The 57,671-nt window shown below is 63.7% G+C and carries 44 protein-coding genes and 1 tRNA gene (2 of these 45 running past the window's edge); 13 read left to right on the top strand and 32 right to left on the bottom strand.

Going from position 1 to position 57,671, the window contains the following annotated elements:
- Together Q0877_RS01240 and Q0877_RS01235 are read right to left on the bottom strand one after the other, a co-directional pair.
- A protein-coding gene (locus Q0877_RS01240; protein ID WP_299165195.1) for a dihydrodipicolinate synthase family protein crosses the window boundary here: on the bottom strand, nt 1-708 show its 5' portion. It extends 198 nt beyond the left edge of the window; 708 of the gene's 906 nt are visible here — the first part of the coding sequence; the start codon lies at nt 706-708; the stop codon falls past the left edge of the window.
- A gap of 30 nt (nt 709-738) precedes the next feature.
- Nucleotides 739-1,689 carry a heme o synthase gene (locus Q0877_RS01235; RefSeq protein ID WP_299165193.1) on the bottom strand — a complete coding sequence of 317 codons (951 nt, stop codon included), beginning with the start codon at nt 1,687-1,689 and terminating at the stop codon, nt 739-741.
- A gap of 437 nt (nt 1,690-2,126) precedes the next feature.
- On the opposite strand from Q0877_RS01235, the gene tkt reads away from it, so the two are divergent.
- From tkt to pgl, 6 genes are read left to right on the top strand one after another with little or no spacing between them, the layout of a single operon-like run.
- Entirely contained in the window at nt 2,127-4,298 is a 2,172-nt protein-coding gene (tkt, locus tag Q0877_RS01230) for a transketolase (RefSeq protein ID WP_299165263.1), read from the top strand.
- Between the two features lie 49 nt (nt 4,299-4,347).
- Nucleotides 4,348-5,460 (top strand): transaldolase, encoded by a 1,113-nt coding sequence (gene tal, locus Q0877_RS01225; protein ID WP_299165192.1) that lies wholly within the window; start codon nt 4,348-4,350, stop codon nt 5,458-5,460.
- A 6-nt stretch (nt 5,461-5,466) separates the two neighbouring features.
- Complete coding sequence (locus Q0877_RS01220) at nt 5,467-7,104, top strand: glucose-6-phosphate isomerase (RefSeq protein ID WP_299165191.1); 1,638 nt, start codon at nt 5,467-5,469, stop codon at nt 7,102-7,104.
- Nucleotides 7,105-8,646: a glucose-6-phosphate dehydrogenase gene (zwf, locus tag Q0877_RS01215; protein ID WP_299165190.1), complete on the top strand. Its 1,542-nt coding sequence runs from the start codon at nt 7,105-7,107 to the stop codon at nt 8,644-8,646. It abuts the gene before it with no gap.
- A complete protein-coding gene (locus tag Q0877_RS01210) occupies nt 8,643-9,584 on the top strand; it encodes a glucose-6-phosphate dehydrogenase assembly protein OpcA (protein WP_299165189.1) in 942 nt (313 codons plus the stop codon). The genes zwf and Q0877_RS01210 overlap by 4 nt, the downstream gene beginning before the upstream one ends.
- Complete coding sequence (pgl, locus tag Q0877_RS01205; protein ID WP_299165188.1) at nt 9,574-10,383, top strand: 6-phosphogluconolactonase; 810 nt, start codon at nt 9,574-9,576, stop codon at nt 10,381-10,383. Before Q0877_RS01210 ends, pgl begins: the two co-directional genes overlap by 11 nt.
- Before the next feature lie 9 nt (nt 10,384-10,392).
- Here pgl and Q0877_RS01200 read toward each other — a convergent pair whose 3' ends face one another.
- The 14 genes from Q0877_RS01200 to Q0877_RS01135 all read right to left on the bottom strand — a co-directional run bounded on the left by Q0877_RS01200 (nt 10,393) and on the right by Q0877_RS01135 (nt 25,100).
- Nucleotides 10,393-10,767 (bottom strand): RNA polymerase-binding protein RbpA, encoded by a 375-nt coding sequence (locus Q0877_RS01200; RefSeq protein WP_299165186.1) that lies wholly within the window; start codon nt 10,765-10,767, stop codon nt 10,393-10,395.
- A 135-nt stretch (nt 10,768-10,902) separates the two neighbouring features.
- Complete coding sequence (secG, locus tag Q0877_RS01195; protein WP_299165185.1) at nt 10,903-11,154, bottom strand: preprotein translocase subunit SecG; 252 nt, start codon at nt 11,152-11,154, stop codon at nt 10,903-10,905.
- A 20-nt stretch (nt 11,155-11,174) separates the two neighbouring features.
- Nucleotides 11,175-11,990, bottom strand: coding sequence for a triose-phosphate isomerase (gene tpiA / locus Q0877_RS01190; protein WP_299165183.1), 816 nt, complete (start codon nt 11,988-11,990; stop codon nt 11,175-11,177).
- A 35-nt stretch (nt 11,991-12,025) separates the two neighbouring features.
- A complete protein-coding gene (gene pgk, locus Q0877_RS01185; RefSeq protein ID WP_299165182.1) occupies nt 12,026-13,273 on the bottom strand; it encodes a phosphoglycerate kinase in 1,248 nt (415 codons plus the stop codon).
- Nucleotides 13,274-13,280: 7 nt separating this feature from the next.
- Nucleotides 13,281-14,291: a type I glyceraldehyde-3-phosphate dehydrogenase gene (gap, locus tag Q0877_RS01180; RefSeq protein WP_299165181.1), complete on the bottom strand. Its 1,011-nt coding sequence runs from the start codon at nt 14,289-14,291 to the stop codon at nt 13,281-13,283.
- A gap of 214 nt (nt 14,292-14,505) precedes the next feature.
- Nucleotides 14,506-15,132, bottom strand: coding sequence for a superoxide dismutase (locus tag Q0877_RS01175; RefSeq protein WP_299165180.1), 627 nt, complete (start codon nt 15,130-15,132; stop codon nt 14,506-14,508).
- 123 nt (nt 15,133-15,255) lie between these two features.
- A complete protein-coding gene (gene whiA, locus Q0877_RS01170) occupies nt 15,256-16,236 on the bottom strand; it encodes a DNA-binding protein WhiA (protein WP_299165179.1) in 981 nt (326 codons plus the stop codon).
- Between the two features lie 10 nt (nt 16,237-16,246).
- Nucleotides 16,247-17,278 (bottom strand): uridine diphosphate-N-acetylglucosamine-binding protein YvcK, encoded by a 1,032-nt coding sequence (yvcK, locus tag Q0877_RS01165; protein ID WP_299165178.1) that lies wholly within the window; start codon nt 17,276-17,278, stop codon nt 16,247-16,249.
- Nucleotides 17,278-18,177, bottom strand: a complete 900-nt coding sequence (gene rapZ, locus Q0877_RS01160) for an RNase adapter RapZ (RefSeq protein ID WP_299165177.1) — start codon at nt 18,175-18,177, stop codon at nt 17,278-17,280. The genes yvcK and rapZ overlap by 1 nt, the downstream gene beginning before the upstream one ends.
- Before the next feature lie 72 nt (nt 18,178-18,249).
- Nucleotides 18,250-20,256: an excinuclease ABC subunit UvrC gene (uvrC, locus tag Q0877_RS01155; RefSeq protein WP_299165176.1), complete on the bottom strand. Its 2,007-nt coding sequence runs from the start codon at nt 20,254-20,256 to the stop codon at nt 18,250-18,252.
- Between the two features lie 68 nt (nt 20,257-20,324).
- On the bottom strand, nt 20,325-20,990 hold the full coding sequence (locus Q0877_RS01150) for a 1-acyl-sn-glycerol-3-phosphate acyltransferase (RefSeq protein WP_299165175.1): 666 nt from the start codon (nt 20,988-20,990) through the stop codon (nt 20,325-20,327).
- The gene (locus tag Q0877_RS01145) at nt 20,977-21,681 is read right to left on the bottom strand and encodes an HAD hydrolase-like protein (RefSeq protein WP_299165174.1); all 705 of its coding nucleotides are present in this window, start codon (nt 21,679-21,681) and stop codon (nt 20,977-20,979) included. Before Q0877_RS01145 ends, Q0877_RS01150 begins: the two co-directional genes overlap by 14 nt.
- Before the next feature lie 63 nt (nt 21,682-21,744).
- Nucleotides 21,745-24,651 (bottom strand): excinuclease ABC subunit UvrA, encoded by a 2,907-nt coding sequence (uvrA, locus tag Q0877_RS01140; RefSeq protein ID WP_299165173.1) that lies wholly within the window; start codon nt 24,649-24,651, stop codon nt 21,745-21,747.
- A gap of 71 nt (nt 24,652-24,722) precedes the next feature.
- Entirely contained in the window at nt 24,723-25,100 is a 378-nt protein-coding gene (locus tag Q0877_RS01135; protein WP_299165172.1) for a GntR family transcriptional regulator, read from the bottom strand.
- Between the two features lie 86 nt (nt 25,101-25,186).
- On the opposite strand from Q0877_RS01135, the gene Q0877_RS01130 reads away from it, so the two are divergent.
- Nucleotides 25,187-25,825: an MBL fold metallo-hydrolase gene (locus tag Q0877_RS01130; protein ID WP_299165171.1), complete on the top strand. Its 639-nt coding sequence runs from the start codon at nt 25,187-25,189 to the stop codon at nt 25,823-25,825.
- On the opposite strand, the gene Q0877_RS01125 is transcribed toward Q0877_RS01130, so the two are convergent.
- Nucleotides 25,793-26,614, bottom strand: a complete 822-nt coding sequence (locus Q0877_RS01125; protein ID WP_299165170.1) for a trans-aconitate 2-methyltransferase — start codon at nt 26,612-26,614, stop codon at nt 25,793-25,795. The genes Q0877_RS01130 and Q0877_RS01125 overlap by 33 nt on opposite strands.
- 41 nt (nt 26,615-26,655) lie before the next feature.
- Between Q0877_RS01125 and Q0877_RS01120 the strand changes: the two genes are divergently transcribed.
- The 3 genes from Q0877_RS01120 to Q0877_RS01110 are packed head-to-tail and all read left to right on the top strand — an operon-like array spanning nt 26,656 to nt 30,997.
- Nucleotides 26,656-29,190, top strand: coding sequence for an RNA helicase (locus tag Q0877_RS01120; protein WP_299165168.1), 2,535 nt, complete (start codon nt 26,656-26,658; stop codon nt 29,188-29,190).
- Between the two features lie 20 nt (nt 29,191-29,210).
- On the top strand, nt 29,211-29,693 hold the full coding sequence (locus tag Q0877_RS01115; RefSeq protein WP_299165167.1) for a GNAT family N-acetyltransferase: 483 nt from the start codon (nt 29,211-29,213) through the stop codon (nt 29,691-29,693).
- A gap of 35 nt (nt 29,694-29,728) precedes the next feature.
- Nucleotides 29,729-30,997 carry an alpha/beta fold hydrolase gene (locus Q0877_RS01110; protein WP_299165262.1) on the top strand — a complete coding sequence of 423 codons (1,269 nt, stop codon included), beginning with the start codon at nt 29,729-29,731 and terminating at the stop codon, nt 30,995-30,997.
- A 77-nt stretch (nt 30,998-31,074) separates the two neighbouring features.
- On the opposite strand, the gene Q0877_RS01105 is transcribed toward Q0877_RS01110, so the two are convergent.
- From Q0877_RS01105 to coaE, 4 genes are all read right to left on the bottom strand, one after another.
- Nucleotides 31,075-32,109, bottom strand: coding sequence for a TerC family protein (locus Q0877_RS01105; protein ID WP_299165166.1), 1,035 nt, complete (start codon nt 32,107-32,109; stop codon nt 31,075-31,077).
- 181 nt (nt 32,110-32,290) lie between these two features.
- Nucleotides 32,291-34,057, bottom strand: a complete 1,767-nt coding sequence (locus Q0877_RS01100) for a hypothetical protein (protein ID WP_299165165.1) — start codon at nt 34,055-34,057, stop codon at nt 32,291-32,293.
- 3 nt (nt 34,058-34,060) lie between these two features.
- A complete protein-coding gene (gene uvrB, locus Q0877_RS01095; protein ID WP_299165164.1) occupies nt 34,061-36,148 on the bottom strand; it encodes an excinuclease ABC subunit UvrB in 2,088 nt (695 codons plus the stop codon).
- Between the two features lie 75 nt (nt 36,149-36,223).
- Nucleotides 36,224-37,444, bottom strand: a complete 1,221-nt coding sequence (gene coaE / locus Q0877_RS01090; RefSeq protein WP_299165162.1) for a dephospho-CoA kinase — start codon at nt 37,442-37,444, stop codon at nt 36,224-36,226.
- Between the two features lie 128 nt (nt 37,445-37,572).
- Between coaE and Q0877_RS01085 the strand changes: the two genes are divergently transcribed.
- Nucleotides 37,573-38,700, top strand: a complete 1,128-nt coding sequence (locus tag Q0877_RS01085) for a methyltransferase (protein WP_299165160.1) — start codon at nt 37,573-37,575, stop codon at nt 38,698-38,700.
- Between the two features lie 116 nt (nt 38,701-38,816).
- On the opposite strand, the gene rpsA is transcribed toward Q0877_RS01085, so the two are convergent.
- From rpsA to polA, 3 genes are all read right to left on the bottom strand, one after another.
- The gene (rpsA, locus tag Q0877_RS01080) at nt 38,817-40,295 is read right to left on the bottom strand and encodes a 30S ribosomal protein S1 (protein WP_299165158.1); all 1,479 of its coding nucleotides are present in this window, start codon (nt 40,293-40,295) and stop codon (nt 38,817-38,819) included.
- Between the two features lie 212 nt (nt 40,296-40,507).
- Nucleotides 40,508-41,821, bottom strand: coding sequence for a GNAT family N-acetyltransferase (locus Q0877_RS01075; RefSeq protein WP_299165157.1), 1,314 nt, complete (start codon nt 41,819-41,821; stop codon nt 40,508-40,510).
- 56 nt (nt 41,822-41,877) lie between these two features.
- Nucleotides 41,878-44,688, bottom strand: coding sequence for a DNA polymerase I (polA, locus tag Q0877_RS01070; RefSeq protein WP_299165156.1), 2,811 nt, complete (start codon nt 44,686-44,688; stop codon nt 41,878-41,880).
- Between polA and Q0877_RS01065 the strand changes: the two genes are divergently transcribed.
- Complete coding sequence (locus Q0877_RS01065; RefSeq protein WP_299165154.1) at nt 44,687-45,169, top strand: hotdog fold thioesterase; 483 nt, start codon at nt 44,687-44,689, stop codon at nt 45,167-45,169. The genes polA and Q0877_RS01065 overlap by 2 nt on opposite strands.
- A 69-nt stretch (nt 45,170-45,238) precedes the next feature.
- Here the strand turns inward: Q0877_RS01065 and Q0877_RS01060 are convergent.
- Nucleotides 45,239-45,320, bottom strand: a tRNA-Leu gene (locus Q0877_RS01060).
- 166 nt (nt 45,321-45,486) lie between these two features.
- Between Q0877_RS01060 and Q0877_RS01055 the strand changes: the two genes are divergently transcribed.
- Nucleotides 45,487-46,089 carry an ANTAR domain-containing response regulator gene (locus Q0877_RS01055; protein ID WP_299165153.1) on the top strand — a complete coding sequence of 201 codons (603 nt, stop codon included), beginning with the start codon at nt 45,487-45,489 and terminating at the stop codon, nt 46,087-46,089.
- Between the two features lie 111 nt (nt 46,090-46,200).
- On the opposite strand, the gene pyk is transcribed toward Q0877_RS01055, so the two are convergent.
- From pyk to trpC, 7 genes are all read right to left on the bottom strand, one after another.
- The gene (gene pyk / locus Q0877_RS01050) at nt 46,201-47,694 is read right to left on the bottom strand and encodes a pyruvate kinase (protein ID WP_299165152.1); all 1,494 of its coding nucleotides are present in this window, start codon (nt 47,692-47,694) and stop codon (nt 46,201-46,203) included.
- Between the two features lie 60 nt (nt 47,695-47,754).
- Nucleotides 47,755-49,212, bottom strand: coding sequence for a glutamate synthase subunit beta (locus tag Q0877_RS01045; RefSeq protein WP_299165151.1), 1,458 nt, complete (start codon nt 49,210-49,212; stop codon nt 47,755-47,757).
- Nucleotides 49,205-53,800 carry a glutamate synthase large subunit gene (gene gltB, locus Q0877_RS01040; protein ID WP_299165150.1) on the bottom strand — a complete coding sequence of 1,532 codons (4,596 nt, stop codon included), beginning with the start codon at nt 53,798-53,800 and terminating at the stop codon, nt 49,205-49,207. Before gltB ends, Q0877_RS01045 begins: the two co-directional genes overlap by 8 nt.
- Before the next feature lie 269 nt (nt 53,801-54,069).
- Entirely contained in the window at nt 54,070-55,149 is a 1,080-nt protein-coding gene (lgt, locus tag Q0877_RS01035; RefSeq protein ID WP_299165149.1) for a prolipoprotein diacylglyceryl transferase, read from the bottom strand.
- Nucleotides 55,146-55,952: a tryptophan synthase subunit alpha gene (gene trpA, locus Q0877_RS01030; protein ID WP_299165148.1), complete on the bottom strand. Its 807-nt coding sequence runs from the start codon at nt 55,950-55,952 to the stop codon at nt 55,146-55,148. Before trpA ends, lgt begins: the two co-directional genes overlap by 4 nt.
- Nucleotides 55,949-57,268: a tryptophan synthase subunit beta gene (gene trpB, locus Q0877_RS01025; RefSeq protein WP_299165146.1), complete on the bottom strand. Its 1,320-nt coding sequence runs from the start codon at nt 57,266-57,268 to the stop codon at nt 55,949-55,951. The genes trpA and trpB overlap by 4 nt, the downstream gene beginning before the upstream one ends.
- 56 nt (nt 57,269-57,324) lie before the next feature.
- Nucleotides 57,325-57,671, bottom strand: partial view of an indole-3-glycerol phosphate synthase TrpC gene (gene trpC, locus Q0877_RS01020; RefSeq protein WP_299165145.1) — the 3' end only. It continues 454 nt past the right edge of the window; the window shows 347 of its 801 coding nt (coding positions 455-801); its start codon lies beyond the right edge, outside the window — the gene reads right to left on this strand; its stop codon occupies nt 57,325-57,327.

The following is a 57,671-nucleotide window of genomic DNA, read 5'->3' as shown; positions in this document are numbered from 1 at the left end:
CTCCGCGGCAATCCGCTCGGCGTCGCCGTCCAACACCGCCGCCCTGAAGGCCAGATAACTGGCCGGAAGCAGAGCGGCAAGGCCCGTGTGCCAGGCATCCGCCGCAACCTCTCCGGTAGCGATGAGCGGATCCCCACTTGCTCCATGGCTGATCGGGCGTTCGAGGACACTGCGGAGCCGCACAGCGCGTTCAGTGAATTCGGCGGGAGTGGTGGCAGTGTCCTTGAAGGCAGCAAGCGTCGGCACATGCGCCAGGCGGCCCACGAGCTCCACGTCAATGGAGAACTGCGTGGTCGATGGATTGTTGTAGAGGCAGATGGGCAGCGTGGTTGCGGAGGCAACCTCTTCCACCAGGGCTATAAGCTCCTCATCCGTCAGGGGCAGGTAAGACACCGGCGACAGAACCACGCCGTCAGCGCCCATCCGTTCGGCTACGCGGGCCCCCGAAACCACCTCGCGTGTAGCGACGGCGCTGATGCCCACCGCAACCGGTAATCGCCCGGCAGCAGCCTCGACGGCGCAGGCGAGCACCTGCTTCCGTTCGTCCGCATCGAGATAGGCAAAGCTGCCGGATGAGCCCAGAACAGTGACTGAGTCAACCCCGGACAGCGCCAGACGATCGACCAGCAATGCAAGCTCCGCTGCGTTGACTCCTCCATCATCAGCGAAAGGGGTCAGGGGGTAGGCAACGACTCCGGTGAAAACCATTCCACCATCCTAGGCGGGAAGTGCTGCTTGTCAGCCTGCAAAGATGGCCGCGCCCACGAACGGGTCAACGGCGAGAGCGAGGAACAGCACGGTCAGGTAGCTGATCGATCCATGGAAGACCTTCATGGCCCCCTTGCCTGTCACAGTGCCGGCACGGGCAGCGGCGTGCAGTTTGTGGGATTCCAGGATGAACCATCCGCCGCTGAGGAGTGCTGCGGCCGCGTAAACCCAACCGGCTCCGCCGACCGGGACGAGCAGGAGCGAACAGATCACGGTCGCCCAGGCATACAGAACGACCTGGACGGAGACTACGCCGGCGCCCGCAATTGCACCGAGCATGGGAACATTCGCTGCGTTATAGTCATCGCTGTATTTCATGGACAGCGGCCAGTAGTGAGGCGGTGTCCACAGGAAAATCACCAGGAAGAGAACGATTGCCGGCCACTCGACTGAGCCGGTTACCGCGGCCCAGGCGATGAGTACGGGCATGCAGCCCGCTGCACCGCCCCAGACGATGTTCTGAGCCGTCCGGCGCTTCAGGATAAGCGTGTAGATGACCACGTAGAAGAAGATGGCAGCGACTCCCAGCCACGCGGCGAGGGCATTGGTTCCCAACCACAGGATGGCTACCGCTGCCGCGCCGAGTGCCCAGGCAAAGATGAGGGCTTCCCGAGGCGTCACTTCACCCGTAACGAGCGGCCTGTTCACCGTGCGGTTCATGACCTTGTCAATGTCCCGGTCCAGGTAGCAGTTGAAGGCGCCGGCGCTTCCGGCGGCAAATGCTCCGCCGACCATGGTGGCGATGACCAGACCCAGAGACGGGAATCCGCCCTGCGCAAAAATCATGGTGGGAAGAGTTGTCACGAGCAGCAGTTCGATGACCCGGGGTTTGGTCAGCGCAAGGTACGCGCGGAGCTTGCGGGACACGCCACTGCCTGCCTGTTGCACGCTGGGCGCAACTGCCACCTGGTCGAAATTCACGAGGATGCTCTGCTTCTGAAGTGAGGATAAAGTCCATGGCCATCATACCCGGTTGCCCCCTCTGTTTTACAGCTCGTAGAAAAGGAGCGAGCGGTGTGCGGAGGAACAGCGGCGCCGTCGTTCGTGTCTTTGTGTGACCCTTCACAAATGGACGGCCCACGCGCATCTCGAGCCGAAAGGGCTAAGGTGGCATATATCGCCTGGATCACTCCCGTACGCCGGGACGCACGCCATTTCCTGAGGGAGTTTTTCCTTGGGAGAGCGTCGTCGCAACCCAGCGTACAAGGATCCGGTTTGGTCGAAACGCAGCAGTATTCAAGTTTTCAACGGTGAACGGCCGGCTGGCCGCGGGGATTTTCGCTTCCGTGGCGCAGTCCCACTCGGCGCCGCGGCGCTGGCCGTGACGTAAAGAGAGGGGCCCGGTGAACGTGCCACAGCTGGAAAAGCAGGACCTGGACTGGAACGAACTGGATGAGCGCGCGGTAGACGCAATCCGTGTACTCGCGGCGGATGCCGTCGAGAAGGTGGGAAACGGGCACCCGGGTACGGCAATGAGCCTTGCGCCGGCCGCCTACCTCCTGTTCCAGAAATTCATGCGGCATGATCCGAGCAACCCCGAGTGGACCGGTCGTGACCGCTTTGTGCTCTCTCCCGGGCACACTTCGCTCACCCTCTACATTCAGCTCTTCCTCTCCGGCTACGGACTCGAACTCGATGATCTGAAGGCGTTGCGCACCTGGGAATCGCGGACTCCCGGCCACCCCGAGTACCGCCACACCGCCGGGGTCGAAATCACCACAGGACCGCTTGGGCAGGGACTCGCTTCCTCCGTCGGTTTCGCCTACGCCCAGCGCCGCATGCGCGGGTTGCTTGACCCCGAAGCACCGGAGGGCGAGAGCCCGTTCGACCACACCATCTGGGTTATCGCCTCTGACGGTGACCTGCAGGAAGGCGTGACCTCCGAGGCCTCCTCCCTCGCCGGGCACCAGGAACTGGGCAACCTGGTCGTGATCTACGACGAGAACCACATCTCCATCGAGGACGACACCGACATCGCCTTCACTGAGGATGTCCTCGGACGGTACGCGGCCTACGGCTGGCACACCCAGCGCGTCGACTGGACCAAAACGGGAGAATACGTCGAGGATGTCGCTGAGCTGTACGGCGCACTCAAGGCGGCGAAGGCCGAGACGTCCCGTCCCTCGATCATCTCGCTGCGCACCATCATCGGCTGGCCTGCGCCCACCAAGCAGAACACCGGAAAAATCCACGGATCCGCGCTTGGCAAAGACGAAGTGGCAGCGCTCAAGTCCGCTCTCGGACTCGACCCTGAACAGCACTTCCAGATCGATGACGAGGTGCTGGCGCACGCCCGGAAAGTCGTGGACCGCGGACAGGAAGCCCGCGAGAGCTGGGAAGACACCTTCAGCGCATGGAAGGCCGCAAATCCCGACAGCGCGGCACTGCTCGAGCGGATCTCGGCCCGGGAGCTTCCTGAGGGCTGGGAAGCAAGCCTGCCAACGTTCGAGGCCGGCAAGGACATGTCCACCCGTGCCGCCTCGGGCAAGGTGCTGAGCGCTATTGGTCCAGTACTCCCCGAGCTGTGGGGCGGCTCCGCCGACCTGGCCGAATCGAACAACACCACCATCGAGGGATCACCGTCATTTGTCCCCGTGGGCAAGCAGACGGATGCATGGTCCGGAAACCCGTACGGCCGGGTTCTGCACTTCGGCATCCGCGAGCACGCCGCGGCCGCCATCGTCAACGGCATCGCGATGCACAGCAGCACGCGGGCGTTCTCAGGAACGTTCCTGATTTTCAGCGACTACCAGCGGCCCGCAATCCGCCTCGGCGCCCTTATGGGAGTCCCCGCAATCTACGTGTGGACCCACGACTCCATCGGTCTCGGTGAGGACGGTCCAACCCACCAGCCGGTCGAGCAGCTGGCGTCGCTGCGTGCCATCCCAGGGCTCGACGTCGTCCGCCCGGGCGACGCGAACGAGGTCGCCGTCGCCTGGCGCACCATCCTCGAAAACACCTCCAACCCGGCAGGTATCGTCCTCACCCGGCAGAACATCCCGACCTGGGAGCGCGGGGACGGCGAAGCGCACGGAGAAGTTTTCGCGTCAGCCGACGGTGTTGCAAAGGGGGCGTACGTACTTGCGGACGCACCCGACGGTGACCCGGAGGTCATCCTCATCGCCACCGGGTCCGAGCTCCAGCTCGCCGTCGAGGCCCGCGCCGAACTGCAGAAGGACGGCATCGCGGCCCGGGTTGTGTCCCTGCCCTGCCTTGAATGGTTCAACAAGCAGGATGAGTCGTACCGCGAATCGGTCCTCCCGTCGGGCATCCGCGCCCGTGTCTCAGTTGAGGCGGGCATTGCCCAGGGCTGGCGGGACCTGGTCGGCGATGCCGGCAGGTCCGTTTCGCTGGAGCATTTCGGTGCATCGGCCGATTACAAGACCCTCTTCCGCGAGTTCGGAATCACAACCGAAGCCGTTGTCGAGGCCGCCCGCGATTCGATCGCTGCCGCCGGCACACGGAACGCACCGGACGGCACTCCCGCAGCAGCGGGTGCTTCCGCTTCATCGACCGGTGACCAGCAGTAACAGGCCCGTTTCCATCACCGCATTCCACCTGGTTCAAGGAGAAAAACCCATGACTCCCACTCCCACCGCCGTCCTCTCAAGTGCCGGCGTGTCCATCTGGCTGGATGACCTCTCACGTGAGCGAATCAACTCCGGTGCCTTCAAACGGCTCATCGAGGAACTCAACGTCGTCGGCGTCACCACCAACCCGAGCATCTTCGCCGCTGCACTGAAGAAGGGCGAGTCCTACGCCGCGCAGGTCGGCGCACTTGCCAACGCCGGTGCCGACGTCGATCGAGCCGTTTTCGATATCACCACGCACGACGTCGCACAGGCCTGCGACATCTTCGCGGAAGAGGCCAAGCGGACAAACGGCGTCGACGGCCGTGTTTCAATCGAAGTTGACCCGCGTCTGGCGCGGGACACTGCTGGGACCATCGAGGAGGCGAAGCGACTCCACGCCAAGGTCCAGCGAACGAACGTTCTCATCAAGATCCCCGCAACGGTCGAGGGACTAGAGGCAATTTCAACCACGCTCGCTGCCGGAATCAGTGTGAACGTGACGTTGATCTTCTCGCTCGAGCGCTACCGCGAGGTCATCAACGCATTCATGGTCGGCCTCGAGCAGGCGAAGGAGAACGGACACGACCTCGCCACCATCCACTCGGTGGCATCGTTCTTTGTCTCCCGTGTGGATGCCGAGATTGACAAGCGCCTTGATGCTCTCGGTACCGAGGAAGCAGCGGCGCTGCGCGGCAAGGCAGGCCTAGCCAACGCCCGCCTCGCCTACCAGGTCTACGAGGAGGCCTTCGGTTCCGAGCGCTGGAAGGTTCTGGCGGCAGCAGGCGCGCGCCCGCAGCGCCCCCTCTGGGCCTCGACAGGGGTCAAGGACCCGGCATACCCGGACACGCTGTACGTCACGGGTTTGGTCGCTGAGGGCGTCGTCAACACCATGCCTGAGAAGACTCTCGAGGCGACCGCGGATCACGGCGACATCACCGGCGACACCGTCACCGGCACGTACGCCGATTCGAATGAGATTCTGGACCGCCTCGAGAACATCGGCATCTCCTACAAGGAGATCGTCGACCTGCTGGAAGAGGAAGGCCTGGACAAGTTCGTTGCAAGCTGGGGCGAGCTTCTCGAGACAGTCACTACGGCCCTCGACTCCGCAAAGGGCTAATCAATCATGGCTACCCTCTTTGTGAACGCGTCCGGGGCCGCCGCTGAAGCGATCGAGCGCGCTCTTCCGGAACTGGTGCAGGAGCGGGTTGCGTCGCGGATCGCGGCAAAGGACTCCACCTTGTGGGGACCCGACTCCGAATCCGAGGCAGCAGTCCGGCTGGGCTGGGTGGACCTGATCGATGCCTCCCGCTCCCTGCTTCCTGAAATCGACCGACTCCGGAACGATCTGCAGAGCGAAGGGGTGAATCGCATCGTCCTTTGCGGCATGGGCGGTTCCTCCCTCGCACCCGAGGTGATTACCCGGTCCGCAGGCGTCGAGTTGACCGTGCTTGATTCAACCGATCCGGCACAGGTTCGCGCGGCACTGACCGACCGCCTCGAGAGCACCGCGATAGTGGTCTCCTCGAAGTCGGGGTCGACGGTTGAAACCGACTCCCAGCGTCGGGTTTTCGAGCAGGCGTTCTCGGATGCCGGAGTGGATGCGAAGAGCCGCATCATCATCGTCACCGATCCGGATTCACCGCTTGATGAATCAGCACGCGCCGCCGGGTACCGTGCCGTGTTCAACGCTGACCCGCTTGTGGGCGGCAGATACTCCGGCCTCACGGCCTTCGGCCTGGTGCCGTCAGGTCTGGCGGGCGCGGACGTGGCTACCCTGCTCGATGACGCAGAGTCGATCTCGGAATTCCTGTTCGACGACGACGCCGGCAATGTGGGTCTGCGCCTCGGCGCAGTGCTCGGCGGGACCCTCCCGCTGCGCGACAAGATCGTCTTCGTTGACGAAGGGTCCGGGATAGTAGGTCTCGGTGACTGGGTTGAGCAGCTCATCGCGGAATCCACGGGCAAGCTCGGAACGGGAGTGTTGCCCGTCGTAGTGGAGGCGGAGGCTCCTGAGCTGTCCTCGGGCGCTCCGGATGTGCTTGCGGTACACCTCGTCTCCCCCGAATCCAACACCGAACCCACCGGGAACGCGATTACAGTCAGAGGCAGCCTTGGCAGCCAACTCCTGGCGTGGGAGTTCGCTACCGCCGTCGCCGGCCGGCTCCTGGGCATCAACCCGTTTGACCAGCCCGATGTCGAGGCGGCAAAGAAGGCAGCACGGGGGTTGCTTGACGCACAGCCCGAAGCGGCTGCTCCCAACTTCGTTGACGGTGCGGTTGAGGTGCGCGGAAGCGAAGCTCTGCTCGGCACAGCGGCTACCCTCGGCGAAGCGCTGGAATCGCTCTTCGGATCACTCGAACCGAACGGCTACCTCGCCGTGCAGGCTTACCTTGACCGGATCGCGGAGGCTCCACTGGCCGATATCCGCCCGGTTCTTGCAGGTATCACCGGGCGACCGGTGACTTTCGGGTGGGGTCCTCGTTTCCTGCACTCAACCGGGCAGTTCCATAAGGGCGGCACGCCGGTGGGCACGTATCTCCAGATCACCGGAGCTACGTCGGAGGATCTGGACATCCCTCAGCGTCCCTTCAGCTTCGGTGAGCTGATCGCGGCCCAGGCTGCGGGCGATGCTCAAGTACTGGCGGACGCCGGCCGGCCGGTCCTGCGTCTGCATTTGGCGGACCGTTCAGCGGGGATTCGCCAGCTTCGCGAAGTAATTGATCATTTGTCCGGCCGACCAGCTGAAAACGGAAACGGGTAGATGCCTGAGAACAGCACCAAATCAAGGAATCCGCTGCGGGATCCGCGGGACCGCCGGCTTAGCCGGATTGCCGGTCCCGCGTCCCTGGTCCTGTTCGGCGTAACCGGTGACCTCGCGCGCAAAAAGCTGATGCCCGCGGTCTACGACCTTGCAAACCGCGGGCTGCTGCCCCCAAGTTTCGCGCTGGTGGGCTTCGGTCGCCGCGACTGGACTGATGCGGACTTCGCGCAGGAGGTTCTCTCCTCGGTGAAGCAGTACGCGCGGACGCCGTTCGACGAGTCGGTCTGGGAACAGCTCTCGGAGGGTATCCGGTTCGTCCAGGGAAACTTCGACGACGACGATGCTTTTGTCCAGCTGAGGAAGACCGTCGAGGAACTCGATTCAACACGCGGAACCCGCGGGAACCACGCGTTCTATCTTTCCATCCCGCCGAAGGCGTTCGAGCTTGTGTGCCAAAAGCTCTCCGAGCACGGGCTGGCCCAGCCGGAGGAAGGCAAATGGCGCAGGGTAGTCATCGAGAAGCCCTTCGGTCACAACCTGGAATCCGCCCGTGAACTGAACGCGATTGTGGAACAGGTGTTTCCCCCGGACGCGGTATTCCGCATTGACCACTACCTCGGCAAGGAGACCGTCCAGAACATCCTTGCCCTCCGCTTCGCCAACCAGCTGTTCGAACCGCTCTGGAATGCCAACTATGTTGATCACGTCCAGATCACGATGGCGGAAGACATCGGAATCGGCGGCCGGGCCGGCTATTACGACGGCGTCGGTGCCGCACGCGACGTCATTCAGAATCACCTGCTCCAGTTGCTCGCGCTGACAGCGATGGAGGAGCCAATTTCCTTCAACGCGGAAGATCTGCGCGCAGAAAAGGAGAAGGTTCTGGCCGCGGTCAAACTGCCTGAGGATCTGTCCACCCACTCCGCGAGGGGGCAGTACGACGGCGGCTGGCAGGGGGGCGAGCTGGTCAATGCTTTCCTGGATGAGGACGGGATTCCGGCCGAGTCGATGACAGAGACCTATGCGGCAATCAGGCTGGACATCAATACCCGGCGCTGGAGCGGTGTTCCGTTCTATCTGCGGGCGGGAAAGCGATTGGGCCGCAGGGTGACGGAGATTGCCGTTGTCTTCAAGCGTGCACCCAACCTCCTGTTCCGCGATCATGACGAAGGCGATTTCGGACAGAATGCCGTGGTCATTCGCGTCCAGCCCGATGAGGGTGCCACCATCCGTTTCGGGTCCAAGGTGCCCGGGACACAGATGGAAGTGCGTGACGTGACCATGGACTTCGGTTACGGCCACTCCTTCACCGAATCCAGCCCTGAAGCCTATGAGCGCCTGATCCTCGACGTGCTGCTCGGAGAACCGCCGCTGTTCCCCCGCCACCAGGAGGTGGAGTTGTCGTGGAAGATTCTCGATCCGTTTGAGGAGTACTGGTCGACGCTCTCGTCAGCTCCTGAGAAGTACGTTCCCGGAAGCTGGGGTCCGGACTCCGCTGATGAATTGCTAGCCCGCGATGGAAGGACCTGGAGGCGGCCATGATCGTCGATCTTCCCGATACAACAACCTCCAAGGTTTCAAAAGAAATCATGACCATGCGGGACAAGGGCGGCGTAGTTGCCCTCGGCCGTGTGCTGACACTCGTGGTCATCACGCGTTCTGGCCATGAGGAGGAGACAATTCTCGCCGCGAATGAAGCGAGCCGGGAACATCCGTGCCGGATCATCGTGCTGGCCGAGGGCACGGACTCCCAGGAGACGCGCCTCGACGCCCAGATCCGCGTAGGTGGAGACGCAGGAGCATCCGAGGTGATCGTACTGAGGGGCTACGGTGAGCTGGCAGGGGAAAGCGAGTCCCTTGTGTCAGCGCTCCTGCTGCCGGATGCGCCGATCGTCGCCTGGTGGCCACGCGGGGTACCCGAAGCAGCCGCACAAACGTCAATCGGCAGCATTGCCCACCGCCGGATCACGGATTCTGCGAACGAGTCTGATCCGACGGCAGCCCTCTTCAACATCCGCCGCACCTACGAGGCCGGGGACACCGATCTCGCGTGGACCAGGCTGACGAACTGGCGCATCCAGCTGGCTGCCGTTCTGGAACAGCTGGACGGATCGCCCATCACTGCAGTGACAGTGGAGGGAGCCTCCGACTCCCCCAGCACGGTGCTGCTCGCCGCCTGGCTGACGTTAGCCCTCGACGCACCGGTCTCGATCGAGGCTGGAGAGCCGGGGACCGGTCTGCACCGTGTTGTGCTCTCCCGTCGCGCTGGCGACGTGGAGCTGAATCGTCCGCGGCGCTCCGTGGCAGAGCTGCACCAGCCGGACCAGCCGGTACAAAGGATTTCCCTCCCCCGGCGCAGCCTGCAAGACTGTCTCGCGGAAGAGCTGCGGCGCCTCGACCCCGACGACGTATTCGGGGAAGTCATCACCGAGGGGCTGGCCCGAACCAATTTGAGGAGCGTACGCACCAGTGAACACTGAACCGAAAGTCAGTATCCATCCTGACGCAGGACTCCTGGCGGCGTCAGTAGCAGCCAGGCTCATCACGCGCCTCGTGGATGTCCAGAATGAGCGCGGCACGGCGACAGTGGTTCTTACCGGTGGAACACTGGGTATCGGTGCGCTCCGTGCTGTCGCTGAATCCCCTGCGCTGTCCGCAGTTGACTGGTCGGCGGTAGATTTCTGGTGGGGCGACGAGCGGTTCCTGCCCGCAGGTCATGAAGAACGCAATGCCGTGCAGGCCCGCGGGGCCCTGCTCGACCAGATCGGAGTATCCGCCGAACGCGTGCATGAGTTCGGTACGTCGGATTCCTTCAGCAACCAGGACGACGCAGCAGCTGACTACGCGGTGCGCCTCCAGGAAGCAGCGGACAGGGAGGCGGCAGCAGGAACGGAGCTGCGGGATCCGCGTCTTCCGCAGTTTGACATACTCCTCCTCGGTGTCGGACCCGATGCGCATATAGCTTCGCTGTTTCCGGAGATGGCCGGAATCCGGACCAAGGGCCAGACTGTCGTCGGCGTCAGCGATGCCCCGAAGCCGCCGCCCGAGCGCGTGAGTCTCACGCTTGAAGCAATCAATTCCGCTGAGGAAGTCTGGCTGGGGGTCGCCGGCCAGGACAAGGCGGGCGCTGTCGGACTTGCACTCGCCGGCGCAGGCCCGGTACAGGTCCCGGCTGCGGGCGCGCGTGGCCGACGCAAGACGTTATGGCTGATTGACCAGGAAGCCGCGAGTCAGCTTCCCGGGCGTTTGATTGATACAGCCGAACCCGACGCCAGCTAAGGGCGACGGCTAGAGGGAGTGCCGCTGGCGCAGCTGCTCCAGCGCATTCTCCAATACCCTTGTCGCTTCTGCCTCAGTCCGCCGCTCTTTCACATACTGCAGGTGGCTCTTGAACGGTTCGTCGCCGTCTATAGCTAGATCCACTCCGGGTGACCTCCCGGCCGGCCTGCCGCAACGGCCGCACTCCCATACCTCGGGGATTTCAGACTCGGTGAGCTTTGCAAACGTCGGCCTGGTCTCGTGGCCGTCCAGGCACCAGTAGCTCACCACCGTTCGATCAACGGCGCCCTGTCTTCGTTCTGCATCAAGATGACGCCCGGATGCAGCCGGGCTGAAGCCCGAACCGATGCGTGACCCCTTAAAAGCGTGTCCCGCGTTCACCATGGATTGCTCCCATCAGTACCGCACACGACCTGCATTCGAGGTTCAGTGTACGCCCTGCAATGGTGGACGCGGGATAGCCTAAGCGATTCTGCGGTGCCTGTGCACCAAGGGCCCGGTGTGCCGGCGCCTGCTCTGCTAGGAGTCTCCGGCGAAGCGTTGAATCAGCCCGAGGGCGATGATGACAACGCCCCAGCAGAGACCCAGCGCCACCGTGAACCGGTTGAGGTTGCGCTCAGCAACTCCGGATGACCCCATGCTGGTTGTCATGCCGCCGCCGAACATGTCGGACATGCCACCGCCCCTGCCTTTGTGCAGCAGAATGAGCAATGTCAGCAGCAAGCTGGTGATGCCCAGCAGTACCAACAGGATGATACGGAGAATTTCCACGGTGACCTTTCAGCGTGACCTTAGTCGGTCACCAGATGGTGCTCGAACCTGACAATGTTAGCAAACTCATCGACATCAAGGCTCGCTCCGCCGACAAGCACGCCGTCGACGTCGCGTTCCTTGAGGATTGCGGCAGCGTTGGACGCCTTGACGGAACCCCCGTAGAGAAGCCGGGTTCCGGCAGCCACCGAATCGTCGAAAAGCACCGCCAGTTCCGCCCGGATCGCTGCGCACATTTCCTGCGCATCGTGCGGCCCTGCAACTTCACCGGTCCCGATGGCCCACACCGGCTCATAGGCGACCACCAAAGCGGCCGCCTGCTCGGTGTTGAGGCCGGCGACGTTGTCACGAAGCTGCCGGAGCGTGTGCTCCACATGTGTTCCAACCTGACGGACCTCGAGTCCCTCGCCCACGCACAGGACGGGAACGAGGTTGTGCCGGTAGGCCGCCTGAACCTTCCGGTTCAGGAGTTCATCCGACTCGCCGTGGATGGTTCGCCGCTCGGAATGACCTACGAGTACGTATGTACAGCCCAGCTTTCCCAAGAACTGTCCGGAGGTGTCACCGGTGTAGGCCCCGGAATCGAAAGGCGAGAGGTCCTGGCCGCCGTAAACGACATCGAGGTCGTCGCCCTTGACCAGCGTCTGCACTCCCCGGAGGTCGGTGAACGGTGGGAAAACCGCCACCTCCGCCCGTGAATAGTCGTGCTTGGCGTCCTCAAGGGTCCACGCGAGTTTCTGCAGCAGGGTGATGGCCTGGACATGGTCCAGGTTCATCTTCCAGTTGCCGGCGATGAGCGGACGACGGTCGTAGGTGCCGTTCGTCGATGAAGTCATGGGTTCTCCAGTTCTAGGGGTACTGCGTGTTGGTGTCAGCGCTGCAGCGCGGTCAAGCCTGGGAGTTCCTTGCCCTCAAGGTATTCCAGACTCGCGCCGCCGCCCGTGGAGATGTGGCTGAAACTCGATTCATCAAAACCGAGCCCGCGTACAGCCGCAGCGGAATCACCGCCGCCGACAACTGTGAGCGCCCCCGACGCTGTCGCATCGGCAAGCGCCTGCGCAACAGCCTTGGTACCGGCCGCAAAGGCGTCGAACTCGAACACCCCCATGGGTCCGTTCCAGAAGACCGTGCGAGCCTGCCCGATGTGGCGCGCAAACGCTTCGCCGGATTCAGGACCGATATCCAGTCCAAGTCCGGTAGCACCGTACTGACCGGATTCCATCGCATCAGCAGCAAGGGTTTCATGGCCGGCATCGGCCGCAAATTTGTCCGCAACCACGATGTCCGTGGGCAACACGAACTCAGTGCCGGCCTCCTTGGCGCGGCCGAGGTAGCCGCGGACCACGTCGAGCTGGTCTTCTTCAAGCAGGCTCGCACCGACTGAGTGGCCCTGGGCAGCCAGGAAGGTGAACACCATGCCGCCGCCGACCAGCAGCCGGTCAGCTGTGCCGATGAGGTTCTCAATGACTGCCAGCTTGTCGGAGACTTTTGAACCGCCCAGCACGACGACGAATGGCCGCTCCGGTTCAGTGGTGAGCCGCTGCAGCACGTCCACTTCAGCCTTCACGAGATCGCCCTGGTAGGCGGGCAGCAGCGAAGCCACATCGTAGACGCTTGCATGCTTCCGATGGACCGCGCCGAAAGCATCATCGACATATGCGCCGTTGCCGCCGGTGAGCTCCACGAGCTCATCGGCGAATGCAGCCCGTTCGGAATCATCCTTGCTGGTCTCTCGAGCATCGAATCGGACGTTCTGCAGAACGAGGACGCTCCCCTCGGAAAGGGCATCGGCACGCTCGCGGGCACTGGGGCCCGTGACGTCTTCAGCGAAGGTGACGCTGAAATCGGCCAGCTCGGCGAGCCTGTCCACGGCGGGCTTGAGCGAGTACTTCTCCTCGGGGGCACCCTTCGGGCGGCCGAGGTGAGCCATCACGATCACCGCAGCGCCGGCCTCGGTGAGCTTGCGCAGAACCGGCAGGGAAGCGCGAATACGACCGTCGTCGGTTACCCGCAGGTTGGGCAGATCGCCCTCGAGCGGCACGTTCAGGTCCGACCGGACCAGAACGCGCCGCCCGCGGACGCCGACGCTCAGCAGGTCATCCAGCGATGAGTAGCTCACAGTGTCCCTAGGAGAGCTTTGCCGCGACGATTTCGGTGAGATCAACGAGGCGGTTTGAGTAGCCCCACTCGTTGTCGTACCAGGCAACAACCTTGACCTGATTGCCGATCACCTTGGTCAGGCCGGAATCGAAGATTGACGATGCGGGGTCAGTGACGATGTCGGAGGAGACGATCGGCGCCTCCGTGTAGGTCAGGTAGCCCTTCAACGGTCCTTCAGCAGCGGCTGCCTTGTATGCAGCGTTGACCTCCTCGACGGAGACTTCGCGGCCTACGGTGACGGTGAGGTCAGTGGCGGAGCCGGTGGGGACAGGCACGCGGATGGCGTACCCGTCCAGCTTGCCCTTGAGCTCGGGAAGAACGAGGCCGATCGCCTTGGCAGCACCGGTCGAGGTCGGGACCATGTTGATCGCTGCTGCCCGCGCACGGCGGAGGTCCTTGTGCGGTCCGTCCTGAAGGTTCTGGTCCGCCGTGTAGGCGTGAATGGTCGTCATCAGACCGTGCTCGATGCCGAAGGTGTCATTGAGCACCTTCGCCAGCGGGCCAAGGCAGTTGGTGGTGCAGGACGCATTGGAGATGATGTGGTGATTCTCGGGATCATACTGGTCGTCATTGACACCCAGTACAACCGTAAGATCCTCGTCCGAAGCGGGGGCGGAAATGAGAACCTTCTTGGCTCCGGCGTCGATGTGCTTGCGGGCGTCGGAGGCCTTGGTGAAGAAACCGGTGGACTCAACCACGATGTCAACGCCGAGGTCTGCCCAGGGCAGGTTCGCCGGATCCCGCTCAGCGAGGACCTTGATGGTCTTGCCGTCAACGACGAGAGCGCCGTCGGCAACCTCTACGCTGACTCCGAGCCGGCCAGTGACGGAGTCGTACTTCAGCAGGTGGGCGAGCGTCTCCGGGCTGGTGAGGTCGTTGACGGCCACGATTTCGAGATCGGCGCCCTGCTCGAGAGCCGCGCGGAAGTAGTTGCGCCCAATGCGCCCGAAGCCGTTGATTCCTATACGGGTAGTCACTGTTTCTATCTCCTTGCTAGGGGTTGCTGCCGGCGGCTGTAGCCCAGGAGGTCAAACCTGCCCGGCGACTGAAATGTCTTGCACCGCACTGTGCGCGTTGTGAAATCGTTCGTTCCCGTGTACCGACCGCTCGGGGCTGGCCGCTGCACAACATCTTACGCACCGGCGCCCTTTCCCGCCGGGTTGGCGGGAAAGGTTACGCGGTGCGTAAGGATCAGGACAGGGTGATAAGACCTGATGCGTTACTGCGGGCAGCCTGGAAGCGGCGGGCCACATCGGCCCAGTTGACGATGTTCCAGAATGCCTTGACGTAGTCGGCCTTGACATTCACGTAGTCGAGGTAGAACGCGTGCTCCCACATATCCAGCATGAGCAGAGGGGTGGTTCCAACGGGAACGTTGCCCTGCTGATCGTAGAGCTGCTCGATGACGAGGTTGCCGCCGATGGGCTCCCAGGCAAGCAGGGCCCAGCCGGAACCCTGCAGGCTCAGCGCGGCGGCGTTGAAGTGTCCACGGAAGGCGTCGAACGAACCGAAGGCATCATCAATTGCGGCCGCGAGCTCGCCAACAGGCTTGTCGCCGCCGTCCGGAGAAAGGTTGTTCCAGAACACGGAGTGGTTGATGTGTCCGCCGGTGTGGAAGGCGAGATCCTTGGACAGCTTGGGGATGTTGGTGAAGTCCCCCTTCTGGCGGGCCTCGGCGAGCTGCGCGAGGGCGTCGTTGGCTCCCTTGACGTACGCTGCGTGGTGCTTGCTGTGGTGCAGCTCCATGATCCGCGCAGAGATGTGCGGTTCAAGCGCCGAGTAGTCGTAGTTGAGTTCAGGCAGTACGTATTCGCTCACGAAATCCTCCATGTCCTGTATTGCTGTTCCGGGCATCAGCCCGGCTGTTGCTGTTCTCCAGGCTGGGCCCCGCAGCCTTGACGGCGCGCGGGAGGCCCTTGAACTTCCATCCTATGCACGGATTCAGTCATCCAACATGTCCGCGGTCACATTGGCCTCGGTTCCGGGGATTCCCAGATCGATGGCGCGCTTGTCCGCCATTGCGAGCAGACGCCGGATGCGTCCGGCGATGGCGTCCTTGGTCATCGGAGGATCAGCTATCCTGCCCAGCTCATCAAGGCTCGCCTGCTTGTGGGCCACTCGAAGCTCACCGGCATACTTGAGGTGGTCAGGCACGTCCTCGCCCAGGATTTCCAGTGCCCGCTCCACCCTGGCTCCTGCTGCGACAGCGGCCTGCGCCGACCGCCGCAGGTTGGCGTCATCAAAATTGGCGAGCCGGTTGGCCGTGGCGCGGACCTCCTTGCGCATTCTTCGTTCCTCCCACACCATGAGCGCATCGTGGGCGCCCATGCGGGTGAGGAGAACCGCGATGGTATCGCCGTCCCGGATCACGACGCGGTCCACCCCGCGCACTTCCCGCGCCTTCGCAGCGATACCGAGCCGACGCGCCGCGCCGACAAGCGCCAGTGCCGACTCCGGGCCCGGACAGGTGACCTCCAGTGCCGATGAGCGCCCGGGCTCTGTCAGCGACCCGTGGGCAAGGAACGCTCCGCGCCACACAGCTTCAGCATCGGCCGCCGAACCATTGACGACGACGGACGGCAGCCCGCGCACTGGCCTTCCCCGGCTGTCCAGCAGCCCGGTTTGCCGTGCGAGCGACTCACCGTCCCGCACCACCCGCACGACGTAGCGGTTGCCCCGCCTCAAGCCGTTTCCCGACACCACGATGATTTCACTGTTGTGTCCGTAAACATCTGCAATGGCGGTGCGCAGTCTGCGCGCAGTCGAGGCAAGATCAACTTCCGCCTCGATGACAATGCGCCCGGAGATGATGTGCAGGCCGCCGGCGAAGCGCAGGAGTGCGGAAACCTCAGCCTTGCGTACCGACGATTTCTTAACGTCGAGGTGTGAGAGTTCCTCTTTCACATCCGCGGTCAGCGCCACAGACACCCTCCTAGAATTCGCCGAACATGTCGTGGTAGGCCGTTGCCAGGCGCAACGCGTCATGGACCGGTCCGCCGCTTGAAGACCCTACTTTACCCAAGAATGCGCGGCCGCCCATCTCTGCAACCGCCGCTTCGAATTCGGCTTGGTCGGCGACCACCGAGGGGTCTGCCACGACTGCGTCAACGCGAAACCCGGGTGCATAGCGCCTGATCACCGAGAGATGATCGACCGCGCTCATCCCCTGGGTTTCCTTGGTGTCATTGGTCAGATTCATGGTCAGGCACCGCCGAGCGGTGGTGGCGCACAGCGCATCCCGCAGTTCGGGCAGAAGGAGATGAGGCAGCACGGAGGTGTACCAGGACCCTGGACCGAGAATGACCCAGTCCGCCAGCTCAATGGCGTTCAGAGCATCAACACAGGCGGGTGCTTCTTCCGGGAGCAGCCGGACGCTGCTGACGTTGCCGGAACTTCCCGCCATGGCAAGTTGTGCCTGGCCGGAGACCCTGCGGAGCCGCAGTCCGCCGTCGACCTCCGTGAGGACATCGCCCTCAATGGTCAGCGGCACGCTGGCCATGGGCAGCACGCGCCCGCGTGCGCCGAGGAGAGCGCCGGCCCACTGCAGGCCCGCCACCGGGTCCCCCAGCAGTTCCCACAGCGTAACGATGAGCAGATTGCCGAGTGCATGGTTGTCGAGTGAGCCGTCCACCCCGTCGCGGGAAGCGAAACGGTGCTGCATGACGTCCCGCCAGGTCCTCCCCCAGTCGGTGTCATCGCACAATGCGGCCAGCGCCATTCGGAGATCTCCCGGCGGGAGGACGCCGAGCTCGCGGCGCAGGCGCCCGGACGAGCCGCCGTCGTCGGCCACTGTCACGATTGCGGTTAGCTCAGAGGTGAGCAGGCGCAGCGCAGACAGTGAGGCTGACAGCCCGTGGCCGCCGCCCAGGGCGACCACCGAAGGGGCGCTGTCCTGCGACCCCCCGGCAGCACGCGCGGCCGACAGGGCAGGAATCAGCGGCAGCGATCCGGTAAGGACGGCCACTACTCCCGCCCAAGGTCGCGGTGGTGCGCGGTCACCTGGACACGGGGTAACTGTGCAAGCCGCTGGGCGATCTCCTCGGTCACTGCGACCGAGCGGTGCTTGCCGCCGGTGCAACCGACCGCGATCGTGGCATAATGCTTGTTCTCGCGGCGGTAGCCCTCAAGAACAGGTTCAAGGGCATTAACATACCGGTCAATAAATTCAGCGGCTCCGCTGGCCTCAAGCACGTAATCGCGCACCGGTTCGTCCATGCCGGTCTGCGGCCGGAGCACCGGCACCCAGTGCGGGTTCGGGATGAAACGGACGTCCGCCACAAAGTTGGCATCCACCGGCAGGCCGTACTTGAATCCGAAACTCATGACGTTCAGCCGCAGGACAATGGGACCGGATTCGGAGAACAGTTCCGTGATGGTGGTGGCGAGTGCGTGCACGTTGAGCTGAGTCGTGTCCACGACGAGGTCCGATGCATGCTTGAGTTCCTTCAGCACTTCCCGCTCGGCGGAGATGCCGTCGAGGATACGGCCGTCGCCCTGAAGCGGATGCGGGCGTCTTCCCTGCTCAAACCGCCGCACCAGAGTGTTGTCTGCGGCATCGAGGAACAGTACGCGGTAGGTGATGCCGGCCGCCCTCAGAGCCGCGAGGGAACCCTGCACATTCTGGAACAGTTCCTTGCTCCGCACATCAATGACGACCGCAAGCTTGGGGATCGATTCAGGGGTGCGGGAGACGATTTCGGTCAGGGTGCTGAGCATCTGGGGAGGAAGATTCTCCACGACGTACCAGCCGTGGTCTTCGAGCGCGTTTGCTGCCGTACTGCGGCCGGCCCCCGACATGCCCGTGACTACGAGCAGCTCGGATTCGGCAGGTTTGACCGGCGTAAGACCGTCAGTCTCGTTCATGTGTAAGTTTTCCATCCCACCGTTGCACGCCATGTAAGCCAGCCTCGGGGCCGGCGTCCACGTCTACCCTAACTAAGAATCAAGTATTTCGCCGGTCATCATATTGACGGCCGCTGCAGGAGTCCTGTCGGCTCCTTCGCCGCCGCCTTCCGCCAGTTGCCGCCGAATCGTTGCCGCCAGGGCAGGTCCCACCCCCTGCACTTCCTGCAACTCATCCACACTTGCCGCCTTGAGCTTCCGGACAGACCCGAAGTGCTTCAGCAGGGCGCGGCGCTTCGCCGGCCCCAGCCCGGGTACCTCGTCCAGAACCGACACCGTCATGGACTTTCCGCGCTTCTGCCGGTGATAGGCAAGGGCGAACCGGTGTGCCTCGTCGCGGATGCGCTGGAGGAGGAACAATCCCTCGGAGGCCCGGGGAAGGATTACCGGAAAGTCTCCCTCGGGCAGCCATACCTCTTCGAGCCGTTTCGCCAGTCCGACGACAAAGACGTCGTCGATACCGAGGTCCTCCAGGGCGCGTGCAGCCGCGCGCACCTGGGGCTGACCACCGTCGACCACAACCAGATTCGGCGGATAGGCGAACTTCTGGCGCGCGGGCGCTTTCGGCTCAGTCGGCACCGGACCGCTGCCGCCGTCGTCGTCGTGCTCGTCGCCCGGCAGGGAATCCAGCGGATTGCGCTCGGCAAGGTAGTTGCGGAACCGGCGCGAGATGACGTCATACATGGAAGCGGTGTCATCCCTTGCCGCGTCTCCGGTGATGGAGAACCTGCGGTAGTCGGCCTTGCGCGGCAGCCCGTCCTCGACGACCACCATCGACGCCACGACATTGGTTCCCTGCACGTGGGAGATATCGAAGCACTCAATCCGCATCAACGGCTCGGGCAGGTTCAGCGCTTCCTGCAGTTCCTGCAGGGCAGCGGACCTCGTGGTGATGTCACCGGCACGCCGGCTCTTGTGAAGCCGCAATGAATCTGCAGCATTCTGCGCCACGGTGCCAAGGAGAGTTGCCTTGTCCCCACGCTGCGGCACGCGGATATCCACCCGGGCACCCCGCAACCGGTACAACCACTCCCGCATCTGTTCCTCGTTGCTCGGCATTTCGGGCACGAGGACTTCGCGCGGGATGCGGTTATTGCTGCTGCTGCCTTCGCCGTACACCTGCTGCAGGAGATGCTCGACAAGGTCGGCGGTGCTCATGTCCTCCACCTTCTCGACCATCCATCCGCGCTGGCCGCGGATACGTCCGCCGCGCACGTGGAATACCTGGATGGAGGCTTCAAGTTCGTCCTCGGCGAGGGCAAACACATCGGCATCGGTGTCTTCGCTGAGCACGACGGTGTTGCGCTCAAATACCCGCTTGAGGGCTGCGATGTCGTCGCGGGTCCGTGCGGCCGATTCGTAATCCAGCTCGGCGACGGCGGCTGACATCTTCTGCTCGAGCTCCCGGATGAAGCGGCCTGCCTGCCCGGACATGAAGTCGCAGAACTGGACCGCTAGCTCGCGATGATCCTCGGGCGAGATACGTCCGACGCAGGGTGCGGAACACTTGTCGATGTACCCCAGCAGGCAGGGCCGGCCGGAACGTTCGGCGCGCTTGAACACGCCCGCGCTGCAGGTGCGGACCGGAAAGACACGCAGCAGTGTGTCGACCGTCTCGCGAATGGCTTTCGCCGGGTAGAAAGGCCCGAAATAGCGGGTGTCCTTCCGCCGGGCGCCGCGCATAACCTGAACCCGCGGGTACTTCTCCCCCAGCGTGACCGCCAGATACGGATAGGACTTGTCGTCGCGGAACATGACGTTGAACCGCGGGTTGAATTCCTTGATCCAGGTGTACTCCAGCTGGAGCGCTTCGAGCTCGCTGCCGACGACCGTCCATTCAACGCTTGCCGCGGTGTGGACCATGGCCCGGGTGCGCGGCAACAGACCCCGGGGATTGGCGAAGTATGAGTTGAGGCGGGAGCGAAGATTCTTCGCCTTCCCGACGTACACCACCCGACGATGCTGATCCCGGAACCGGTAAACCCCCGGATCCTGTGGGATTTCGCCGGTCTTCGGGCGGTATGTTGCTGGATCTGCCACCCCAGTATCCTACCGGCGCGTCGCTGCTGCCTATTCTCCGGACGGCCCGGGCAACATTGTGGGACAGGTCATTCGGTCGGGCCCTTGTTGTAGCCGGCGGCCCTGCGCTGGCCGGTCAGCCCGGCGATGGAGTCCATGATGGCGTCAGTGGCCTGCCGACGCGCGGGCAGTGAGTGGTCCGGTCCGGTCCGCTCGAAATACAGCGGCTCGCCGATCTTCATGGTGAAGTGCTGCGGCCGGATCCAGCGGCTTCCCGCCGGCTGGAGCCTGTCAGTCCCAAGCAGGCCCACCGGCACCACCGGCGCCCCGGTGGTCAGGGCAAGCCACCCCACGCCGGTCCTTCCCCGATACAGCAGACCGTCCCGGGAGCGGGTTCCCTCCGGGTAGATCCCTACACCGTCCCCCGCCTCAAGCATTCCGAGGAGGGTCTTGAGCGCCTGGACGCTGGCTGCCTGCTGACCGCGCTGGACAGGGATGGACCCGACGCCTTCGAAGAACGATCGCGTCAGCGCGCCCTTGACACCGGTGCCGGTAAAATATTCAGCCTTGGCGAAGAAGGCGACGGGCCGCGGCATGAGTGCCTGCACGAGGACGCTGTCCAGGAAGGACAGATGGTTGGGCGCAACGATGAATCCGCCGCTTGCCGGGACATTGTCCAATCCGACGACGGTGGGCCGGCAGAGACCTGCGATCAGCCCTCTGGTGCTGCTCCGGGTGAGGTCATAAATTCCCACGGGTCACCGCCCGGCAAGGCTCCGCATACCGAGACACCTGCTCGAGCAGTTCCTCCGCGGAAGACACGACGGCGACGGGCTCAGCGGCAGCGAACTCCTGTTCGCTGCCGAATCCCCATGCGACTGCGATGCAGTCAAGACCATTGTCTGTTGCGCCCTCGATGTCGTGCACGCGGTCGCCTACCATCAGGGCGCGGTCATAGCTGCCCTCATGCTCAGCCAGAGCAGCCGCGATGATGGTCCGCTTCCCGTCCAGCAGCGCGGCTGCCCGCTCATCGTCCGGCGCGCCATGAACCGACTCGAACAGTTGTGTCATGCCTTGAATATCGAGAAGTTCGTGTGCAAGGCGCCCGGGCTTCTGGGTGGCGACCGCTATGAGATGGCCGCGCAACCTGAGCGCCTCGATAGTCTCCGCAATTCCCGGGTACGGCTTACTCTCCGCCATGCCATGAGCACGGTAACCGGCTCGATACAGCGCGATCACTTCATCAACGCGGTCCCGAGGCACTTTCGCAATGTCCAGAAGCGACCGCACCAGCGCGGGGCCGACCATGCGGCGCATCTCGTCCGCGCCGGGCACCGGCAGATCAAGGGTGCGCAGCGCCTCAGCTATCCCGCCGGTGATGGCACCCTCCGGATCCACAAGCGTGCCATCCAGATCAAATAAAACGAGGAGCCGCGTATTCTTCACCGAGCAAGTTTCCCATAACGGCGCAAGGCGTTGAAAATTTCATTCCCCTACAGGAATATGCAGTCAGGCCTTCAATACCTCGGCGAGGAACTTACCGGTGTGGCTCACTTCTGCGACCGCCACCTGTTCCGGCGTACCCGTAGCGATGATCTCGCCGCCGCCCGAGCCTCCATCCGGACCGAGGTCGATTACCCAGTCCGCACTCTTGATCACGTCCAGGTTGTGTTCGATGGTGATAACCGTGTTTCCCTTGTCCACGAGGCCTTGAAGCACCTGCAGAAGTTTGCGGATGTCTTCGAAGTGGAGACCCGTGGTTGGTTCATCAAGGACGTAGATGCTGCGTCCGTTCGAACGTTTCTGCAGCTCGCTGGCGAGCTTCACCCGCTGTGCCTCGCCGCCGGAGAGCGTGGTGGCGGGCTGCCCGAGCCGCACGTATCCAAGACCCACATCCACCAGGGTGGTGAGGTGCCGCGCAATGGGGGTGAACGCGGCGAAAAACTCCGCCGCTTCCTCGATCGGCATGTCCAGCACATCCGCGATCGTCTTGCCCTTGTAGTGCACCTCGAGGGTTTCGCGGTTGTACCGTGCCCCGTGACAAACTTCGCACGGCACATAGACGTCGGGCAGGAAGTTCATTTCGATCTTCAGCGTGCCGTCACCGGAGCACGCCTCGCACCTGCCGCCTTTGACATTGAAGGAGAATCTGCCGGGCAGGTAGCCGCGGACCTTCGCCTCTGTGGTTTCCGCGAACAGCTTCCGGATGTTGTCGAAAACTCCGGTGTAGGTTGCGGGATTGGAACGCGGAGTCCTTCCGATGGGTCCCTGGTCAACGTGGATCACCTTGTCCAGGTGCTGCAGTCCGTCGATCCGGCGGTGGCGCCCAGCGACCTGCTTGGCGCCGTTGAGCTTGTTGGCGAGGACCTTGTACAGAATTTCATTCACAAGGGTGGATTTACCCGACCCGCTGACGCCGGTCACCGCGGTCAGCACTCCGAGGGGGAAGGTTGCGTCCACGCCCTTCAAATTATGTTCGCGGGCTCCCACAACTTTGAGCTGGCGGGAGCGGTCGATCTTGCGGCGCTTGGCCGGCATCTCGATTCTCCGCCGCCCGGAGAGGTAATCGCCGGTGATGGACCGCTCGTTCCGGAGTAGATCCTCCAACGAACCGGAGTGGACAACCTCCCCGCCGTGTTCACCTGCTCCCGGTCCGATGTCGACGATCCAGTCGGCCTCATTGATGGTGTCCTCGTCGTGTTCGACGACGATGAGGGTGTTGCCCAAATTCCTCAGCCGGGTCAGGGTTTCGATGAGACGCCGGTTGTCGCGCTGGTGGAGTCCGATGGACGGTTCGTCCAAAACATACAGCACGCCGACCAGGCCCGAGCCGATCTGGGTGGCGAGTCGGATCCGCTGTGCCTCACCGCCCGAGAGGGTTCCTGCTGCCCGTTCGAGGTTGAGGTACTCAAGCCCCACATCGAGCAGGAAACGGAGCCTTGCCTGGATCTCCTTGAGTACCTGGGAAGCGATCTGCGCCTCACGGCCCGTAAGGACGAGGTTGTTCAGGAAGTCGCTGCACTCCCGCATGGGCAGGGCCGAAACTTCAGCGATCGAGCGTCCGTTGATCAGGACGGACAGCGATGCCGGATTGAGCCGTGCGCCGCCGCATTCGGGGCAGGGAATCTGCCGCATGTATTCCTCGTAGCGGTCCCGCGCGTAATCGGATTCCGTCTCGAGGTGCTTACGGTGAATGTACTGGACAGCGCCCTCGAAGCCGGTGCTGTACTTGCGCTCCCGGCCGAAGCGGTTGCGGTACTGGACAACAACCTTGTGGTCCTTGCCATACAGGGCGGCGTCGCGGGCGTGCGCAGGCAGCTTCTTCCACGGTGTGTCCATGGAGAAATCGAGCTCCTTGGACAGCCCCTCGAGCAGTCGCGTCCAGTACTCAAGGGTGGCGGTGCCCAGCGCCCACGGCGCGATGGCTCCCTCCCCCAGGGAGAGATCGGGATTGGGAATTACCAGTTCCTCATCCACCTCGAGCTTCGTGCCGATACCAGTACACGCCGGACATGCGCCGAAGGGATTGTTGAAGGAGAAGGACCGCGGCTCAATCTCATCGATGGCGAGTGGATGCTCATTGGGGCACGCCAGGTTTTCCGAGAAGGCGCGCAGCCGGTGCGGATCATCGGAATCGAGGTCAACGAAGTCAGTGAGGACGCGCCCCTCGGCGAGGTTGAGCGCCGTTTCGATTGAATCCGTCAGACGCTGCCGGACGCCGCCCTTGATCACGAGGCGGTCCACCACAACTTCGATGGTGTGCTTGAACTGCTTGCCCAGCTTGGGGGGATCCGTCAGCTGGACCAGGTTGCCGTCTACCCGTGCGCGGGAGTAACCCTTCGCGGCAAGGTCCTGGAAGAGGTCGACGAATTCACCCTTCCGGCCCCGCACCACGGGTGCCAAAACCTGGAAGCGCGTACCCTCATCGAGCTCCATCAGCTGATCGACGATTTGCTGGGGCGTCTGCTTGATGACTGCTTCCCCGCATACCGGGCAGTGCGGCCGGCCCACCCGGGCCCAGAGGAGGCGCATATAGTCATAGATTTCGGTGATGGTTCCGACAGTGGACCGTGGATTCTTGCTGGTCGATTTCTGGTCGATCGACACGGCCGGCGAGAGACCCTCGATGAAATCCACGTCCGGCTTGTCAACCTGCCCCAGGAACTGACGGGCATAGGCCGAAAGCGACTCGACATAGCGGCGCTGGCCCTCGGCGAAGATGGTGTCGAAGGCGAGGGAAGATTTGCCGGAACCCGAGAGGCCGGTGAAGACGATCATGGCGTCCCGCGGGAGGTCCAGGTCGACGTTGCGCAGGTTGTGCTCCCGTGCACCCTTGACGATGAGCCGCGACAGGTCCTGCGGCATTTTGTCAGGGAAGGAAAGACCGGAATCCACGGAGGTTGCTATAGACACCATTTCACTTTAGTGGAAAGGGTGTTCGAAAACATATTCGAACGGCGGTATTCGCGGCGTGTCGCGCCGGATGTTCACCGACGGCGCAGAGCCGCACGCAAGTAGGAGACTGCTTCCTCCTCCGTAAGCCCGTTGGCCTTGATGATGCGTGCGTACTCAGCGGCTCCATCCGCCGCCTTGCGCCGCGCTTCATCGCCCGCCGCCGCCACCACGGTTCCAGCCCGCGAGCGCGTAACGACGATGTGGGCCTGCTCCAGTTCGCGGTAAGCCCGCGCAACGGTGTTGACCGCCACCCCGAGGTGACCGGCAAGGGTGCGGACGGGGGGCAGACGCGTGCCGACCGGCAGGGAACCGTCGTTGGCAGCATCAAGGATCTGTACGCGCAGCTGCTCATACGGAGGCACAGAACTGTTCGGGTCAATCCGCAGCCACGCCGATACATCAGAATTCACGGTGCGCGCTCCTGGACGACAGTGGGAAGGTGCTCACATTGTGCCATGCGGTGTGGCGCACCACCATCGCGACTAAGGTGGCCACCATGCATGACCTAACCGACGTGACCATCCGATCCACCTCTGTCTCCGAGATGGATAACAACGTCTACCTCATCACGGCGAAGGCGACAGGCGCGCAGGTGCTTATTGACGCTGCCGACGACGCGCCGGCCATCCGTCGCCTGATCGCGGACGGCGCGGGAGATGCCGACCGCGCCGCCAAGCTGGCACTCATCGTCACAACGCACTCGCACTGGGACCATGTCCGCGCGCTGGCCGAGATCGTGGGAGAAACAGGTGCCCGCACCGCTGCGGGTGCGCCAGATGTCAGCGACATCGCGGTGCCCACCGATGTTCCGCTTGATCACGGCGATGTCGGGGAGTTCGACGGCTTCACACTGGAGGCCATCTCGCTGCGCGGCCACACTCCCGGTTCCATCGCCCTCGTGTACCGGGACCCGCACGGTCCGGCCCACCTGTTCACCGGCGATTCCCTCTTCCCAGGAGGAGTGGGCAACACCGGCGGAGATGGACAGCGTTTCGAGTCGCTGTATAACGACGTGGTCGAGCGGATTTTCAACAGGTTCGACGACGATACGATCGTGCATCCCGGCCACGGGAAGCCTACGACGCTGGGCGCGGAGCGACCTTCATTGCCGAGCTGGCGTTCGCGGGGATGGTGATGTCGTGGGCGTGGACCTGACTCCCACGGCGAAGATCCGCCTGAAGGGGAAAATCGTGGTGCCGTCCGGTTCGCTCGGGTAGGCATCAAGGAGCAGCTTCGCGTAGGCGCGTTCAAAGTCCGCCGCCGCTGCAGGGGAAAGGGCGGCCAGCACCGGACGAAGTCCTGTCCCCCGCACCCACTCGAGCACAGGATCGGCTCCAGCGAGCAGGTGTTGGTAGGTTGTCTCCCAGGCATCGGTTCTCAGGCCCGCCCCGCGCAGGAGGCGGGAGTATTCCTCCGGTGAGCTGACGGCGTCGTCGTGGCGCAGAACTGTGCCAAGCCGGTTCTTCCAGCGCCCCGATTCCGCCAGCGAACGCATCAGCACATGCGAGGGCGCCGAGAAATTGCCCGGCACCTGAAACGCAAGCCATGCGCCCTTTTCCAGTGCCCCGGCCCAGCGCGCCAGTAATTCCTGATGGCCCGGCACCCACTGGAGCACCGCGTTGGAAACAACGACGTCGGTGCCCTCTGGCGGTGTCCACTCGCGGACATCCGCCAGAGTGAAGGTAAGGTTCGGCGGCGTGTCCTCCAGACTCCGGGCGCGGTCAACCATCTCCGCAGACGAATCAACACCGATCACCTCTGCATCCGGCCACCTTCGTGCAAGCGCGGCGGTCAGCTCACCTGGTCCGCAGCCCAGATCGAACACGCGCCGCGGAGCCGGATGTTTGATGCGGCCTGTCAGGTCGAAGAAGGGCCTGGATCGGTGATCGGAGAAGGCGGCATAGAGTGCAGGATCCCAGCGCATGCGCCAAGCTTAGCCAGCACGAACGGATAGGCTGGGCGGACATGAGCATCCAGGACCATCTCCCCCAGACAGGGCGGCCGGGCGCGCCGGACGCCGACGCCGTGTACGCCGCATTCCTCGAGTGGTCTGCCGTCACCGGAATCAGCCTCTACCCTGCCCAGGACGAGGCCGTCCTTGAACTGGTGTCGGGCAACAACGTGATCCTCGCGACCCCCACCGGTTCGGGGAAGTCGCTGGTGGCCGTGGCTGCCCATTTCCACGCCATCGCTCAGGGGCACCGGAGTTACTACACCGCGCCGATCAAGGCGCTCGTCTCGGAGAAGTTCTTCGCCCTGTGCGCTATCTTCGGAGCCGAGAACGTCGGCATGGTCACCGGTGACTCAGCGGTGAACCAGGACGCGCCGATCATTTGCTGTACGGCCGAGATCCTGGCGAATATCGCCCTGCGCGAGGGCGATCGGGCAGAGGTCGGCACGGTCATCATGGACGAGTTCCATTTCTACTCGGATCCGCAGCGCGGCTGGGCGTGGCAGGTTCCGCTGCTGGAGCTGCCGCAGGCACAGTTCCTTCTGATGTCCGCCACACTGGGCGACGTAGAGCGCTTTGAGAAGGACCTCACCGACCGGACTTCCCGGGCAACCGTCCTGGTCAGTTCCGGGGACCGTCCTATTCCGCTCAACTTCTACTACTCGGAAGAGCCTCTCCAGGAAGCCCTCGAGGAGCTGTTGTCCACGCACCAGGCTCCGGTCTATGTGGTGCACTTCAGTCAGGCGGAGGCGATTGAGCGCGCGCAGAACCTGATGAGCATCAATGTCTGCACCCGTGAGGAGAAAGACAGGATTTCCGCGCTCATCGCGAGTTTCCGGTTCTCCTCCGGCTTCGGCAAGACACTGAACCGGTTGGTGCGCCACGGCATCGGTGTCCATCATGCCGGAATGCTCCCGAAGTACCGGCGGCTGGTGGAACAGCTCGCCCAGGCCGGGCTGCTCAAGGTGATCTGCGGTACCGACACGCTGGGCGTCGGCATCAACGTGCCTATCCGCACGGTCATGCTGACCGCCCTGAGCAAGTACGACGGCGTGCGCACCCGCTTGCTCAACGTGCGGGAGTTCCACCAGATCGCCGGCCGCGCCGGGCGGGCCGGTTATGACACCTCCGGCACTGTCGTGGTGCAGGCGCCGGACCACGTCGTGGAAAATACCAAAGCCATGGCGAAGGCGACCGCCAAATTCGGCGACGACCAGAAGAAACTGCGTCAGGTAGTGCGCAAGAAACCGCCGCAGGGGTTCGTTTCCTGGGGTAAACCCACCTACGACCGTCTGGTGGCGGGCACTCCGGAACCTCTCGCGTCCAGCTTCGCCGTCAGCCACTCGATGTTGCTGAACCTGCTCGAACGCCCGGGTGATCCGCTGCGCACGGTCCAGAACCTGCTGCGGAACAACCATGAACCGCCGGCACGGCAGTTCGCGCATCTGCGGCGGGCCATCAGCATCTATCGGGAACTGGTCACCTCCGGAATAGTGGAGCGCCTTCCCGAACCCGACGAGGAAGGCAGAACGGTTCGGCTGCGGGTCCATCTGCAGGCAAACTTCGCGCTCAACCAGCCGCTCTCCCCCTTCGCTCTTGCCAGCCTGGAGCTCCTCGATCCGGAGAGCCCCGCGTACGCGCTCGATGTCGTCTCGGTCATCGAGGCAACCCTGGAAAAGCCGCGGCAGGTGCTGAACGCCCAGGAAAAGAAGGCCCGCGGGGAGGCGATCGGCGCCATGAAGGCCGACGGCGTTGACTACGACCAGCGCATGGCCCTGCTGGAAGAGGTTTCCTATCCGCAACCGCTTGCTGAGCTGCTTCAGCAGGCATTCGAAACCTACCGCACCGGCGCCCCGTGGCTCGGTGACTTCGAACTCGCCCCCAAATCGGTTGTGCGCGACATGTATGAGCGGGCGATGAACTTCGGGGAGTACATCGCGTACTACTCCCTCGCACGGTCCGAGGGCATCCTCCTGCGGTATCTGGCGGACTGTTTCAAAGCGCTGCGCCAGACCGTTCCCCGGGATGCCCTGCGTGAAGATCTGACCGACATCATCGAATGGCTCGGAGAGCTGATCCGTCAGGTGGATTCGAGCCTGCTCGACGAATGGGAACAGCTCGCCGCCGGCGCTGCCCCTTCGGGGAGCGGCACTGTCGACCTTCCGCCGGAACCCGATTCGGTCACCTCAAATGAGCGGGCCTTCCGCGTGATGGTACGCAACGAGATGTTCCAGCGGGTGCAGCTTTTTGCGGCGGAGGACGAGGAAGCGCTTGGCCGGCTGGACGAGGGCTCGGGTTGGGACGCCTCCCGCTGGGCCGAGGCCATGGACGGGTACTTCGATGCCCATGACGACATCGACGACGGCCCCAACGCCCGGGGTCCGGCCCTGCTGATCATCCGGCAGCTTCCCGGTCGATGGGAAGTACGCCAGATCTTCAAGGACCCGTCCGGCGACCAGGACTGGGGCATCAATGCCGCCATTGATCTTGCCGCCTCCGACGAGGCGGGGTTCCCGGTTGTTGCAATCACATCGGTGGGCGGTCCCTGACCCTACTAGGCTTGGGAACCATGACTCCCATCCGCGAAGCGCGTCGCGACGACGTGCCCACCATTCTGCAATTGATCCACGACCTCGCGGTCTATGAGAAGGAACCTGACGCCGTCAGCAACACGGTCGAAGGGCTGGAAGAGGCGCTGTTCGGCTCCTCGCCGAGCATCTTCGCCCACGTGGCCGAGGATGACGGCGGAATCCAGGGATTTGCGCTCTGGTTCCTCAACTATTCCACGTGGGAGGGTGTCCACGGGATCTACCTTGAAGACCTGTATGTGCGGCCCGAAGCGCGCGGCGCCGGTTACGGTAAAGCGCTGCTGCGGAAACTCGCAGGCATCGCTGCCGAGCGCGGCTACGCGCGGGTGGAGTGGTCGGTGCTGAACTGGAACGAACCTTCCATCACGTTCTACCGGAGCCTGGGCGCCCTGCCGCAGGAAGAGTGGACCACGTTCAGGCTGACCGGGGCCCGACTGGCTTCGTTCGCGGGAACCGGCGCGTGAAGTCCGGGACCCATGAGACCGGGCCGAGTACCGTCATGCGCGGAGTGCGCAGCACACCCCACTATTTCTCGGTCCCGCTCGATCACCGGGATCCGGAGGGCGAGCGCATCTCGGTTTTCGCCCGGGAATACAGTTCCACGGACCACACCGACGCCGAGGCGGCACACCTTCCGTGGCTGCTGTTCCTGCAGGGCGGACCGGGAGTGCGGGGCAACCGCACCACCGGGCTCTCAGGGTGGATGAAGGCGGCCGCACGAGACTTCCGGATTCTGATGCTTGACCAGCGCGGCACGGGCCTGTCGACGCCGGCAGACCTGGTGACCCTGCCTGAATGCGGCAGCCCCGCCGAGCAGACGCTCTACCTGCGCCATTTCCGGGCCGACTCAATTGTCGCGGACGCTGAACTGATACGCGCCGCACTCGGCTCCGGGCCATGGACTGTATTCGGGCAAAGCTTCGGCGGATTCTGCACGCTCTCCTACCTCTCCCTCGCGCCTGAGGGAATGGAGCGTGCGCTGATCACGGGTGGACTGGCGCCGCTCGTCGGGCCGCCAGATCGGGTATACCGGGCCACTTTCGATCGCGTGGCGAAGCGCAACGCCGAGTACTTCACCCGCTATCCCGGGGACAGGACCATCGCCACGCGCATCATGCGGCATCTGGAGCGCGTGGAGGAGTTCCTGCCCACCGGCGAGCGACTGACGCCACAGCGATTCCAGCTGGTCGGCTCATTCCTCGGCGGCAACACGCGGGTGGATGCCCTCCATTACCTGCTCGAGGACGCCTTCGCCGGGGCCTCCAGCGGAGAACGTCTCTCCCCTGTCTTCCTGGACCAACTCCAGCCAGTGGTCAGCCGGCGTTCCAATCCGCTCTACGCACTCCTCCACGAATCCATCTACTGCCAGGGGCAAGCGTCAAGTTGGGCTGCCTGGCGGGTGCTGGAGGAGTTCCCGGATTTCAAGCCCGGTGCTGCTGACCCGTTGTTGACCGGAGAGATGGTCTACCCCTGGTATTTCGACGAGGACCCCGCCCTGGTTCCGCTGAAGGAGACTGCTGAGCGGATCGCCGCCGTCGAAGATTGGGGACCGCTCTATGACCTCCGGCGACTGGCCGACAACACGGTACCCACAGCAGCCGCCGTCTACAGCGATGACATCTACGTTGACCGTGACCTGTCCCTGGAGACAGCGGGCTCCGTCCGAGGGCTGCAGGTCTGGGAGACGGATGAATTCCACCACGACGGCATTCACGACGACGGCGACGCGATCTTCTCGCGGCTGCTCGCCATGACCCGCTCGACCTAGGCTTCGGCTCACGGAAAAAGGCGCCGCCCCTACCGTGCAGGGGCGGCGCCTTCGTTGCGCTCAGGATCCGGCGTGCATCAGGATTCGGGCCCGCCGGTACGGGCGCGCTCGGCATCCGCTGCCAGTTCGGCGTCGAGCTTGGCACGCTTGCCGGCTGGGCTCAGTAGGCTGGCGATGACCGCAACCACAATCGTCGCAACGATGAAGCCGAGCGAAGCGAAGGTCGGGATCACGGGGGCCCACTCAATGTGCTGGCCGCCATTGATGAAGGGCAGTTCGTTCTCATGCATCGCATGCAGGATCAGCTTCACACCGATGAAGGCGAGGATGATCGAGAGCGCGTGCTTGAGGAACACCAAGCGGGTCATCAGGCCACCCAGGAGGAAGTAGAGCTGGCGTAAACCCATGAGCGCGAACAGGTTCGCGGTGAAGACGATGAACGCACTCTCGGTCAGACCGAAGATCGCCGGAATTGAATCCACCGCAAACAGCAGGTCGGTCAGACCGATCGTGACGAACACGATGAGCATGGGGGTGAAGACCTTTTTGCCGTTGACCACGGTGCGAATCTTATTGCCGTCGTAGTGTTCGCTCATCGGCAGGACACCGCGCAGCTTGGCGATGAGCTTGTTTTCCTTGTCCTCTTCCTCCTCGCCGGAATCCTTTGCCTGATGGTAGGCGGTCCAGAGGAGGAAGGCGCCGAAGATGTAGAAGATCCAGGAGAAGTTACTGATCAGCGCGGCGCCGAGGAGGATGAAGATTCCGCGCAGGATCAGCGCGATGATGATGCCCACCATCAGCACTTCCTGCTGGTACTTACGGGGTACCGAGAACCTCGCCATGATGATGATGAAGACAAACAGGTTGTCGATGCTCAGGCTGTACTCAGTCACCCACCCGGCAACGAACTGGCCGCCGAATTCAGGGCCCGTAACCGCAAACATGATGACCGCGAAGATCAGTGCGAGGCCGACGTAGAACGACACCCACAGTCCGGCTTCCTTCATGGAAGGCTCGTGCGGACGCTTCACGACGAGGAGAAGGTCGAACAGGAGCACGAGGCCCAGGACGACAAAGGTGCCTATCTGGAAGGCAAGGGGCAGTTCAAGCACAAGGGACCCTTTCGAAGGTACAACGGGATTCGCAAGTCTCTCCGCCGCATTCTGTGTGCGGCCGCTACGCCCGGCTGGCCGTCGTCGGCCTGCGTGTTGACGTTCGTAGCGCGAAAGGATACTCCCCTACGTTGGTCCCATCGTACCTGCGTCGGGAACGGATGAGGGAACATTGCGTATGTCAGGCACGGCGCCGGGCGAGCTCCGCGACGTTGGCCACGATTTCCGGCTCGGTCCAGTAATCGGTGTGGCTGCGGACAATTCCGTCTGCGCGTGGGTCCGGTAGTTCGCGGTTTGACGCGTGTGGGATGGGAAATCCGACCGGATCTGTCATCCGCCAATAATTGGTCCAGGTTCGCGTGCCTGCGGCAACATCGGCCAGCAATGCCTCCGTAAAGGTAGCCGGAAAGAATTGGACATACACCGAGGCAAGCGGCGAACCCGCCGTAACAAGATGCGGGCGCTCTTGCCCGGGCCGCGCTTGTGCCACCAGCCATGCGCATAGCACCGACCCCTGGCTGTGGGCCACGAGCACCACCTCGCCCCCGGCATGCCGGGACACGAGTCCAGCGATCCCGTCCACTGCTGCGTCCCGGTAAGACGACCCCGCCAGCGGGTGGTCCCGGACGGGCCAGAAGCCTGCGACATCGGCGATCTTCCCCAGTACTTCCCGGAGCGGGTGAAGCTGCCCAAGCAGGACAACCAGCACCACCACCGCACCGGCGACCTGCAGCACCAGGATTGCCAGGGCCAACCACGGGCCACCGAGCCTGCCTTCGCCGAGGGCGACCGCCGTCGTCATCGCCATCAGCGCCAGCACCACCGCAAGCGGGAGGATCAGGGGCAGCAGTCGCGGCGCCTGGGCGCACACCTCATGCCACCAGCGCCCACGCGCGGCCTTCCCGCCGGTCGCCGGCGGCAGTCCCGGTCCCCGGACAGAGGCAAGCACGACGGCGGTGGCCACCAGAGCGCCCGCAGCGGCGACCAGCGCGAGGAACGGAAAGAGATCGAGCCTGCTGTCGCCGGGATCGGCCGGATCGTCGTAGGAAAGCAGGATGCCAAGATAGGGCCGCGACCCCGGCACCCAGCCGAACAGTCCGGTGACGTAACCCAGCAGGTTGTCCAGAACCATGCGAAACAGGGCCGTGACGGCGTGCATGAGTGGAACGGAGACGGCGAGCAGCACCCCGGCTGCGGCGAGGGACGCGCCGGGGCCGTCCCGACCACCTGAGCCCAGGTTGCTGCTGATGGCCAGCACCAGCGCCGCGGCGAACGCGATGCTGACGCTCAACGCTATCCACAGCGCCATGGCATCCAGGCGGGACCCGGCTTCAGGCGTGGGCGTGGAGGGCCAGCCCTCGTGGCCGAGCTGGGCGGGTGCAGCAACGGTCAGCAGAATGCCCACGCAAAGAACGATGGCCGAATGCACCAGCGGCGGAATATGGGTCCGATGCTGTCCTGACTGAGCCATCACCACGCTCCGGTACCGGTACGCCAGCCATGCCGTGAGCAGGGCTGCGGCGATCAGCGGCACCGCCCGCATGAGGGCCGGCGGAGAATTCAGGTAGTCAAGGACTGTCTCCCCGAGAACGATCACCCAGGCAAGCTGCGAAACGGTGAGAACTGCCGCAACTACCCCCACCGCTGCTCTCAGCAGCGCTGTCCGCCCCGTACCGGCGCGAACGGGCTCCATGCGCCCCGCAACATTGGCCAGTGTGAAGGGGAAAGCGAGGTACCAGAGGAAGCCCGTTCTCCGGCGGCGGGATCGGGACCAGTTGACGATGCGCAACCGGTGATCCGGCAGCGGCGGAGGCGCCGCAACCTGCACCCAGGCGTTCAGCCGCTTTTCAATCGGGTGCCCGAGGCTGGTGTAATACTCATGGTCCCCGATGCCGTGGACCCGGATCTCGGTGAATGACCCGCTGCCGGCTTTGACCTGTTCACGCATCGATCAGGCGTGGCCGGCCGACTGCATCTGCCGCAGCTCCTTCTTCAGATCGCCCACCTCATCCCGCAGGCGCGCTGCAAGCTCGAACTGGAGCTCCTCAGCGGCGGCATGCATCTGGGCGGTGAGCTGACTGATCAGGTCTGTCAGGTCCTCGGCCGGCACCGCAGCCAGACCATCGTGGCGGATGGCCGAACCCTTGCCCTTTCCTTTGCCCTTCGAGGTCTTCGCAACCTTCTCCAGAAGCGCGCGCGTATCGGCGTCTTCCTTGGCGATGGTGTCCGTGATGTCCGCGATGCGCTTGCGCAACGGCTGCGGATCCACACCGTGCTTCTTGTTGTAGGCAACCTGGATCTCACGACGGCGGTTGGTCTCCTCGATTGCCTTGGCCATCGAATCGGTGATCCGGTCCGCATACATGTGCACCTGGCCTGAGACGTTTCGCGCTGCACGGCCGATGGTCTGGATCAGTGACGTAGAGCTGCGCAGGAAGCCCTCCTTGTCAGCGTCGAGAATGCTGACAAGGGAGACCTCGGGAAGGTCCAGACCCTCACGCAGCAGGTTGATCCCGACCAGCACGTCAAAGGTGCCCATCCGCAGCTCGCGCAGGAGTTCCACCCGGCGCAGGGTGTCGACGTCCGAGTGAAGGTACTCGACTTTCACACCGTGCTCGAGCAGGTAACCCGTGAGGTCTTCCGCCATGCGCTTGGTCAGCGTGGTGACGAGAACTCGTTCGTCACGCTCCACGCGAGCATTGATTTCTCCGAGGAGGTCATCGATCTGGCCCTTGCTGGGCTTGATGATGACTTCCGGATCCACCAGGCCGGTGGGCCGGATGATCTGCTGGACGTAACCGTCGGACTTGCTGAGCTCGTACTTTCCGGGTGTTGCCGAAAGGTAGACCGTCTGGCCGATTCGCTCCAGGAATTCGTCCCACTTCAGCGGCCGGTTGTCCATCGCGGACGGCAGCCGGAAGCCGTGATCCACCAGGGTGCGCTTGCGGGACATGTCGCCCTCATACATGGCGCCGATCTGCGGGATGGTTACGTGGGACTCGTCCACCACCAGCAGGAAGTCATCGGGAAAGTAATCGATCAGGCAGTGTGGCGCACTACCTGACGTGCGGCCGTCGATGTGGCGCGAGTAGTTCTCGATCCCGTTGCAGAATCCCATTTGCTGCATCATCTCGAGGTCATAGGTGGTGCGCATGCGCAGCCGCTGTGCCTCGACCAGCTTGTTCTGTGACTCCAACTCCTGAAGACGCTCACGCAGTTCGTCCTCGATCCGGGTGATCGCACGCCCCATACGTTCCGGTCCGGCTACATAATGCGAGGCCGGGAAGACATACATCTCCGTCTCCTCGCGGATCACCTCGCCCGTCAGCGGGTGCAGGGTATAGATCCGCTCCACCTCGTCGCCGAAGAACTCGATCCGGATTGCATGCTCCTCATACATGGGAATGATCTCGACCGTGTCTCCGCGCACCCGGAAGGTGCCGCGGTGAAAGTCCATGTCATTGCGCACGTACTGCATTGCGACGAACTGGCGCAGCAGGTCATCCCGGTTCATCTCCTGGCCCTGCCGAAGGGTGACCATGGCGGCAACGTATTCCTCGGGAGTCCCGAGGCCGTAGATGCAGGAGACCGTGGCGACCACGACGACGTCGCGCCGGGTCAGGAGCGCGTTGGTGGCCGAGTGCCGGAGCCGTTCCACCTCCTCGTTGATCGACGAGTCCTTCTCAATGAAGGTATCGGTCTGTGGAACGTAGGCCTCGGGCTGGTAGTAGTCGTAGTAGGAGACGAAGTACTCCACCGCGTTATTGGGCAGCAGTTCGCGGAATTCGTTGGCCAGCTGCGCAGCGAGGGTCTTGTTCTGCACCATCACCAGGGTTGGCCGCTGAACCTGCTCGATGAGCCAGGCGGTGGTGGCGCTCTTACCAGTGCCGGTGGCGCCAAGCAGCACCACGTCCTTCTCGCCGGCGTTGATTCGCTCAGCGAGTTCGGTGATGGCAGTGGGCTGGTCCCCGGCCGGCTGGTAGTCGCTGATTACCTCGAAGGGAGCGACAACACGGTTGATCTCCTGCGCAAGACTCATAGTCTTACGTTACCGCCGACCCCGGACAGGGACTGTCCGCAAAGGCTGCTCTTTGCTGGAGGCTGAACGGACTGCTTACGAGGGCCGGGAACGTGCCGGCGACCAGCCGACGTCGTTCCTCCAGCTACTCAGTCTGGGGGATGCGAATGTGGTGAACCAGTCTTCCTTGCAGGCAGCGTAACCGGCAGTGGTGGAGTCCTCGCGGTGCATTGCAGCGCACCGTTCCTTCTCGGCCGCGTAGGCTGCCGTTATGTCCGAATTGGACCGCAGCCAATCGCGGAATGCCAGCGCGTACTGCCAGCCCGGAGAGCCCTCCACGCGGACGTGCAGGTTGACAGGGCGTTCGGGATCAGCGTTGCAGTGCAGCCGCTTTTGCCACTTCTCCGGCTGCGGCACCTCTGCCGTGGGGGTGTCCTGCCAGCTACCGGGAAGCCGGGGAAAGCCCGCCCGGGCAAGGCTGCCGGAGAGGTCATCGGCATCCCGGAGGGAAGCCACCGTCAGCTGCAGATCCAGCACGTCCTTCGCCGGCAGACCGCGAACGGACGTGGATCCGATGTGATCAACGCGGAGGGCGCGGGGATCCAGCCGCCCCAGCCGACGCGCCAATAACGCAGCCTGCCGCGGCCAGTCAGCATCTTGCACCAGCACCGGCCCGCCCCTGCGTTCGGCTGGCTGCTCAAGTTCGATGTTCCGGGCAAACGGGACGATCCGCTGCCTCCACAGGGCTTCCACCGCGCCCACCAGATCATCCGGTGACCCGGAGTTGACCAGTACGACGTCGGCTGCCGCGTTCCGCGTTGAAGAATCGGCCTGCGCCGCGATGCGCCCCCGCGCCTCCTGCTCGGTCATTCCACGTTTCTCCACCATGCGGCGCAGGCGCATCTGGTGCGGCGCGTCGATGACAATGACGAGGTGGAAGCTGTCCTCCTGCCCGGTTTCCACCAGGAGCGGGATGTCATGAACGACGACGGCGCCCGGTGAAACCGCGCGCGCCGCGGACTCAGCTTCCGCGGCCGCGTCACGGACACGCGGGTGGATGATCGCGTTCAGGGTTGCTCGCCCGTCCGGATCAGCGAAGATGCGTTTCCCCAGCGCCGGCCGGTCCAGCGAGCCTTCCTCCTGCAGCACCTCCGGCCCAAACGCCTCGGCGATCTCGCGCAAACCCTCAGTTCCCGGTTCGACGACGGTGCGCGCCAAGTGGTCGGCGTCAATCAGCACTGCTCCGAGTTCCTGCAGGACGGATGCAGCCAGAGACTTGCCCGCGGCGATCCCGCCCGTCAATCCAACCCTCAGCATGAACCCAAGGCTACCGTCGTCGCTGACCTTCCAAAGCTCAGGGGCGTCCGGGATGCCTACACTTGGACGGTGACTGCGACCGCCGGGACGATGCTGCGCTACGCCACTGACATCCAGGTGGGTGGACGTTGACGGAGTTCAATCTGGACGATGTGCGGCGTTGGCCCGATGTGGAAGCAGAAAACCTGTATGCCGTCGACGCCACGGATAGGCTCCTTCTCGCTACGGCATCCGTTGCACTGCGCGAATACGCACCTGGCGAGGTTGTCGTCGTGGGTGACACGCATGGCGCCCTGACACTGGGCGCCCTGCAGGCAGGCGCGGACCGGGTACGAGTGCATCAGGATTCACTCACTGGTGAACGGGCGCTCGCGGCTAATGCGCGCACCTTCGGGCTGGACGGGCGCTACACTCCCGCTGCGCTTGGCAAGGACCTTTTCGACGGCGCCCGCCTGGTTCTGCTGCAGCTCCCCCGCTCGCTCGACGCGCTCGAGGAGATCGCCTGGCATATCGCCAATAGTGCTTCCTCCGGCGTAACCGTCCTTGCGGGCGGCCGGGTGAAGCACATGACCGCGGCCATGAATCAGACCCTGGGCAAGTACTTCGAGTTGATCTCGGCGGGCCTGGCGCGGCAGAAGTCCCGCGTAATCACTGCCGCCGGACCACTTCCCGCAGGGCCCTGCCGTTTCCCCGCGAAAGCTGAGTACGACGTCGGCCTCTCCCGCCCGCTACAGCTGCGCGCCTATGGTGCCACCTTCGGCGGTGCAAAACTGGATCCGGGTACCCGACTCCTGCTCCCGCACCTGCAGCATGCTCCCGCGGCTGCATCCGCAGTGGACCTCGGCTGCGGAAACGGCACCATTGCCGCATATCTGGCGCTCAGCAGGCCAGCGCTCGCCATCACAGCCATAGATCCCTCCGCAGCCGCGGTTGCCGCAAGCAGGGCTACAGCCGAAGCGAACGGCGTCGGCGGGCGAATCGCCGTCGTGCGGGAGGACGGGCTGGCAGGACGAGCGGAAGCCGGGGACGAACTAATCGTCCTGAATCCGCCGTTCCACTCGGGCCACGCCGTTCATGCCGGTGTCGCGCTGAAGCTTTTCGCAGAGGCCGGGCGCGTCCTCCGTCCGGGCGGCGAGCTATGGACAGTGTGGAACAGCCACCTGCAATACCGACGATCGCTCGAGAAACTCGTCGGACCTACGCGCCAGATTGCACGCAACCCCAAATTCACGGTGACAGTGTCGACGCGCGCGTGATATTCCGGCGAATGCCCGCTTCGACGGTGAGGTTGACGACGGCGGCGTTAACGCAGGAAACTCCCGCCCGGTTGAACCGGGCGGGAGCTTCCTGAGATGACCTGAGGTGGTAAGACCTAGTTGCCGGTCAGCTTCTCACGCAGTGCCGCGAGAGCCTCATCCGATGCGAGGGTACCGGACCCTGCATTGCTGGTCTCAGGAGCCGGCTCCGAAGAGTAGCTGGTGGTGCCGGAGTCTGCAGGCTCGTTGACAGCCGCGGCGTCATCGTTGGCGTGCTGCACAACCTGCTTCTTGTGAGCCTCCCAGCGGGACTGGGCCTCAGCGTACTGCGCTTCCCAAGCCGCGCGCTGCGTCTCGTAGCCCTCAAGCCACTCGTTGGACTCCGGATCGAAGCCCTCGGGGTACTTGTAGTTGCCCTCTTCGTCGTACTCTGCGGCCATGCCGTAGAGAGCCGGATCGAATTCGGTGCTGTCGGCGTCGACGCCCTCGTTGGCCTGCTTGAGGGACAGCGAGATACGGCGGCGCTCGAGGTCGATGTCGATGACCTTGACGAACAGCTCGTCACCGACAGAGACAACCTGCTCAGCCAGTTCAACGTGGCGGACAGCGAGCTCGGAGATGTGAACGAGGCCTTCGATGCCGTCTTCGACGCGTACGAACGCACCGAACGGAACGAGCTTGGTGACCTTACCCGGAACAACCTGGCCGAGGGCGTGGGTGCGGGCGAAGGTCTGCCACGGATCTTCCTGCGTAGCCTTCAGCGACAGGGAGACACGCTCGCGGTCCAGGTCGACTTCGAGTACCTCGACGGTGACTTCCTGACCGACTTCGACAACCTCGGACGGGTGATCGATGTGCTTCCAGGACAGCTCGGAAACGTGGACCAGTCCGTCTACGCCGCCGAGGTCCACGAAGGCACCGAAGTTGACGATGGAGGACACGACGCCCGGACGGACCTGACCCTTTTCCAGCTTGTTGAGGAAGGTGGAGCGAACCTCGGACTGGGTCTGCTCGAGCCAGGCACGGCGGGACAGCACAACGTTGTTGCGGTTCTTGTCCAGCTCGATGATTTTTGCTTCGATCTGCTGGCCGATGTACGGAGCCAGGTCGCGGACACGACGCATCTCGACGAGGGAAGCGGGGAGGAAGCCGCGCAGGCCGATGTCGAGGATAAGGCCGCCCTTGACAACCTCGATGACCGTACCGGTGACGACGCCGTCTTCTTCCTTGACCTTCTCGATGTCGCCCCAGGCACGCTCGTACTGTGCGCGCTTCTTGGAGAGAATCAGACGGCCTTCTTTGTCTTCCTTCGTGAGGACAAGCGCTTCAACCTCGTCACCAACGGAGACCACGTCCCCCGGATCGACATCGTGCTTGATGGAAAGCTCGCGGGAAGGGATGACACCTTCGGTCTTGTAACCGATGTCGAGCAGAACTTCGTCCCGGTCAACCTTGACTACCGTTCCTTCGACGAGATCTCCGTCGTTGAAGTACTTGATGGTGGCGTCAATAGCTGCGAGGAAGTCCTCAGCGGTGCCGATGTCGTTGATCGCGACCTGCGGGGCACCTGGCTTCTCGGTGGTGGTGATGGTCATGTAGTTGGGGCTCCGTTGTGGATTATGAGTTGATCCGGACTGTTGCGGGACCGCACGGATTGGCACACCTTTGATGTATCAACCGTGAGGAACCTGCCCGGATGCGGACAAATGGAAGATGAAAATGTTGGAAAGCTCATGCAGGACCCACTGTGCGAGGGACATGCCCACCCAGTCTAGCGTCGGGGCGCAACGCCGGTCAAAGTGTGGAATCAGAAGTGCGTGATGCAATACGGCTGGCGGGCAACGCTGAATAACCGGTCCGCCTTTGCCAATCCATCGGCAGAGTGGGCTGTGATCCGGCCGGCGCTTGCCAGCGTGGAGGCAGCCGCACCACCGAGGTAGAGCGACCCGAGCGCTGAGACATCCATCTCGATCTCTTCGCCAGCACTTGAGCCGAGCTTCTTCACGTCAGCTTTGCCGCCCTCTGTCTCAAGCAGGAAAGCGCCATCGGCGTGCCCCAGTGGATCGTTCACCCGGATCACCACCGAACCGTCTGACTCGTAAGCCCTTGCTTCGAGTGCAGCCACCGGGTCCAGGATGCGCAGCCACAGAACATCCTCGTCAGACTTCAGTTCCCGGCAGCGCCGGTCGGCCAGCGCCCACGGGAGCGGATCCTGAACCGGGGCCATGCCGAAAGTGACCCGCTCAACCAGGTCCAGTGAGCCGAGGTAACGCCACAGTTCAAGATAGGCGGCATCGGACACGGCCACGAGATCCTTCACCCGCATGGTGTACGGCGTCTTCTCCCAGCCCGCGAAGGAGTAGGAGACGAAAGCATCCGGACGGCCGTCGTCGTCGTAATGGACGGCTGTGCGCAGCGCCTTGTCCGGCTGCGGGCGCTCCTCGCCCCACAGACCGGATGAACGGCGTGCATAGGCGTACTGGCGGCCGATCGATCCCAGTGAGCGGGCGTGGAAGCCCGCGAAGATCTCCTGTGTGAGCCCGACCGCCGCCTCAGCGCCGACAACCTCCATCCGTCCGTACGGCTCGGAAGTGATCGCGAACCGTTCGCGGACATCCACCTCGATTGAGGTGGTGTGGGTTGCCGTTCCGAAACCGAAGCGCCCATAGATGGTTGCTTCCGACGCGGTGAGCGCAGCAATGGCGTGGCCGCGGCTGCCCGCTGCCTGCAGGTCGGCGGTCATCATGCGGCGAAGCAGCCCCCGCCGCCGGTGCGTCGCCCGGACCGTGACGGCGGTGATCAGGTGCGCATCCAGAAACCTGCCGCCGCCTACGTTGAGCGAATTGACCATGGTGCCGTACGTTGCCACGGGGATGCGCGGATCCCACGCGTGCGGGCCGGGATTGTCGTCATACGCTCCCCACAGAATGCGCCCGTCCGCCCTGTACGCTTCTGCGAGCTTCGGCAGATCCTCCGCCTCCAACCTGCCCTCGTGGAAGCCGAAGCTAACGCCCTCGAACCAGGCGGCAAGTGCGCCGTCAGCAGAGGTGTCGGTATCCGCATTCACGGAAAAGGTTTCGATACGGGGTGCTGTGGTGCCGGTCTGCGTGTGCGTGCTCACGAGAATCCACCCTAACCTTCCGGGCCCTTACAGGCCATGCCTGGGAATGCCTGTGCCTAATGCGCTGCTTCGTGCCAGCTGGCGCCCGTTCCCACCGAAACGTCCAGCGGAACCGAGAGATCCGCTGCGCCCGCCATTTCGGCCCGGACCAGCTGCTCAACCTCATCGCGCTCGCCGGGGGCAATCTCGAGAACCAGTTCGTCGTGGACCTGCAGCAGCATCCGTGATATGAGCTTGCGGGACCGGAGCTCGTCATCGACGCCGAGCATGGCCTTCTTGATGATGTCGGCTGCCGAGCCCTGGATCGGGGCGTTCAGGGCTGCGCGCTCTGCCATCTCCCGCAACTGGCGGTTATCGCTCGACAGATCCGGCAGATACCGTCGCCTGCCCTCGATGGTGGAGGTGAAACCATCTTTGCGGGCCTGGTCAACGATCCCGCGCAGGTAATCCCGTACCGCACCGAACCGGTCGAAGTAGTCACCCATCAGGGTTCGGGCCTCGTCAACAGAAACCGCCAGCTGTTTGGACAGGCCGAACGAGCTCAGACCGTACACCAGCCCGTAGGACATGGCTTTGACCTTCGAGCGCATCGCGTTAGTGACGTCCTCAGGAGCCACATGGAAAATGGACGAGCCGACGAAACGGTGGAGGTCCTCCCCCTCGTTGAACGCCTCAATCAAACCCTCGTCGCCGGACAGGTGCGCCATGATGCGCATTTCAATCTGCGAGTAGTCCGCCGTCATCAGCGATTCATAACCCGGGCCCACCACAAATGCCTCCCGGATCCGGCGACCTTCGTCGGACCGGATCGGGATGTTCTGCAGGTTCGGGTTCATCGAGGACAGGCGGCCGGTTGCCGCAATCGTCTGGACGTACGTGGTGTGGATGCGACCGTCGTCGGCCACTGATTTGCGCAGGCCTTCCACCGTCTGGCGGAGCTTGGACGCATCGCGGTGCGCCAGCAGCTGCTCCAGGAATGGGTGCCCCGTCTTGACGATCAGATCCGTGAGGGCATCAGCGTCGGTGGAGTAGCCGGTCTTGATCTTTTTGGTTTTCGGCAGGGCGAGTTCATCGAACAGCACAGCCTGAAGCTGCTTCGGTGATCCGAGGTTGATCTCCTTTCCGATGATTCTGAAGGCTTCAGCGCTGGTGTTCGCCATGGTCGCCGAGAAGTCGTCGTAGAGACGGTCGAGTCCGTCGACCGCGACGCTGATTCCCGTGAGTTCCATGCGCGCCAGCACCTCTGAAAGGGGCAGTTCAAGCCCGGCCAGGAGTTGGTTCGCGCCGCGCTCCACCAGTTGGCCGGCGAAATGCCGGCTGAGCTCCAGAGCCGCGAATGCCGCGGCAACCGCGGGAGTTGCGACGTCTTCTTCTTCCAGAGCCAGCGCCTGCTGACCGCCGGCGGCAGCGGCCGCCGTCGGGAGGGTGAGCTTCAGGTGAACCTGGCTGAGGTCCGCGAGTTCGTAGCTGCGCCGGTCAGGCTGAATGAGGTAGCCGGAGATCGCGGTGTCATCCACCTCGCCGGCCAGGGTGAAGCCGCGGGCGTGGAGCAGCTTGTAGGCAGCCTTGAAGTCATGCACCACTTTGGGGGCATCAAGGTCCTGGAGCCACTGGCCGACGACGCGCTCAGCGTCAGCGTCCAGTTCCTCGAACGGAACGTACATTGCCGCCGACGCCGTCACCAGCGCGACGCCGATGGCCTCTTCTCCCCCGCTCGTGGACCGGGTGACGACCTGGACGGCTGCCGGCGCCTGGTTGGTTCCGTTGAACCAGCCAGTCAGTTCATCCGCCGTTGTGTGGACCTGATGTTGCGGCGGTGCCATCTCATCCCTGGCGGTATCTGCTTCTTCCTCTCCGACGAGATCGAACAACCGCTTCCTGAGCACATTGAACTGCAGTGCGTCGAACAGGTCCTCGACGGCATCCCGGTCCGGCCGCTGCACGGCCATCGCCGGCAGATCGACAGGCAGTTCGAGGTCAGTGAGGAGACGGTTCAGGCGTCGGTTGCGCTTGACGTTTTCGATGTTCTCGCGCAGCGCGTTGCCGACCTTGCCGCCGATCGCGTCCAGGTTCTCGAGAATGCCTTCGAGGCCGCCATACTTCAGGATCCATTTTGCGGCAGTCTTCGGACCGACCCCGGGTACTCCTGGAAGATTGTCTGCGGTTTCCCCCACCAGCGCCGCAAGATCCGAATAGAGGTGCGGGGGAACGAAGTACTTTTCCTCCACAGCCTTGGCATCCATTTGCGGGATGTTGGTGACCCCCTGTTTGGGGTACAGCACCGTCACGCGGTCGTTCACGAGCTGGAAGACGTCACGGTCGCCGCTGACGACCTGCACGTCCCAGCCGCGGGCTGCGGCCTCGACAGCCAGGGTGGCGAGGACGTCGTCGGCTTCGAAGCCCTCCATCGAGAGGGTGGGGATGCGCATAGCCTCCAGCACCTTGATGATCAGGTCGATCTGGCCGTGGAACTCCTCTGGGGTACGTGAGCGCCCGCCCTTGTACTCGGTGTATTCGGTATCCCTGAACGTGGGTGTATCCAGGTCGAATGCCACTGCCACGTGGGTGGGCATCTGGTCGCGCAGCAGGTTGATCAGCATGGCGGTAAACCCGTACACGGCGTTGGTGTGCTGGCCCGTATCCGTCGAGAAGTTCTCAGCCGGCAGCGCATAGAACGCCCGAAAAGCCATTGAGTGACCGTCGACGACCAACAGGCGGGAGCGCTCCAGGGTGTTCACCGGTGCAGGCGCAGCACCGGCCTCGGTATCAGGCTGGACGCTGCCCTGCACTCTGCTTTGCACGGTGTTCTCCACGTCCGGAACTACGGTTTGGTTTGTTTGGCTCACAGGTGCCAGCCTAGTTCCCATGGATGACAAATTCACTCCGGGCCCAGGTCCCGACGCCGCTCACCCCTACCTCGCAGAACTGGCGGCGGCGGGGGTTCCGGCGCACATGCACGACTGGCTGCGCGCTCACGGCATCGGCCGGCTCGCTGCGAAGATGGGCATCGTTTTCCAGGAAATGGGTGCTGAGCGAATGGTTGCCACCATGCCGGTCGAGGGAAATCAGCAGGTAGCAGGCATCCTGCACGGCGGAGCACATTTGGTGCTCGCAGAAACGCTGGGCTCATTTGCTGCAGGCATTCATGCCGGCCCCGGCCGTCAGGCTGTCGGCATAGAGATCGGGGCAACACACCATCGGTCAGCTTCTGCCGGTCTGGTCACCGGCACGGCCACCGCGATACATCTGGGCCGCACCCTTGCAACCCACGAGGTGGTGATGACCGACGAGGAGGGCCGGCGGCTCTCCACCGCCCGCATCACCAACCTGATCAGGGAAGCCCGCTGACCCGGGTTGATGCAGTGCGAAGCGTTGCGGGATAGGTCGAAGCAGGCCGAGGGTTACCCCCGGCAGCAGTGCCCGAAGTGGGACTCGAACCCACACACCTTTCGATACTGCATTTTGAGTGCAGCGCGTCTGCCAATTCCGCCATTCGGGCCGGGCATCGCACCCAACGTGAGATCCATGACTCAAGGACCTCCGGGTGCGCGAATCTACTCTACATGCCGATAGGCTGTTCCAGTGAACCGGTGCAGCGCGCCCTGATGGCCGGGCTGCTGCACCCGGAAAACCGCAATCATTGAACGCATACCTAGGAGCCACCAGTGTCTCAAAACCGCGACTCAGCTAACTCGAGCCCGGCACGGCGCGTGATCGTCGCTGAGGATGAAACCCTCATACGCCTCGACATCGTGGAGATCCTGCGCGGCGAAGGTTACGAAGTCGTTGCCGAGGCAGACAACGGCGAGAAGGCAGTAGAGCTGGCACAGGAGCACAAGCCCGATCTGGTGCTGATGGACGTGAAGATGCCCATCATGGACGGGATCACTGCCGCGGAGCAGATCGTCAAAGCGCGCATCGCCCCCGTCGTCCTCCTGACTGCGTTCAGCCAGAAGGAACTCGTGGAGCGCGCGCGCGACGCCGGCGCCATGGCCTACGTGGTCAAGCCCTTCACCCCCGCCGATCTGGTACCCGCAATCGAAATCGCCCTGTCCCGTCATGAAGAGATCAAGGCGCTCGAGAACGAGGTATCAGATCTCCAGGAGCAGTTTGCCACGCGCAAGCTGGTGGAGCGCGCCAAGAGCCTGCTCACCACAAAGATGGGTCTCACTGAGCCCGAGGCTTTCCGCTGGATCCAGAAGACATCAATGGACCGCCGCCTCAGCATGCGCGAAGTGGCTGAAACCATCATCAACCAGGTCAACTAGGCCCGTCCGCTATTCGCAAACAGAAAGGGACCTTGCCGTTGAAGGCAGGGTCCCTTTCTGCGCTAGCTGAGTTTGCTGTGCTTGCTGAGTTTGCTGTGTTTGTGCAAACCGCTACTTGTGCTTGTTCTTGACCGGCCAGGGACCGACCTTTTCCTTGCTCGGTGAGTAGTGGTCAGGCAGCTGGCCGGCGTCGGCGATATCGCCTACCTTGTGGACCTTGATCGAGTTCGTTGAGCCTGACTGGCCGGGAGGTGAACCGGCAGCGATGACCACAAGGTCGTTCAGGTCCACCAGCTTCTGCTCGAACAGCACCCGGTCAACCTGGGCGGTCATCTGGTCCGTGTGTTCGGCGTACTCCACGAGCATCGGCTGGACGCCCCAAATCAGTGACATGGTGTTGAGCGTCGACTGCACCGGGGTGAACGCGAAGACCGGCTTCGTGGGGCGAAGGCGGGACAGGCGGCGTGCGGAATCACCCGACTGGGTGAAGGTACAGATGTACTTCGCGTCCAGCTGGTCAGCGATCTCCACAGCTGCACGGGTGATGGCGCCGCCACGGGTTTTGGGCTTGCTGCCGAGAGGCGGCACGCGGTCAAGACCGTGCTTCTCGGTGGACTCGATGATGTCGGCCATGGTGCGGACCGTCTCAATCGGGTACTTGCCCACGCTGGTCTCGCCGGACAGCATGACCGCATCGGCGCCGTCGAGCACCGCATTGGCGCAGTCCGAGGCTTCAGCGCGCGTGGGGCGGGGATTGTCGATCATTGACTCGAGCACCTGCGTGGCAACAATGACCGGCTTGGCCCAGCGGCGGGCGAGCTCAACGGCCCGCTTCTGCACAATGGGAACGTCCTGGAGCGGCAGCTCCACGCCGAGATCGCCTCGTGCGACCATGATGGCGTCGAACGCATCGATGATTTCCTCGATTGCGTCAACCGCCTGCGGCTTCTCGATCTTGGCGATGACCGGGACGCGGCGGCCCTCCTCGTCCATGATCTCGTGCACGCGGTCGACGTCGGCTGCGTTCCGTACGAAGGAAAGCGCCACCATATCGACGCCGCGCTGGATTGCCCAGCGGAGGTCTTCCTCGTCCTTGTCGCTCAGGGCGGGAACATTCACCGCCACTCCGGGCAGGTTGATGCCCTTGTTGTTGGAGACGGCGCCGCCGACCGTGACCTCAGCGGTGACGCTGACATCGTCTACAGCAACCGCGCGCATCGCGACCTTGCCGTCGTCGATCAGGAGGGTGTCACCGACGTTCACGTCCTGCGGCAGTCCCTTGTGCGTGGTAGAGCAGATTTCAGCTGTGCCCTCGACGTCCTCGGTGGTGATCACAAAGGTGTCACCCGGGAGCAGTACATGCGGACCATCGGCGAAGCGGCCCAAGCGGATCTTGGGGCCCTGCAGGTCAGCGAAGATTCCGACCGGGCGCCCGAGTTCCTCCGCAGCCTTCCGCACGAATTCGTAGGTCTGGTTGTGCACAGTGTGGTCGCCGTGACTCATGTTCATCCGAGCGACGTCCACCCCGGCCTCAAGTACTGCGAGGGTGTTCTCATAGCTCGCGATTGCCGGGCCGAAAGTGGCCACTATCTTTGCGCGTCTCATAAAACCTTGCCTGTCCTGTCGTATTCGTGGATTGCTGTGCGCTCCGCCGGCCCTGAAGGATCAGAGGACGTTGAGAGCACGGTCTGTCGGTGCCACCGGCGCAGGCAGCTTGGTGTGGCCCATCAGCCACTGATCAACCGCAGCGGCGCACGCGCGTCCCTCAGCGATAGCCCAAACGATCAGGGACTGTCCGCGCCCTGCATCGCCTGCAGCGAAGATCCCGGGCGTGTTGGTCATGTAGTATCCATCGCGCTCAACGTTACCGCGCCCGTCAAAGCCGGCGTCCAGCTGCTCGGCGATTCCGGCAGGTTCAGGTCCGGTGAAGCCGAGAGCGAGGAACACCAGATCCGCCGGGATATCCCGCTCGGTTCCGGCTTTGGGCACGCGCTTGCCGTTGACGAACTCGGTCTCCGCAACGCGGACGGCCTTCAGCTTGCCGTTCTCACCGACGAATTCGACCGTCGATGCCAGGTAGGTGCGCTCGCCGCCCTCCTCGTGTGCGCTGGCGACTTCGAAGAGCGTGGGGAAGGTCGGCCACGGCTGATTGGGCATGCGCTCGACCGGCGGCTGCTGCCCGATTGCCAGCGTGGTCACCGACGCCGCCCTGTGACGGTGGGCGGTTCCGATGCAGTCGGCGCCCGTGTCGCCGCCGCCGAGGATGACAACGTGCTTGCCCTCCGCATGGATCTGGTCTTCGATTTCCTCTCCGGCAACCACGCGGTTGGCGTCAACGAGGTACTCCATGGCGAAGTGCACACCATCGAGGTCGCGCCCCGGAATGGGCAGGTCGCGGGGCACGGTGGCGCCGGTGGCGATCACGACGGCATCGTACCGGCGGCGCAGCTGATCCCAACTGATATCCCGGCCTACCTCAACACCGGCGCGGAAGCGGGTGCCCTCGGCCTTCATCTGCTCAAGCCGGCGATCAATCTGGATTTTTTCCATCTTGAAGTCCGGGATCCCGTAGCGCAGGAGGCCGCCGATACGGTCGTCACGCTCATACACGGCCACAGTGTGCCCGGCGCGGGTGAGCTGCTGGGCAGCAGCCAGGCCGGCGGGGCCGGAGCCGACGACGGCGATGGTCTTGCCGGTAAGTCGCTCCGGTGGGTGCGGGTGCACCCAGTCGCTGTCGAACGCTTCGTCGATGATCGAAACCTCGACCTGCTTGATGGTCACCGGAGGCTGGTTGATCCCGAGCACGCAGGACGCCTCACACGGAGCCGGGCATAGTCGTCCGGTGAATTCGGGAAAGTTGTTTGTGGCGTGCAGCCGGTCAATAGCCTCGCGGCCCTTGTCCCGCCACGTGAGGTCGTTCCATTCCGGGATCAGGTTACCCAGCGGGCATCCCTGGTGGCAGAACGGTATGCCGCAGTCCATGCAGCGGCCGGCCTGGCTCTTCAGGACGCCTTTTTCCTGCGCCTCGTACACTTCCTTCCAGTCCATGATCCGGACCGGAACGGGCCTGCGCGGCTGCGTCTGACGCTCGCGCACCTTCATGAATCCGCGTGGGTCAGCCACCGGTTACCTCCAAAATTCTGTTCCAGACCTCTTCACCATCGGGATCGAGGCCCTCTTCGATGGCTGCGGCCCGAGCGTCAAGGACTCGTGCAAAGTCGCGTGGCAACACCTTGGTCAGGCGAGGCACCGTTGTCTCGAAATCGTCGAGCATCTTGGCTGCAAGCGGCGACTCGGTTTCCTCCTGGTGACGCAGAAGCAACTGGCGGACAATCTCGATGTCTTCGGCATCGAGTTCCTCAAGCTTCAGTTCACCGCTGTTCAGCGCCTGCACATTGACCCGCGTCTGGTCAAGATCCAGTACATAAGCGGTGCCTCCGGACATACCGGCTCCGAAGTTGCGGCCGGTGCGTCCGAGGATCAGCGCCTGCCCACCGGTCATGTACTCGCAACCGTGGTCGCCGATGCCTTCAACGACGGCGGTTGCGCCGGAGTTGCGTACCAGGAACCGCTCCCCCACCTGCCCGCGGAGGAAGATTTCGCCGCTGGTTGCGCCGTAGCCGATCACGTTGCCTGCAATGACATTGCGGTCGGCGCGGAAGACGTTTGCGCGGTCCGGCCGCACGACGATGCGTCCGCCGGACAGGCCCTTGCCGACGTAGTCGTTCGAGTCACCGAGGAGCCGCAGCGTTATACCCGCTGGAAGGAAGGCTCCCAGCGACTGGCCGGCCTGGCCGGTCAGCGTCACATCGATGGTGTCGGTTGCCAGGGTCTCCGTGCCGAATCTGCGGGTGACCTCGTAGCCGAGCATGGTGCCGACCGAGCGGTCGGTGTTGACGATATCGAGCGTGATGCGGACGGGCGCACGGTGGTTCAGCGCGTCGCTGCTCATGTCGATGAGCTTGTTGTCGAAGTGTTGGTCCAGCTCGTGATTCTGCGCGAACAAATTTCGCAGCGGAGCATCCTCACCGAACTCGTTGCCACGCAGGATCGGCTCGAGGTTCAGTCCGTCCGCCTTCCAGTGGTCGACGGCACGCTTGACGTCCAGAACCTCGCTGTGACCGATTGCCTCATCGAGTGAACGGAAGCCAAGCTCGGCCAGCAGCTCGCGGACCTCCTCGGCAATGAACTCGAAGAAGTTCACCACGAACTCGGGCTTGCCCGTGAAGCGGGAGCGTAGTTCGGGGTTTTGCGTGGCCACGCCTACCGGGCAGGTGTCGAGGTGGCAAACGCGCATCATGATGCAACCCGAGACCACCAGCGGAGCGGTGGCGAACCCGAATTCCTCGCCGCCGAGCAGCGCTGCGATCAGGACGTCGCGCCCTGTCTTCAGTTGGCCGTCCACCTGGACCACTACGCGGTCCCGCAGCCCGTTGAGCATCAGCGTCTGCTGCGTTTCGGCGACGCCGAGCTCCCATGGAGCGCCTGCGTGCTTGAGCGAGTTGAGCGGGCTGGCACCGGTTCCGCCGTCATGGCCTGAGATGAGTACGACGTCGGCCTTCGCCTTCGTGACTCCGGCAGCCACGGTGCCGATCCCGACTTCCGATACGAGCTTCACATGGACGCGTGCCGAGGTGTTGGCGCGCTTCAGATCGTAGATCAGCTGCGCCAGGTCCTCGATCGAGTAGATGTCGTGGTGCGGCGGCGGCGAGATGAGGGCCACTCCCGGCGTGGAGTGCCGCGTCCGGGCAACCCACGGGTAAACCTTCTGGCTCATCAGCTGGCCGCCCTCGCCGGGCTTGGCTCCCTGCGCCATCTTGATCTGGATGTCGTCGGCATTGGTGAGATAGAGACTGGTGACGCCGAACCGTCCCGACGCCACCTGCTTGATCGCCGAGCGCCGCTCGGGATCAAGCAGCCGGTCCACGTCCTCGCCGCCTTCACCGGTATTGGACTTTGCGCCCAGGCGGTTCATGGCGATGGCGAGGGTCTCATGGGCCTCCTGCGAAATGGACCCGTAGCTCATCGCGCCGGTGGAGAAACGCTTGACGATGCTCGATACAGGCTCGACTTCCTCCAGCGGAACCGGCGGCCGCAGTCCGTCCTTGAAGCCGAGAAGGCCTCGCAGGGTCATGAGCTCGCGGGACTGATCGTCGACACCTTTGGTGTAGGACTTGAAAATGTCGTAGCGGCGTTCGCGCGTAGCGTGCTGCAGGCGGAAGACCGTTTCCGGGTTGAACAGGTGCGGCGGACCTTCGCGGCGCCACTGGTACTCGCCGCCGTTGTCGAGGCTGCGGTACGGGTCCTCGATCCCGTCCTGTGGGTACGCGTACTCGTGGCGTGCGGCTGCCTCGCCGGCAACGACGGCCAGGCCGACGCCGCCGAGCTGCGTCTGCGTGCCGTGGAAATATTCATCGACGAAATCCTGGGCCAAACCGAGGGCTTCGAAGGTTTGCGCACCGCAATACGAGCTGACCGTGGAAATGCCCATCTTGGACATGATCTTCAGGACTCCCTTGCCGAGGCCCTTGATCAGGTTCGCAACGGCCTGTTCTGTGGTGACTCCCGCAACGTCCCCGTTGCGAACCAGTTCCTCGCAGCTTTCCATGGCGAGGTAGGGGTTGACGGCGGAAGCACCGTAGCCGATGAGGACCGCGACATGGTGGACTTCACGGACGTCGCCCGCCTCGACCACCAGGGACGTCTTGGTCCGGTTCGCGCTCTTCAGCAGGTGGTGGTGGACAGCGCTGGTCAACAGCAGCGACGGAATCGGTGCCCACTGCGCGTTTGAGTCGCGGTCGGAAAGCACAACATACTGGATGCCGCGATTGATCGCGCTCGAAACCTGCTCACAGATCTCCGCCAACCGTGCCCGCAGGGACGCCTCCCCGCCGTCGACCCGGTAAAGGCCCCGTACGCGGACGGTGAGGCGGTCACCGTCGTCGGACTCTAGGTTGGCGATCTTCGCGAGTTCATCATTGTTGATGACCGGAAAGTCCAGGGCGATCTGCTTGGAGTGCACCTGGCTGGAAGACAGGAGGTTGCCGTCCGGGCCGATCGTGACGCCCATTGAAGTGACCAGTTCCTCGCGGATCGCGTCCAGCGGGGGGTTTGTGACCTGCGCGAAGGACTGCACGAAGTAGTCGAACAGCAGCCGCGGGCGCTTCGAGAGTACGGCGATCGGAGTATCCGAACCCATCGCGCCGAGGGGCTCAGCACCCGCCTTCGCCCTGGGGCCCAGCAGAATGCGCAGTTCCTCCTGCGTGTAGCCGAAGGTGCGCTGCCTGCGGTTGATGGAGGCCTTGGTGTGGACCACGTGTTCACGCTCGGGCAGGTCCTTCAGATCAATCAGGTTTTCCTTGACCCATTCGCCCCAGGGATTGGCGGCCGCAATTTCGGCCTTAACCTCCTGATCCTCAATGATGCGGCCGTCCTCGGTGTCGACCAGGAACATCTTGCCCGGCGACACCCGGCCCTTGCGAACGATCTTGGAAGGTTCGACGTCGATGACGCCCACCTCGGAGGCGAGGACGACGAGGCCGTCCTCCATGACCCAGTACCGCGCAGGCCTGAGACCGTTGCGGTCCAGGACAGCTCCCACGAGCCGTCCGTCCGTGAAGGAAACAGCGGCCGGGCCGTCCCACGGCTCCATCAGCATGGAGTGGTACTGGTAGAAGGCTCGCCGCGCAGGGTCCATGGACGTGTGGTTTTCCCACGCCTCCGGAATCATCATCATGATCGCGTGCGTAATGGGACGCCCCGCAAGCATCAGCAGTTCGGCCACCTCGTCGAAGGACGCTGAGTCGGAAGCACCGGGCGTGCAGATGGGGAAAAGCTCCTCGGGCGAGTCGCCGAGCAGCGCGTTGGCCAGCTGCGACTGCCGTGCGCGCATCCAGTTCCGGTTGCCCTTGACGGTGTTGATTTCGCCGTTGTGAGCGATGGTGCGAAAAGGCTGGGCCAACGGCCATGACGGGAAGGTATTCGTGGAGAAACGCGAATGGACGATTCCGAGCTTGGTCTTGAACCGTGGATCCGACAGGTCTGGATAGAACGGTTCGAGCTGGGCCGTGGTCAGCATGCCCTTGTAAACCATGGTCTTCGAAGACAGCGAGGGGAAGTAGACGCCGTACTTGTTCTGTGTACGCTTGCGCAGGCGGAAGGCCTGGGCGTCGAGATCCTCGCTGTTGCCGGCGGCGGGGGCAATGAAGAGCTGGACGAAGTGCGGCATGCACGCCCGCGCCATAGCCCCGACGAGGTCTGCAGCCACGGGAACCTCCCGCCAGCCCAGGACCGTCAGCCCCTCCGACTCGGCAAGGCTTTCAATGCCGGCGCGGGCGGTTGCCTCTTCGCCTGCCTCCGCAGGCAGGAAGGCTGTCCCGACGGCGTAACTGCCGGGAGCCGGAAGTTCGAATTCGACGACAGCGCGGAAGAACTCGTCGGGTACCTGGGTAAGGAGGCCCGCGCCGTCGCCCGTCCCTTCATCGGCGCCGACTGCACCGCGATGCTCAAGATTGCGCAGGGCGGTCAGCGCGGCATCGACGATGTCGTGGCCCGGCTCCCCCCGGAGCGTGGCAATCACGGCAAGGCCGCAGGCGTCCTTCTCGTTTTCCGGGTTGTACAGTCCGGATGCTTCCGGGTACGAAGCGAATCGTGTGAAGGGCGATTCCGCGCGTATTACTTCAGGCAGCAGGCCGCTGGTGGGTGCAGTCATAGATAGTGTCCTTCCCCCATGATGGAGCGTTGGGAGGGGACAGCTTCGGCCCCGAGGCGCGCTTGTCCCTGCAGGGAGGCGCTTCATTTCTTGTGCACATTGTAGGACCGGCACGCCGCACGCCGACATGGCTTGCGGGCATGAATTGACGGCGCTGCGGCCTGATCATGTCCCGGTACGAAGGCGAAGCCTGTGAGCTTTCCTGGTGTATCGGGCGGGCCACGACGCTGTGACAGTGTCCTGAGGTAGGGCGGTGGCCCAGCCGGACGCTACTTTCGGGGGTCTGATTCCCGGGGTTCCTCGGGGGCAGGTCCAGCGGAGGCGGACGTGCCTGAGGCATCTTTTATTTCTGGAAGATTAGCACGGCCGGGCCCTGTCCCAGCGGATATGTCGGAAGTTTGATTCACTGTGCCCGATCCGTTATCCGCGGCGGACCCGCTTGTTCGGAGCTTCGCGGACTCGTTTGCGTCCGTGTCAGCAGCGGAGTGAGGCGCGCGCCCGGGCAGGTAAACAGAGTGTTCCTTCAAACCCCGCTGCTTCACCGAGAGGTAGATGAAGATGGCAAGGGATACCGCCAGCACGAGGACGCTTGTCCAGACATTCAGCCTTTGTGTTACGCCCAGGATGGTGATCATCTCGGCGTCGTCAATTCTCAGCGCCTCGATCCAGACACGGCCCGCGGTGTAGTAGGCGGCGTACAGCCAGAACATCCGGCCCCCGCGCAGCCTGAACCTGCGGTCCAGGAGGAGCAGGACCGCAACCCCCACGAGGTTCCAGAGTGACTCATACAGGAAGGTTGGATGGAACAGCGTTCCCGGCTCAGCGTCTGCGGGGAAGTTGGGGTTGTCAGCGTCAATCTCCAGGCCCCAGGGCAGATCGGTTGGAGCGCCGAACAACTCCTGGTTGAACCAGTTACCCCACCGGCCGATTGCCTGGGCGAGTAGAACTCCGGGTGCGGCAGCATCAGCGAAGGCCGACAGCCGCACCCCTGCGCGACGGCAGCCGATCCACGCACCCACTGCTCCGAGTGCCACCGCTCCCCAGATACCCAGACCGCCTTCCCAGATCCTGGGAATGCGGGAAAGGTCCCCGTCAGGACCGAAGTAGGCGTCCGGTGAGGAGAAGACATGGTAGAGCCGGCCGCCGATGAGGCCGAACGGAACGGCCCAAATGGCTACGTCCCAGACGACGTCGGGGTTGCCGCCGTAGCGCTTCCACCGGGCGGAGGTTAGGAGCAGCGCAACGATGATTCCGGCAAGGATGCACAGCGCGTAGGCGTGAATCGTGGCGGGGCCGATTGAGAAGCTTGCCCATTCAGCGGGCGGGCTGGGAATGCTGGCGGGGATCATGCTAAGCCTTTCGAGGTTCCGGTGCTCAGGTCCTTCGCGAGTGCCGCGACGGCGGGAACGCCGCCGTCGCGCAGGGCAGCAACCAGTGCGGTGCCGACAATGACGCCGTCGGCATAAGCTCCGATCTCCTGCACATGTTCGGCAGTGGAGACCCCAAGTCCGACGCAGGCGCGCTCGGCGCCGGCACGGTGAGCAGCGGCGACAACCTCCTGGGCAGCAGAGCTGACGGAGGAGCGTGCGCCCGTAATGCCCATGATCGATACGGCGTAGACGAATCCCCGGGTTGCATCGACTGTGGACTGCATGCGTTCCGGCGAGCTTGAGGGCGCCACAAGGAAGACCCGGTCGAGCCCGAACTCGTCCGAGACGGCCATCCATTCGGCTGCCTCGTCCGGGATGAGGTCAGGTGTAATCAGGCCGGCACCACCGGCTGCAGCCAGACGGTCGGCGAACTCGCGGACCCCCATGCGCATGACCGGGTTCCAGTAGGTCATCACGAGGACTGCGGCATCCGTCCGGCGGGTGATTCCCTCAACGACGTCGAAGATCTGGCGGACGGAGAAACCGTTCCGGAGTGCCTCGACGGTCGCCTGCTGGATAACTGTCCCGTCCATCACCGGATCGGAGTACGGGATCCCGATCTCGATGAGGTCCACGCCGTTCTCCGCCATTGCAACCGCTGCGTCGATGGTGGTCTGGACGTCCGGGAATCCTGCGGGAAGGTAGCCGACCAGAGCCGTGCGTCCTGCTGCGCGTGCCCGCTCAATAGCGGCTGCGGACTTACTCAGTGTTTCGGTGCTCACAACTGCTCTCCTTCGGCGCCGATTTCTGCTTCCGCGCTGTCTTCCGGCAACAGGTCAAACCACTCAGCCGCGGTGGCGACGTCCTTGTCCCCACGGCCCGAGAGATTCACGACAATGACCTTCTCGCCGGCGTTCCCTGGCTCCGCAGCAAGGCGCTGCCCAACCTTCAGTGCTCCGGCAAGCGCGTGCGCGGACTCGATGGCAGGAATGATCCCTTCCGTGCGGCAGAGCAGGCGGAATGCGTCCATCGCTTCAGCGTCGGTGATTGGCTCATAGCTCGCCCGCCCGATGTCGGCGAGGAATGCGTGTTCCGGCCCGACCCCGGGGTAATCGAGACCAGCGGAGATCGAGTGGGACTCCGTGGTCTGCCCGTCGTCGTCCTGCATCAGGTACGAACGGGCACCGTGGAGCACCCCTGGCCGTCCCAGCGTGATCGTTGCCGCGTGCCGGCCGGTATCGACGCCGTCGCCTCCAGCCTCGAACCCGTACAGCGCCACCTCGCGGTCGTCAAGGAAACCGTGGAAGATTCCGATGGCGTTGGAGCCGCCGCCGATGCAGGCGCAGACGGCATCGGGCAGCCGGCCGGTGGCGCTGAGGATCTGCTCGCGCGCTTCCTCGCCGATAACCTCATGGAAGTAACGGACCATGGCCGGGAAAGGGTGTGCACCGGCCGCCGTGCCCAGCAGGTAGTGCGTGGTGTGAACGTTGGCAACCCAGTCGCGCAGTGCGTCGTTGATTGCGTCCTTCAGGGTTTGTGAACCGTTGGTGACCGGAATGACCTCCGCGCCCAGAAGCTGCATCCGCGCGACGTTGAGCGCCTGGCGGCGGCAGTCCTCAGCACCCATGTAAACCACACATTCGAGACCGAGCAGGGCAGCGGCGGTGGCGCTGGCAACGCCATGCTGCCCTGCCCCCGTCTCCGCAATAACGCGGGTCTTTCCCATCCGCTTGGCAAGCAGTGCCTGGCCCAGCACATTGTTGATTTTGTGTGAGCCGGTGTGGTTCAGGTCCTCGCGCTTGAGGAAAACCCTTACGCCCCCGGCGTGCTCGGCAAACCGGCGGGCTTCGGTCAGGAGGGAAGGCCTGCCGGAGTAGGACCGGTTGAGTTCGGTGACCTGTGCCAGGAAGTCCGGGTCGGACTTGGCCTTGTCGAAGGTCTCCTCCAGCTCGTCCAGGGCGGCGATCAGGGACTCGGGCATCCAGCGCCCACCGTATGCCCCGAAGTATGGGCCCTGTGCGTGACGCAGCGAACCGCCGGCCAGAAACGCCTCTGCGGGGCCGTCAGTTGCAGGCTGGGGCTGTTCAGTGTCAGTCATGAACCTTGTCGTCCTGTCGTGATGGTGTACGGCTGTCCGTCGTGTCGGCGACAGCGTCAGGAATGCAGTGCGTTGCCTACCCGGGTGAAGTTCCTGACCGTTGCCTCTGGATTGGAGTGGCGAACGAGGGCCTCGCCGACGAGGACGGCGTGAGCTCCGTCTGCAGCATAGAGCTCGACGTCGGCGATGTCCCGAACACCTGACTCAGCCACCAGAACGGAATGGGAGGGGATGAGTGCCGCCAGCGCAGGGAAAACCGAACGGTCGATCTCGAGCGTCTTCAGGTTACGTACATTTACGCCGATGATCCGTGCGCCGACGGCGACCGCGCGCTGAACTTCCTCGGCGGTATGTGTTTCGACCAACGCATGCATGCCCAGGCGCTCGGTGAGTTCGAGGAAGG

The organism is uncultured Arthrobacter sp., assembly GCF_947495145.1.
Classification (GTDB): domain Bacteria; phylum Actinomycetota; class Actinomycetes; order Actinomycetales; family Micrococcaceae; genus Arthrobacter_D.
Note: the sequence above shows the minus strand (reverse complement) of the source record. Positions and strands in the feature narration are given on the sequence as shown.

Excerpts from the sequence above, each read along its gene's own strand:
- tal (WP_299165192.1), top strand. The coding sequence starts at position 4,348 with ATGACTCCCACTCCCACCGCCGTCCTCTCAAGTGCCGGCGTGTCCATC.
- Q0877_RS01220 (WP_299165191.1), top strand. The coding sequence starts at position 5,467 with ATGGCTACCCTCTTTGTGAACGCGTCCGGGGCCGCCGCTGAAGCGATC.
- zwf (WP_299165190.1), top strand. The coding sequence starts at position 7,105 with ATGCCTGAGAACAGCACCAAATCAAGGAATCCGCTGCGGGATCCGCGG.
- Q0877_RS01210 (WP_299165189.1), top strand. The coding sequence starts at position 8,643 with ATGATCGTCGATCTTCCCGATACAACAACCTCCAAGGTTTCAAAAGAA.
- Q0877_RS01200 (WP_299165186.1), bottom strand. The coding sequence starts at position 10,767 with ATGGTGAACGCGGGACACGCTTTTAAGGGGTCACGCATCGGTTCGGGC.
- tpiA (WP_299165183.1), bottom strand. The coding sequence starts at position 11,990 with ATGACTTCATCGACGAACGGCACCTACGACCGTCGTCCGCTCATCGCC.
- rapZ (WP_299165177.1), bottom strand. The coding sequence starts at position 18,177 with ATGAACGAGACTGACGGTCTTACGCCGGTCAAACCTGCCGAATCCGAG.
- uvrA (WP_299165173.1), bottom strand. The coding sequence starts at position 24,651 with ATGGTGTCTATAGCAACCTCCGTGGATTCCGGTCTTTCCTTCCCTGAC.
- Q0877_RS01130 (WP_299165171.1), top strand. The coding sequence starts at position 25,187 with ATGCATGACCTAACCGACGTGACCATCCGATCCACCTCTGTCTCCGAG.
- Q0877_RS01125 (WP_299165170.1), bottom strand. The coding sequence starts at position 26,614 with ATGCGCTGGGATCCTGCACTCTATGCCGCCTTCTCCGATCACCGATCC.
- Q0877_RS01120 (WP_299165168.1), top strand. The coding sequence starts at position 26,656 with ATGAGCATCCAGGACCATCTCCCCCAGACAGGGCGGCCGGGCGCGCCG.
- Q0877_RS01115 (WP_299165167.1), top strand. The coding sequence starts at position 29,211 with ATGACTCCCATCCGCGAAGCGCGTCGCGACGACGTGCCCACCATTCTG.
- Q0877_RS01110 (WP_299165262.1), top strand. The coding sequence starts at position 29,729 with ATGCGCGGAGTGCGCAGCACACCCCACTATTTCTCGGTCCCGCTCGAT.
- Q0877_RS01100 (WP_299165165.1), bottom strand. The coding sequence starts at position 34,057 with ATGCGTGAACAGGTCAAAGCCGGCAGCGGGTCATTCACCGAGATCCGG.
- uvrB (WP_299165164.1), bottom strand. The coding sequence starts at position 36,148 with ATGAGTCTTGCGCAGGAGATCAACCGTGTTGTCGCTCCCTTCGAGGTA.
- coaE (WP_299165162.1), bottom strand. The coding sequence starts at position 37,444 with ATGCTGAGGGTTGGATTGACGGGCGGGATCGCCGCGGGCAAGTCTCTG.
- rpsA (WP_299165158.1), bottom strand. The coding sequence starts at position 40,295 with ATGACCATCACCACCACCGAGAAGCCAGGTGCCCCGCAGGTCGCGATC.
- Q0877_RS01065 (WP_299165154.1), top strand. The coding sequence starts at position 44,687 with ATGGATGACAAATTCACTCCGGGCCCAGGTCCCGACGCCGCTCACCCC.
- polA (WP_299165156.1), bottom strand. The coding sequence starts at position 44,688 with ATGGGAACTAGGCTGGCACCTGTGAGCCAAACAAACCAAACCGTAGTT.
- pyk (WP_299165152.1), bottom strand. The coding sequence starts at position 47,694 with ATGAGACGCGCAAAGATAGTGGCCACTTTCGGCCCGGCAATCGCGAGC.
- gltB (WP_299165150.1), bottom strand. The coding sequence starts at position 53,800 with ATGACTGCACCCACCAGCGGCCTGCTGCCTGAAGTAATACGCGCGGAA.
- lgt (WP_299165149.1), bottom strand. The coding sequence starts at position 55,149 with ATGATCCCCGCCAGCATTCCCAGCCCGCCCGCTGAATGGGCAAGCTTC.
- trpB (WP_299165146.1), bottom strand. The coding sequence starts at position 57,268 with ATGACTGACACTGAACAGCCCCAGCCTGCAACTGACGGCCCCGCAGAG.